Here is a 57,671-nt window from a genome sequence, read left to right on the forward strand (position 1 = left end):
CCGCCGGCCGGGGCACCGCTCCCCGGGCCGTCCCGGCCGCTGCCTCGACCCGGCACCCGCGCCCCGGCGGTGACCGGGCCGGGCCGGCCGGTGGTGGTTCCGGCGGAGGCGACCCGACCGGGCCCGACCGGGCCCGCGCCGGTGACCCGGGACGCACCGCCCCGACCGCCGGCCATCCCGACCACCCCGGCCGGGGCACCGGCGCTCCGCCGGGACGACCCGGACGATCCGCCGGCCCGGCCGGCCACCCCGACACCCGCCGTGCCGGCACCGGTCGCCCCACCGGTCACCGCCGCACCGGTGGCCCGCGTCGCGCCGACCGTTCCGCCCGCCCACCGCGCACCTGCGACCCGGGCCGACGCGCGGGCACCGGAGCCGGTCGCCGTGCACGTGCACATCGGTCGGATCGAGGTCCGTCTCACCCCGCAGCGGAATCCGGCGACGCCCCCGCCGGTCACCGCACCGGCTGTCGCCCCGGCCCCCGCCGTCGCCCCGGGCCCCGCGCCCGAACTGGAGTCGTACCTGCGCGGAGCGGGGGCGACGCGATGAGCACCGGGTACGCCCTCGCCGCCGTCACCGCCGTGCTGCGCGGGCAGTTGATGGCGTACCTGCGGGCCACCGGCGCCTCGTCGGCGGTCGGCGGGGTGTCCGTCTCCGCCGGCCCACCCGACCGGGTGACCGTCGGCAACCAGGAGGGCAACCAGGTCAACCTGTTCCTGAGCCGGGTGACCCGCAACCCCACCTGGGCCAACCTGGGGCCGCCGCCGCGCAGCACCGGCGGGGACGACGTCGCCGCGCCGCCGCTCGGTGTCGACCTGCACTACGTGGCGAGCGTCTACGGTCACGACCCGCTGACCGGGGAGATCCTGCTCGGTCACCTGCTGGCGATGCTGCACGAGACGCCGGTGCTGACCCGGGCGGCGATCCGCCGGTCGCTCGCCCCCGACCCGCCGGACCCGACGCTGCCCGCCCCGGTGGCCGACTCCCGCCTCGCCGAGCAGGTCGAGCAGTTGCGGGTGAGCGTCACCAACAGCCCCGGCGGGGAGGAGAGCTTCCGGCTCTGGTCGGCGTTCAGCGCGCCGTACCGCAGCAGTGTCTTCTTCGACGTGTCGGTGGTGCTGATCGACCCGCTGCGCGGCGCGCGGGAGCCGCTGCCGGTCCGCGCGGTCACCGCCGGCACGATCGACGTCGCCGGTCCCGAGGTCGACCAGGTCCGCGCCGACGGCCCGACCGGCACCCCGGTCACGGCCGGCGCGACCCTCGTGGTGACCGGCCGCAACCTCGCCGGGCCGGACGTGCGGGTGCGGATCGGGGCCGCCTCGGCCAGCCCCGCCACCGTCACCGAAGGTGAGCTGCGGCTGCCGCTGACCGCGTTCGACCGGCCCGTCGCCGCCGGTATCCGGGGGCTGGTCGTCACCCACGCGGTGCCGCTGGGCGACCCGCCCACCCCCCGGCCGGCGGTCAGTTCCGACGCGGTGCCGGTCACCTACCGGCCCACGATCACCGTCGCCCCCGCCGACGTGGTGGTCGAGTCCAGCCGCACCGTCGACGGGGTGCTGCTGCGCACCGGCACGGTCACCGTCGACGTCGTCCCCGGGGTCGAGACCGGCCAGCAGGTGACCCTCGGGCTGACCGGGACGGGTGGCACGGTGCTCGCCGCGCCCGCCGGCAACGGGGTGCCGCCCGGCGGGGAGCGCACCGGGCGGATCGGTTTCGCCTTCCGCGACCTGCCGGCCGGCACGTACCTGGCCCGGTTGCGGGTCGACGGGGTGGACAGCCCGCTGCACGCCGACCCGTCCGGCCGGTACGACGGCCCGGCCGTGGTGCTGTGATGCCCGCCCCGCGTCCGGCCGCCCGCTGGCCCGCCCCGCCCCCGGTCACCCCCGGCGGCGACGGGCTGGCCGGCGAACTGGACCGCATCCGCCTGCTGCTCAAGGGGGAACCGGCGGCCGACACCCCGACCGCCGGCTCGCCGCTGGATCGGATCGGCACCGGGTTCGGGCTGACCGGCTTCGAACGTGACGTGCTGGTCGCCACGGTCGCCGGTGAGCTGGGCCTGCTGGACCGCCCACCGACGTTCGCCTGGTGCCTGGACGCCCTGCCCGGCGGGCACTGGGACGCCCTCGCCGCCGACCGTCCACTGCGCGCGGCCCGGCTGGTGGAGCTGGGCGAGGGTCCCCTGCCGCACGCCCCGCTGCGGGTCGACGAGCGGGTCCTGCACGAGCTGCACGGCGTCGGCCGGCTCGACGAGCGGCTCCGGCCCTACCTGGTGGCGCTGCCCGCGCCGCCGGCCACCCTGCCGGCCAGCCGCCGTCGGGCCGTCCGGCAGCTCTGCGCCACCTGGCAGGCCGGGCGAGGCCCGCTGCGGGTGTGCGGGCCCGACCACGACGACCGGCTCGACGTGGTGGCGGCGGCCTGCGCGGCGGTGGGCCGGGCCGGGCACCGGGTGGCCGCCGAGGAGCTGCCCCGGGCGGTGACCGACCGGGACGCCTTCGCCCGGTTGTGGAACCGGGAGGTGGTGCTCGCCGATCCGGTGCTGGTCGTCGAGCTGACCGGCGACGAGTCCCCGCAGACGCGGGCCGCCGTGGCGCACCTGCTGGCCCGGCTCGTCGGTGACGTGGTGGTCAGTGTGCCGCACGCGGTCGCCCTCGACGGGATGATCCCGGGGCCGACGGTGGACCGGCCGACCCGGGACGAGCAGCGGGCGCTGTGGCGGGAACTGCTGCCGGACGCCGCCGCACCGGCCGCCGCCGGACTGGCCCGCGAGTTCGACCTGGGGCACCGGGACATCCTCGACTCCGCCACCGGCCCCGCCGGGCCGGGCGGCGACCCGGTGACCCGGGCCCGGGGGCTGGTCCGTGAGCGGGTCCGCCGCGACCTGGACGGGTTGGCCGAGCGGATCGACGTACGGGCCGGTTGGGACGACCTGGTGCTGCCCGCCCCCGCCATGGCCCAGTTGCGGCAGTTGGCCGCCGCCGCGGCCGGCCGGGCGCTGCTGGTCGAGCAGGGCTTCGCCGGCCGGACCGGTCGGGGCCTCGGGGTGGGCGCGTTGTTCGCCGGGCCCAGCGGCACCGGCAAGACCCTCGCCGCCGAGGTGGTCGCCGGGGTGCTCGGGTTGGACCTGCACCGGGTGGACCTGGCGACCGTGGTGAGCAAGTGGATCGGGGAGACCGAGAAGCAGCTCCGGCGGATCTTCGACGCCGCCGAACGGGGTGGCACCGTGCTGCTGTTCGACGAGGCCGACGCGCTGTTCGGCCGCCGTTCCGAGGTCCGCGACAGCCACGACCGGTACGCCAACATCGAGGTGTCGTACCTGCTGCAACGGATGGAGCGGTACCGGGGCGTGGCGGTGCTGACCACGAACATGCGTACCGCCATCGACCCGGCGTTCCTGCGCCGGCTGCGGGTGGTGGTGCCGTTCGGGCACCCGGGTCCCGCCGAGCGGGCCGGGCTGTGGCGGCGGGCCTTCCCGCCCGGGGCCGCCACCGCCGACCTGGACCTGCCCCGGCTGGCCCAGCTGGACCTCACCGGCGGGGACATCCACACCGTCGCGTTGCGCGCCGCGCTGGTCGCCGCCGGGGAGGGCGGCCCGGTCGGGATGCGGCACGTGCTCGACGCGGTCGCCGCCGAGTACGCCAAGCACGACCGGCCGGCCGACCCGGGGTTGTGGTCGTGAACGCCGACGTCACGACCGTCGAGGTCGACATCCGCCGGCTGGTCGTCACCGGCGTCGACGCGCCTGTCGACGCCACCCTGGCGGCCGAGGTGGGTGCCCGGCTGACCCGGCTGCTGGCCGAGCGGGGGCTGCCGTCGACCGTGACCCCGGTGACCGACGCGCCGGCCACCGCCGACCTGCCGACCGCGCTGGCCGAGGCGATCTGGGTCCGGCTACGCCTGCCTGGGTGGTCGCGGTGACCGCCCCCGGCCCGGCCGCGCAGCGGGCCCCGGTCCCGGCGACGGAACCCGCCGCGACGCGCGACGACGCCCTCGCCACGCTGACCCGGGACCTGGTCGACAGGTACGCCCCGGCGCTGGGGCTGCGCCCCGACGCGGTGCGGGTACGCCTCGGCGGGGACGGCCGCCGGGCCGCCAACCACGGCGCGCGGGGGCTGCTCGCCGACCAGGTGGTCCACCTGGCACCGGGTTTCGACCCGTCCAGGGCCGCCGGGCGGGCCCTGCTCGTGCACGAGCTGGGACACCTGGCGCAGGCGGGCGGCACGACGGCGTACCCGGGGCGGCAGGTGACCGACCCGGAGGCCGAGGCGCGGGCGCTGGCCGACGCCGCGGCGGCCGGGCGCGCCCTGTGGCGGCCGGTGGCGTGGCTGCCGGCCGGCGCGGTCGCCGCCGACACCGGTGCCGTGGCCACCCCGCCGCGCCCGGCCACCCCGCCGGCCCCCGACCGCGCGCCCGCCGGGGAGGCCACGACCGGGCCGCTGGAGGCGGAGCTGGGCGCGCTGGTGGACCGCCGGTACCGGGCGGAACGGGCCCGGATGATCGACCTGCTCGACGGGCTGTGGGTCTCCGGCGACGACGTGCGCGGCTGCCTGCGCATCCTGGACACCCTGCCGTTCGTGGTCGCCCGCAGCCTGGTGCACAGCCTGCCCGCGCCCCGGCGCACCGACCTGTCCCGCAACCTCGACGACGACCACCACCGCGCCTACCCGCGGGCCGCGCTGGCCGCCCTCGGCGGGCAGACCCCCTACCTGCTGCGGGTGCTGGAAGCCGACAACGTGCACGGGTTGGACACCGACGGGCTCGACCCGGTGCAGCGGCGTACCGCGCTGACCGTGCTGCGGGCCCTGCGGACCAGCGTGCTGCGGGAGCTGCTGGCCGGTGACCGCAAGGCGCAGTTCCGGGCGTTGCTGGCCGAGCGGCCTCGGGCGGGCAGCGACGCCGACGCCCTGCGTGAGCAGGTCACCGCGCTGGGTGGGGCGTCGGCCGACGACGAACGGCTCGACCGGGACACCGACCTGGCCACCCGGCTGCGCCAGGTGCAGCGGTCGATCGACGACCGCCGGGCCGACGACGCGCTGCGCCAGCTCGCCGACCTGGCCCCCGCCGCACCCACCGCCGGCACCCCGGCCACCACCGCGCCGGCCGCCGCCGGGCCGCCCGAGCCGGGGCCCCGGCTGCGGTACGCGGTCCGCCAGCTCGACGACGCCGGCCACCTCGACACGCTGCTCGACCAGGTGCCGTGGGAGGAGAAGCGGGTCGACGCGCCGCTCGGCCCCCGGCTGCTGGTCGTCCTCGCCGCCCGCGCGGAGCACCGCAACCTGGCCCGGGTGGAGGGTCTGCTGTCGTACGGGCTGTTCGACTGGGCGATCCGCGACCACGAGGCCCGCTTCGCGTACCTGCTGCTGCGCAGCCTGCCGCTGGCCACCCAGGACCGGTGGCGGCAGCTCGACCAGGGCAGCTGGTTCGACCGGTTGGAGGAGAACATCCCCGCCGCCGACGTGCTCGGCGGCGGCTACACCGGCGTCGGCACCCTCGCCGAGCCGCTGCAGCGGCGGCGGCGCAGCGCCGGGCAGGTCGACGCCGACCGGCTCGTCGCCGACATCCACCGGACCGTGCAGGGCGGCCTGGACGGGGTGAACGCCGTCGAGCTGGTCCGCCGGCTGATCGGCTACGACCGGCCGACCGGCGCGACCGCCGGCCCGGATGCCCGGGGGCGGGAGGCGTTGCGGACCGCCGTGCACCGGTTGGACGCGCTGCGGGACCTGGACCGGATCGTCGCCGCGCTGCCGGACGCGTACCTGACCCACGAGATGTGGCGGGCCGAGCTGCTCGACCTGTTCGCCCTGCGCGACCCGGCGCACCTGCAACGGCAGGCCCGCGGCCTGCTCGCGATCGGGCTGACCGACTGGGCGGTGAACCCCCGGGAGGCGTGGCTGGCGTTCCAGCTGGTGCGCAGTCTGCCGGTGGCCGACCAGACCCGGCTGGCCGCCGAGGACCCGGACCGGTGGGCCCGGATGCAGTCCGGAATGACCCCGCAGATGCGCGCCTCCCTCGCGGTCACCGCGATCTCCGGGCCGCGCCGCGTCGAGGCCCGCGACCAGTTGCGGGACCGGCTGCGCGACGACCGGCTCTGGCGGGCCGGGCGGGTCACCGAGCTGCGGTCGCTGATCGTCCAGGCGTACGCGTTGGACGACCGGCGCTGGGTGTTCCTGCGGTCCCGGGAGGTCCGCGCGGACCTGCTGCCCGACCTGGCGACGCTGGTGGCGGAGCTGCGGCTCTACCACGCCACCCGGCGGCCCACCTTCGATCCGGAGTCGTTGCGCACCGACGGCACGCCGACGGTGGTGGGTGACCTGGCCCGGCTGGTCGCGGTGGGGCTGAAGCTGCTGTTCCTCAGCCGCACCGGGTTGAGCCTGTTCACCGACGAGGTCACCGTCGACGAGTTCGACCTGCACGACGCCCAGTGGATCAGCGGCGACCTGGGCGGTGCCCGGTTGCGCGACACCGACCGGGAACGCGCCAACCGGCTTTCGCTGTCGCTGGACGCCCGGCAGGGGGTGCTGCGGATCAGGCTGCCCCGGCTGGAGATCGACGGGGTGAACCGCACCTTCACCGGCAGTTCGCTGCGCACCGGCCGGATCACCCTGACCGACCTGGACATCGTCGCCTCGTTCTCCGACCGGGGCTACGAGCGGCCGGTCGGCGCGCAGGCCGGGATGGGCGCGTTGAGCGTCTCCGACGTGGTGTACGCCAGCGACGGGCTGCCCGGCGGGCTGCTCGGCCTGACCCGGTTCGGGCTGTCCACGCTGGCCTTCCGGGCCGGGGCGACCGGGCAGGAGAACGTGACCGAGCCGGGCCGGCACGGCTGGGTCGGCATCCCGATCATCGATCCACTGATCCATCTGCTGCACAACGTCATCTCGTTCTACGGCGGGCTGCCGTTCCTGTCCAAGATCAGCGACGCGTTGCTGGCCCCGTACACGGCCGGAGCGCCGTTCCTCGCCCAGCAGTTCACCTCGTTGACCGCCGGGGAGATCTTCACCCCGCTGGCCAACGCGGCGATCGGGCTGCTCACCGACGGGGTGTTCCGGCCACCCCGGACGGTCGGCGAGCGGGTCACCGACGCGGTGGAGATGATGCACTCGCTGCGGGTCAGCTTTTCCAGCGCCACCGCCGAGGGGCTCTCCTTCGCCGGCCTGCAACAGGTCGGCCGGATCGAGGTCGGCCGCACCCTGATCGGGGTGGCCACCAGCCTGCCGGCCCGGCTGCGCGCCGAGCGGGAGTCGCTGCGGCTACGCCGCGACACCGCCACCGGAACGCGACGTACCGCCCTGGACGAGCGGCTACGCGCCGTCGACAGCCAGCTCACCGCGCTGGAGCCGGCCGAGCGGGAACTGGACCGGTTGGAGGCCCGGCACCGCTGGCACGCCGAGTCGCTGTCCGAGGCCGAACGTCGCCGGCTGGTGGAACTGTCCGACCAGCTCCGCCAGTCCGTCGGCGGGTCGATCGACGTCGGCGGCATCCGGGTCACCGGGCTGACCGGCCGGGTCGAGGCCGCCGGGGTGGAGATCGACCCGATCCACGCCGAGGCGTCCCTGCCGTCGCGCGCCGGGGAGTACCTGCCCGACGACGAGCTGATCACCCGGTTCCGCCGCGACCGCGTCCCGGCCGACGCGGCGACGACCGCCCGGGGCAGCACCGGGTCGGCCACCCTCACCGGGGTACGCCTGCTGCCCGGCCCGGCCGGTGCCCCCGCGCTGCGGCTGACCGCCGGGGACCTGCCCACCCGCGCCGACGTCGCCGCCCAGCTCGCCGCGCTGCCCGACGAGCCGCGCTGGGCGCAGCGGCGGGCCGAGCTGACCGGTTGGCTGACCGACCTGGACCGGTTGCGGGAGCTGGAGTCCCTTTCCGCCGAGCCGGTCGACCCGGCCGGCCGCTACCTGCCGGGGCACCGCACCCGGGCCCAGGAGCAGGAGCTCCAACTGCTGCGGGAGCGGGCCCGCCGGTACTTCGGCGTCACCGTCGGCGGGCTGAGCGTCGGCGGGCTCGACGTCACCCTGGACCCGGCCACCCTCGGGGTGCAGGTGCGGCTGGCCGAGCTGACCGCCACCGACGTCCGGGCCGGGGCCACCGCCGTGGAACGGCTGGCGGCGTCCCGGCTGCGGGTGCGCGCCGACCTCGACGCCGTCGGCGGCGGCCGGCTCCCCGCCGAGCTGGCCGGCCCGGCCGCCGCCCAGGGGTTGCCGGTCGGCCGGACCGCCGTCGGTTTCGGGGTGGGTGAGCTTTCGGTGACCGGGTTCTCCGGGCCGGGCGTCGAGGCCCGGCGGATCGCGTTCACCGCGCCGGCCCGCGCCGGCGGCACACCCGGCGAGGCGATCCACGGGCGGGTGCTGCCCGACGGCGACGACCTGCGCCTGCCCGACCTGGTGGTGGAGCAGACCGAACTGACCGGGCTGGCGCTGAACTCCCCCGGCCGCAGCGTCTACGCCCGGGGCAGCACCCGGATCGGTCGGATGAGCCTCGACGTGCGGGTCCGCACCGGTGCGACCGCCACCGGCCGGCAGGTCCGCAGCGCGCTGGTCCGCAACCTGGTCATCGAGCGGATCGACGCCGACCGGATCGGGATGGACGTCACCGACCCGGCGCCGGGAATGAGCGTCGAGGTGGTCTCCGGGGCGCTGGTCGGGGTGCGGCTGCGTGACCTCGAGGTGGACCTCACCGGCGAGGAGCTGACCTACAGCGGGCGGTTGACCGTCGGCCAGCTCGACCGGCTGCGGTTCAGCGTGGTCTCCCGCGCGGTGCAGGGCGGGCCGACCACGATCACCGGCACCGTGGCCGGCCGGCCGGCCGCCCCCGACGCCGCGTCGGTCACCGTGGACCTGATCCGCTCCGGCCCGCACCAGGTCGACCCGGTGACCGGCCGGATCGTCAGCGACCCCACCGACAGCCAACGCATCCAGCTCGACGGGCTCACCCTCACCGACACCACCCTGCGGACCCCGGACGGCGCGGTCACCGTACGGCGGGCGGGGCTGGGTGGCCGGCTGGTCACCGAGCGGGCCGGCGGGCTGCGGTTCGAGGACGTCGGCCCGGCCCGCATCGAGCTGGGCGCGATCGACTGGCGGGCCGGCGACGGGCGGATCGTCTCCCAGGGGCCGACCGTGCTGGACGGGTTGACCGCCAGCGGTCGCTGGGACAGCACACCGGAGCAGCGCGACGCCGCCGGTCGGGTCGTCCCGGCCACCGCCGCGCTGCACCTGGAACGGCTGCGCATCGCCCGGATCACCGGCCGGGACCTGCGCTACCGCGACGGGGTGCTCGACGTCGGCCTCGGCCGGCCCGAACCGACCCCGGCCGGGGAGCCGGACCGGCCACCGCTGGAGATCCTCGACGTGGACCTGCGCGGCCTGCGCTGGTCGGCGGCGGCGGGGGTGACCGCCGGGCGGCTCACCACCGGGGTGACCCGGGTGGAGATCGCCGGCCGGATCGACGCCGCGCTGCACGTCGACGGCGCGTTGTGGGCGGCCCAGCTCACCCTCGCCTTCGGTCGGGGCGGGCGGATCCAGGCCCGGGTGGTCGGCGGTGAGGGTCACCTCGGCGTCGGACCCCGGCCTGGCGAACACGACCAGCACGTCGGCATCCAGGGGCTGGACACCGGTGTGGTCGCCATCGGCCCGGACCACATCGAGATCGGCCCGGACGGGCAGCCGGGGCTGAGCCTGGCGACCATCTCGGTGGACGCGCTGAACTGGCAGGGCGCGGCGCTCGGGCTGCGCATCCCGCCCGGTGCGGGGGCGATCAGCCTGCTCGGCATCAGCGTGCGGGCCCGGGTCGACCTGTGGCCGGCGGGCACCCCCGGCGGCCGGTTCCGCCGGCTGCTGCTGCGGGAGCTGGTGGTGCAGCAGACCCGGGCCAGTGGGCTGCTGGTGGACCTGCACGACGGCACCACCATCCGGCTCGACCCGGACGTCGAGGCGGTGCTCGGTGAGCTGCGGCTGGTGCCGGCGGCCGGGCAGGACGGCTTCCTGGTGGAGGCGACCCGCACGGCGGAGGGGATGCGGATCCTCGGCGGCCTGCGGATCGGGGCGATCGAGGCGGCCCGGGTCGGCTTCGACATCGGCACGTTCCTGTCCGGCGGCACTGCCGACTTCACCGCCGGTGGGCTCAGCGTCGACTTCCTCGACCACGGTGGGCTGCGGCTCAACCTGGCGCAGCCCACGCTGACCGCGATCAGCGCCCAGGTCACCGCCGACCCGCGCCGGCAACTGCTGTTCCTCGGCGCGCCGACCGGCCGCCCCGAGTACGGGCTGCGGTTCACCTCGATCGGTTACGAGCAGGACCCGGCCGGGCCGGACGGCACGGCGGCCCCCGGCCGGCGGATCGCCGTACGCGGTGGCGAGGTGACCGGGTTGACCTTCGCCGACAGCGGCCTCGGGTTGTACGTCTTCGTCGAACAGGGGCTCCTCGGCGACCTCACCCACGACCTGACCAGCGGCTCGGGTGAGCTGCCGTCGCTGGACATCCGCAACGCCCGGTTCGTGCTGGACCTGGCCACCATGCTCGGTGGCGGCTCCGCGGTCCCGGCCCCGCCGCCCGCCCGGACGACCAGCGCGCAGCGGCGGGCGGCGCTGGCCGGGAAGTGGGACGCGCTGGTACGGGCGCTGGACGCCTACCGCATCGGCGAGGTGCTGGACAGCCTCAACGGGCACATCGACTTCGACGTCACCCACGACGGGTTCCTGTGGGGCGAGCGGAGCTGGGAGGTGCGGCTGGCGTTGCGCGACGGGGCGGTGGACTACCGGCGGCTCACCGGCGCGCTGCCGTGGTGGACGCCGGGCCGGTTCATCGTCGAGGGCGACGACCTGGTCTACCGGGTGCACCTGCCCAGCGTCGCGCCGGAGGGCGCGCCCCCGCCGGACAGCGACGTCGACGTCCTGCGGTGGCAGCTCGACACCGGCGAGGTCAGCCAGGCCCGCACCGATCACCTGGTACGGCTCAACCGGCTGCTGCGACCGACCGCCGCCTCCCGTGACGACCTGCTGCACACCATCGCCGATGTGCAGAGCGACGAGCCGTCGACCGGTCCGCCCGGCCTGCTGGCGATCGGCAACGTCGACGTGGACCTGTCGGTCAACAACCCCCGGGAGATCACCCTGCCGCTGGGCGGCAGCAACGAGATCGTGCTGGCCCCCGACGCGCTGGTGCACCTCGCCGTCGGCGGCGGGGTACGCCGGGCCGCCGGTGGCGTCGGCCGGCCGGGCCGGCTGCGGCCAGTGTCGTTGCAGAGCGCCACGGTGGCCCGGGTGAACCTGCTCTTCGACGGGCTCGGCCTGTCCACCGGGCAGATCCGGATCACCGAACTGACCGACTGCACCGTCGACTTCAGCGGGTTGGACCCGCTGTTGATGCAGGGCCGGATCACCCGGGCCGTGGCGGAACGGATCCGCTGGCGGCGTCCCACCTCTGGAGGCACCCCGTGACCAGTCCCCTGAGCCCCCGTCTGCTGCGTGCCGGCCTGGTCGTGCTCGACCCGGACAGCGGGCGCAGCCGCCGGGTGATCACGCTCCAGTACAACCCGGACGCGCTGACCCGCGGTTTCCAGCTCAAGACCGCCGGGGCCGAGGGTGGGGCCCGGGGCGAGGCGCTGCGGATCACCGGCCCGCCGGTGCAGACGCTCACCCTGGAGGCCGACCTCGACGCCGCCGACCAGCTCACCGACCCGCAGACGGTGGAGCTGGGGCTGACCGCCCAGCTTGCCGCCCTGGAGTCGCTGGCCTACCCCAGCCTGGCCGCCGTGCAGGACGCGGCGGCGCTGCTGGCCGCCGGAACCCTGGAGGTGGTGCCGCCGCCGGCGCCACTGGTGCTGCTGGCCTTCGGACGACGCCGGCTCTGGCCGGTACGGATCACCGAGTTGACCATCACCGAGGAGGCGTTCGACCCGATGCTGAACCCGATCCGCGCCAAGATCCGGCTGGGTCTGCGGGTGCTGACCGTCAACGACGTTGGCACCGACGGCCGGGCCGGCGGCCTGGCCATGGCCGCCCACCAGCAGCTCGAACAGCTCGCCGGCCGGGCCCGCGGCGGACGGCTGGCCGACCTCGGCATCGACCGGCTGCCATGAGCGACCCGACCGACACCGACCCGGCCCTGGTGGCCGTGCAGAGCCGGGTCGCGGAGACCCTCTTCGCCGCCACCGGCGCGGGGGGCGTCGGCACGCCGGCCCCCGGGGCGGTGGCCCCGGACAGCCGGTACGCCGCCGTGGGCACCACGGTCACCGTCGACCCGGACACCGGCGAGGAGATCGTGCACCTGCGTCGCCGGTTCGTGCCGCCCGCCGAGCGGCTCGCCACCGCCGGCTGGGAACCGGTCGCCGACGGGGACCGGGTCGACCTGCTGGCCGCCCGTACGGTCGGCGATCCCACCGCGTTCTGGCAGCTCTGCGACGCCAACGGGGTGTTCGACCCGGCGGAGCTGACCCGTCCCGGCCAGGTGGTCCGGGTGGCCCTGCCCGAGGGGTTCCCGGGGAGCCTCGATGCCTAGCGGGGTGCGGTTGCAGGTGCTGATCGGGCCGCTGACCTTCCGGCCGGCCCCGATGGAGCTGGTGGCGGCGGTGCAGGAGGCGCAGGTCACCCAGAACGCCGGGCAACGTTCGGGGTTCCAGCTGCGGCTCGCGCTGGGCCGGGGGTCGCTGGTGGAGCGGATGCTCGCCGACGGCAGCCTGGACCCGCCGACCCGGGTGCTGCTGGTGCTGCACGTCGACGGGCGGCCGCAGGTGCTCTCCGACGGGGTGGTGACCCGGCACGACGTGGCCAGCAGCAACGACGCGGGCGCGTCGACGCTCACCCTCACCGGGGTGGACGTCAGCCAGATGATGGATCTGATCGACCTGTCGGACCTGCCGATGCCGATGCCGGCGGAGGCCCGGGTGCTGACCCTGCTCGCCCCGTTCGCCGCGTACGGGGTGGTGCCGATGGTGGTGCCCAGCGTGCTGGTGTTCGCGCCGAACCCGGTGCAGCGGATCCCGGCGGTACGCGGCACCACCTTCGCGTACGTGTCGCAGCTCGCCGACGAGGTGGGCTACACGTTCTACCTGGAGCCGGGGCCGACCCCGGGGATGAACACCGCCTACTGGGGGCCGGAGGTGCGCGCCGGTCAGCCCCAGCCGGCGTTGACGGTCAACGCCGACGCGGGCTCCAACGTGGAGTCGCTGTCGTTCTCCTTCGACGGGGTGCAGAAGACGGTCTACCTGCTCACCGCGTTCCCCGAGCAGGTACGGGTGCCGATTCCGCTGCCGGTGCCGGACGTCAGCCCGCTCAACCCGCCGCTGGGCCGCAAGATCCCGATTCCGCTGTCGTACCGGCGGATGAACGTCGGGCGGTCCAACCCCGACGGCACCGACGACGCCACCGCCCGGATGGACGTCGTGCAGACCCTCGCCCGGGGCCTGGCCCGGGCCGCCCAGTCGGCGAACGTGATCACCGGGTCCGGCTCGCTGGACGTGCTGCGCTACGGCGGGCTGCTGCGCTGCCGCCGGCTGGTCGGCGTACGCGGGGCGGGCCGCGCCTACGACGGCGAGTACGTGGTGCGCAGCGTGACCACGACGGTCAGGGCGGGCGAGGTCAAGCAGCGGTTCACCCTCGGCCGCAACGCCCAGGTCTCCACCTCCGGAAGGGCACAACCATGACGACGAGGTACTACGGCAAGTATCGCGGCACGGTGGTCAACCACCTCGACCCGTTGCAGCAGGGGCGCATCCAGGTGACCGTCCCGGACGTCACGCTCCCCCCGTCGAGCTGGGCGATGCCCTGCTTCCCGCTCGCCGGCATCCAGGCCGGCATGTTCGCCGTGCCGTTGCCGGGCACCGGGGTGTGGGTGGAGTTCGAGCAGGGCGACGCCGACCATCCGATCTGGACGGGCTGCTGGTACGGCTCCAAGGCGGAGATCCCGGCGCTGGTGTCGTCGGCCCCGCCACCCACCCCACCGATCGTGTTGCAGACCCCCGGCCAGGCCACCCTGATGATCTCCGACGCTCCCGGCCCGACCGGCGGCATCCTGCTCAAGACGCTGACCGGGGCGATGATCTCGATCAACGACACCGGGATCATCATCTCCAACGGCAAGGGCGCCTCCATCACCCTGGTCGGGCCGACCGTCGCGGTCAACCAGACCGCGTTGACGGTGACCTGATGCCCGGCCCGCTGCTGCACGTCGGGGCGGTGCTGACCTGCCCGCACACCGGCCCGGTCACCCCGCAGACCGGCAACGCGCGGGTGCTGGTGGGCGGCCTGCCGGTGGTCACCGCCACCGACGCGTACCCGGTCACCGGGTGCACCTTCCAGGTGCCGGTGGGCGCGGGCACCAAACCGCAGCCCTGCGTCCAGCTCCGGTGGACCACCCCGGCGGCCCGGGTACTGGTCAACGGGCAGCCGCCGGTGCTCGGCACCAGCGTCGGGCTCGGGGTCAGCGCGGAGGGCATCCCGCAGGGGCCGCCGACGGTGGCCGGCGTCCAGGTCCGGGCGGTGGCGTCATGACGTACCCGGCGTTTCCGTGGCGGCCGGACAACCGGGGCCGCTCCGGGCTGGCCGGCCCGGAGCGGCACGTCGCCGACCTGGTGGAGGCGGTGCTGTTCACCGCGCCCGGGGAGCGGGTCAACCGGCCCGACTTCGGCGCCGGCCTCGGCCAACTGCTGTTCGCCCCGGTCGACGACGCGGTGGTGGGCACCGCCGAGTTGCAGGCCCGCAGCGCGTTGCAGCGGTGGCTCGGCGAGCTGATCGAGGTCGACGACGTCCGCGTCGACCTGGCCGAGGCGGCGGTGCGGGTGCACGTCGGGTACCGGCTGCGGGCCACCGGCCGCCCGGCGCAGGTGTCGGTGGAGAGGGGTGCGGGATGAGCGTGCGCTGCGACGACGACGAGCGGCGGGCCGAGGTGGCCCGGCCGGGCAGCGCGTTCAACGGCATCGACTGGGTCGAGGTGGACGCCGCCGACCAGCGGCTGCTACACGTCGGTTTCCTGCACCCGCTGCCCGGCCAGGCCGGCGGGGTGCCCGCCGGTGCGCCGCTGGCGGTCGGCAACGTGGTGGTCGACGGCGGGGTCCGGATCACCGGCGTGCGGGTGCTCAGCGTCACCGCCGCCGGGGCGGAGCTGACCGTCCGGGTGGACCGGGCCGGTGACTTCTCCCCGTACACCCTGCGGTTGGTGCGCTCGGCGGTGGACGACCGGGTGCCACCCGGCTTCGACCCGGTGCTGTCGGCGCAGGATTTCTCGTTCAAGGCCAACTGTCCCAGCGACCTGGACCCGGCGCCGGCCGCCCCGCCGGTGCCGCCACCGCCGGCGACCACCGCGCCGGCCGACTACCTGGCCAAGGACTACGCCGGGTTCCGGCGGCTGATGCTCGACCGGCTCGCCGCCCTGCCCGGCGGTGCCGACCGGCACCCGGCCGACCCGCTGGTCACGGTGGTGGAGGCGCTGGCCCACGTGGCCGACCGGCTGTCCTACCGGCAGGACGCCGCCGGCACCGAGGCCTACCTGGGCACCGCCCGCAGCCGGATCTCGGTACGCCGGCACGCCCGGCTGCTGGACTACGCGGTGCACGACGGCTGCGCGGCGCGCGCCTGGCTCAGCGTACGGGTGGCCGCCGGGTCGGACGTGGAGAGCCGGGGCCTGCCCGCCGGGACGCCCGTGCTGGCCGCCGACCGGGCCACCCCTGCGGTACGCCCCGCCGACGCGGCGGCGCTGCTGGCCGGCGGCGCGACCGGGTTCGAGACGTTGACCCCACTCGCCCCCCGGGCCGCCCGCAACGAGATCGCCCTGTACGTCTGGGGCGGCCGGGACTGCGGCCTGCCCGCCGGGGCGACCCGGGCCACCCTGGTCGACCTGCCCGCCACCGGCCTGGCCGCCGGTGACCTGCTGCTGCTGGAGGAGGTGCTGTCCCCGCGCACGGGTCGCCGCGCCGACGCCGACCCCACCCACCGGCAGGTGGTCCGGCTGGTGTCGGTGCGTCCCACCACCGACCCGGTGACCGGGGTGGCCGTGCTGGAGGTCGGGTGGAGCGCCGCCGACCGGCTGGCCTTCCCGCTGACCGTCACCGCCTCCGTCGCCGGCACGGGCACCGACCACCTGGTGACCTGTGCGGTGGCCCGCGCCAACCTGGTGGCCGTGCAGCACGCCAGCGCGGTGTCCGGGCAGCTCCCGCCGGCCGCCGAGCACCGGTGGCGGCCGGTGCTGACCGACGAACCGGTCGCCGCGGCGGTGCCGTTCACCACCGACACCCCGGCCAGCCAGGCCCTCGACCAGGACCCGCGGGCCGCGGTGCCGCTGATCCGGTTGGAGACCACCGAGGGCAGTTGGCGGCCCCGCCGGGACCTGCTCAACGCCGACCGCTTCGACCAGGGTTTCGTCCCGGAGCGGGAACGCGACGGCCGGGTGAGCCTGCGCTTCGGCGACGACGTGTCGGGACGCCGGCCGCCGGCCGGCACGGTCTTCCAGGTCGCCTGGTGGCGCGGCGGCGGCGCGGCCGGCAACCTCGGCCACGACGCGCTGACCACCCTGGTCACCGACCGGGTCGGGCTGCTCGCCGCGACCAATCCGCTGCCCGCCGTCGGCGGCACCGACCCGGAGGACGTCGAGCACGCCCGGCAGCACGCCCCGGTCGCCTTCGCCACCCAGGAACGGGCGGTCACCACCGCCGACTGGGTGGCGGCGGCGCGGCGGCTGCCCGAGGTCGCCAACGCCACCGCCCGGGTCCGCTGGACCGGTTCCTGGTGGACGGTCTTCCTCACCCTCGACCTGACCGGCGGGCAGCGGCTGGCCGACGAGCCGGAACTGGCCCGCCGGCTGGCCGGGCGGCTCGACCGGTTCCGCGTCGCCGGGTACGACCTGCAACTGCGTGACCCGGTGGACCTGCCGGTGGAGCTGCGGCTGTGGGTGTGCGTCACCGGCGGCGCGTTCCGCTCGGACGTGCGCCGGGCTCTGCTGGACCTCTTCTCCGCCCGGGACCTGCCGGACGGGGCGCGCGGTTTCTTCCACCCCGACCGGTTCAGCTTCGGCACCCCGCTCTACGTCAGCCAACTGCTGGCCGCCGCGGTCGGTGTCCCCGGCGTCACCGACGTGCGGGTGACCGAGCTGCACCCGGTGGGGGTGGCCGCCGGCGGAGAACTGGACGCCCGGGTGCTGCGGGCCGGCGACACCGAGGTGATCCGCCTCGACAACGATCCCAGCGTGCCGGAGCACGGCATCCTGCACCTCGACCTGGTGGGTGGACTGTGACGTCACGAGTGGGCCGGGAACCCAATCCGCCCGGCCGGGCCGCCGTCGGGTACCGGTTGGGCCGGCAGGCGGACTTCGCCGCCGAACTGGTCGACCGGCTCGCCGGCCGGCCGGAGCTGGCCGGGCTGACCACCCGGGAGGTCGACGACCCGGCGGTGGCGCTGCTGCACGCCTGGGCGACCACCCTGGACGTGCTCGCCTTCTACCAGGAGCGGATCGCCAACGAGGGTTTCCTCGGCACCGCCACCGAACGCGGTTCGGTGCTGATGCTGGCCCGCGCGATCGGCTACGAGCTGCGCCCCGGGGTGGCCGCGACGACGTGGCTGTCGTTCACCGTCACCGCCACCCCCGGCGCGCCGGAGGGGGTGCCGATCCCGGTGGGCAGCCAGGCGCAGAGCGTGCCCGGCCCCGGCGAGCTGCCGCAGGTCTTCGAGACGGTGGCCCCGCTGCTGGCCCGCCCGGAGCTGAACGCGGTGGGGTTGCGGGTCACCGCGCCCCGCGCGCCCCGGCCCGGCGACGACACCCTGCACCTGGCCGGCGTCGACACGGTGCTCACCCCGGGCACCGCGCTGCTGGTGCTCGGCCCCGACTGGTACGACGTGCGCCGGGTGCGCTCGGCCACGGCGGTGCTGCCGGCGGTGGTGGCCGCGTTCGACGGCGGCGCGGTGGTGCCGGCGTACACGGTGGTCGGGTTGGACGCGGTGGTGACCGCCCAGCCGCTCGGCACGGAACTGCGCCAGTCGGGCCGCGAGGTGCAGGTGCACCTGCTGACGCAGCGGGCGGCGCTGTTCGGCCACCAGGCGCAGCCGTGGTCGGCGCTGCCGGTGGCGTTGCGGGTCGGCGAGTTGAACCCGGGCACCAACCAGGTGCTGCCGGGCGCGTACGCCACCCGCAAGGACACCTGGGTCGACGCCCCGCTGGGTGCCGCCGAGCGGGCGCTGCACCTGGACCAGTCGTACCCGTCGGTCGTGGCCGGGTCGTGGCTGGTGCTGGAGACCGCCGGGGTGGCGCAGGTGCGTCGGGTCGACGCGGTGGCGGAGCTGCCGGTCGCCGACTTCGGCATCGCCGCCCGCACCACCCGGGTCACCGTGGCCGGCGGCGACTCGGACACGTTCACCAGGCGGACCACCACCGTGCTCGGCGGCAGCCGGCTGCTCCCGACGGCCGCCCCGCCGCTGACCGCCCCGCTGGCCGCGACCGCGACCCTGGAGCTGGCCCGGCCGACGCCCGGACTGGAACCGGGCCGGCCGCTGGTGCTCACCGGCGTCGACCCGGACGGCGGCCCGGTCGGCGAGGTGGTGACGGTGCTGCGGGTGCGGGACGCGACCACGGTGGACCTGACGGCGAACGTGACCCGGCGCTACCGGCGCGACAGCGTCCGGGTGCTGGGCAACGTGACACCGGCGACCCACGGCGAGAGCCGGGCCGAGGTGCTGGGCAGCGGCGACGCGCGGCAGGCGTTCCCCCGGTTCACGCTGCGGCACGCGCCGCTGACCCACGTGCCGGCGGCGACCGCGAGCGGCTCCCGCACCACCCTCGCGGTCTGGGTGGACGGGGTGCGCTGGCAGGAGGTGCCGGCCCTGCTCGGGCAGGCCCCCACCGCCCGGGTCTACACCGTGCGCCGGGCCGACGACGGCGTCGTGACGGTCACCTTCGGCGACGGCCTGACCGGGGCGCGGCTGCCGACCGGGCGGGACAACGTGGTGGCCACCTACCGCAGCGGCGTCGGGCGCTCGGCCGACCTCGCGCCGGGCCGGTTGACGATCCCGCTGTCCCGGCCGCTGGGTCTGGTGGAGGTGGGCAACCCGGTGCCGGCCGCCGGGGCCGACGACCCGGAGGGGGTGGACCGGGCCCGCCGCAACGCGCCGCTGGCGGTCCGCACCCTGGGCCGGGTCGTCTCGCTGGCCGACCACGCCGACTTCGCCCGCGCCTTCGCCGGGATCGGCAAGGCCCGCGCGGACCTGGTCTGGGACGACGCCCGGCAGCTCGTCCTGCTCACCGTCGCCGGCCCGGACGGGGCGGAGATCCCGCCGGACGCGGCGGTCCGCGCCGACCTGCTGCGGGCGCTGGACGCCGCCCGCCAGCCGGCGGTGCCGGTACGCATCCTCGGCCACCACCGTCGCCGGGTGGCGGTGACCGCGCGGCTGCTGTTGGCCCCCGGGTACCGGTTCGCGGCGGTCTCGGCTGCCGCCCGGACGGCGCTGGTCGCCGGGTTGAGCTTCGACGCCCGCGACTACGCCCAGCCGGTGCGCGGAAGCGAGGTGCAGGCGCTGCTGCACCGGGTGCCCGGTGTCGCGGCGGTGGTGCTGGAGCTGCTGTACGACGCCGGGCAGTCGCCGGCCCGGCTCGACGTGATCACCGCGGCGCCGGCCCGTCGGGTCGGTGACGTGCTGCTGCCCGCCGATCTGCTCACCGTGGACGCCGGTGACGTCACCCTGCTGGAGGCATCGTGAGGGTCGAGGAGATCTGGGGCCTGCTGCCGGCCGCCCTGCGCAGCCGGGACGAGGCGGCCGGCGGGATGCTGCGCGCCCTGGTGGAGGTGCTGGCCACCCAGGCCGCCGCGCTCGACGCCGACATCGACCAGCTCACCGACGACTGGTTCGTGGAGACCTGCGCCGAGTGGGTGGTGCCCTATCTCGGTGAGCTGGTGGGGGCGGGTCAGTTGCATCCGCTGGCCGACGGCGGCGGGCTGTCCGACCGGGCCCGGGTCGCCGACACGATCCGGTTCCGCCGGCGCAAGGGCACCGCCGCCGCCCTGGAGGAGCTGACCCGGGCCAACACCGGTTGGAGCGCCGCCGTCGTCGAGTTCTTCGAACGGTTGGTCGCCACCCAGCACGTCAACCACGTCCGCGCCGCGCCGGCCACCGCGTCGATCCGGGCCGCCGCGCCGTTGGAGCTGGTCGGCGGGCCGTTCGAGACGGTCTGCCGGACGGTGGACGTGCGGGCGATGGACACCGGGACCGGCCGCCCCAACATCGGGCACATCGGCCTGTACGTGTGGCCGCTGCCGTCGTACCGGCTGGACCGGGCGACGGCCGCGCCGGTCGTGACGCCTCCGGACGGGCGGTGGTGGATCGACCCGGTGGGGGTGGGCCGGCAGTTGACCGGGCCGACGGTGACCGAGCCGGACATCGACCACCGGGCCGACGAGGCGAACGTGCCCGGTCCGCTGCGCCGCCGGCCGCTGCGCGACGAGTTGGCGGCGCTGGCCTCGGACAGCCCGCCGTCGGCGGAGCAGCGGCGCTGGTTCCGCGACGACGACCCGTCGTTCGTGGTGTGGATCCAGCCCACCCCGGCCGACGAGCTGCGCCCGGTGCCGCTGGACCTGCTGCGGATCTGCGACCTGGCCGGCTGGGAGCTGCCGACCGGCAGCGTGGTACGGGTCGACCCGGTGCGCGGCCGGATCACCGTCGCCGCCGGCCGTCCGGTGCACCGCCTCGCGGTCTCCTGGTGGTACGCGTTCAGCGCCGACGTCGGCGCCGGCCCGTACCCGCGCCGGGGCGACCTGGGGGCGGCGGACGGGCCGGTGGACTGGCAGCTCGCGGTGAGCGTGACCGAGCCGCCGCGGGCCGGGGAGGTGGTCGCCTCGCTGGGTGAGGCGGTGACCGCCTGGCACGACTTTCAGGCCGCGCACCCGGGCGGCACCGGCCGGATCGTGGTGCTGGACAGCCACCGCTACCGGGAGGACCTGTCGGTGCGGGTGGGGCAGGGCAGCCGGTTGAGCGTGCTGGCCGCGCAGTGGCCCCGGCCGCCGGACCGGCCCCGCCGGCAGACCGACCTCGACCCGGTCGGGGTGCGGCCCTGCCTGCTGGGCACCCTGGCGGTCACCGGGGTCGGCGTCGGGGACCGCCCGGGTGAGCTGGTCGTCGACGGACTGCTGGTCGCCGGGGCGGTGACCGTCACCGCGCCCGCCGGGGGTGGGCCGGGCCTGGGCCTGGTCGAGCTGCGGCACTGCACCCTCGGCCCGGCGGCGACCGGGCTGACCGTCACCGCCGGCAACGACCGGACCCGGGTGGTGGTGCACCGCTGCGTGACCGGGTCGCTGACCACCACCGACGGTCCGCTGACCGTGACCGACTCGCTGGTGCACGGCACGGTCGCCGCCGCCGACGCGGCGGCGGAGCTGACCGGGGTGACGGTGCTGGGCACCACCACGGCTCGGGTACTGACCGCCACGGACTGCCTGTTCGACCAGCCGGTGACGGTGGCCCGCCGGCAGCAGGGGTACGTCCGGTTCAGCTACCTGCGGCCCGGCTCGGTCACCCCGCGCCGCTACCGCTGCCAGCCGGACCTCGCCCAGCAGGCCCACCCCGACGACCCGGACGTGGCCACCCGGGTCGGGCCGGCGTGGGCGAGCACCCGCTACGGCGACGCCACCTACGGCCGGCTGGCCGCCACCGCCGCCGTGGAGCTGCGTACCGGTGCGGAGTCCGGGGCCGAGCTGGGGGCGTTCCGCCGTGCCCTGACCCCGCAACGTCTGCACAACCTCGCCCTCGCGCTGGCGGAGTACCTGCCGCTGGGGCGGGTGGCCGCTGCCCTGCCCGTCCTGCCGACCGGAGGAACCACACCATGAAGGGCGACATCAGCCGCGTCACGTTCGACCAGCGGCGGCACGCGACGAGCGTCCGCAAGCAGCAGGGCCGGGTCGACCTGGACGCGGACTGGAACGAACAGCAGGACATCCAGGCGCACCTGCGGGCCACCGCGCTGACCGACGTGGTCGGCGCGGCGGGCGCGCCGCTGGTCGGCGGGGCGTTCGGGTTGACCGGCGGGGCCGACCTGAAGCTGTCGGCCGGCCGCTACTACCTCGACGGGGTGCTCTGCGAGAACGACACCCCGGTCTCCGTGTCCGCCCAGCCGGACCTGCCGGCGGCCGGGCCGTTCGTCCGCAGGCTCGACGGCACCTGGCTGGCCGCCGGCGCGCCGGTGCCGCCGGGGGTCTACGCGGCGTGGCTGCAGGTGTGGTCGCAGCACGTGACGGCGATCGAGGACCCGGCGCTGCGCGAGGTCGCCCTCGGCGGGCCGGACACCACCACCCGGCTGCGGACCGTGTGGCAGGTTCGGCTGTTGCAGGCCGGGCCGCCTAACACCCCGGTCGGCTGCGCGGACACCCCGCCCGGTTGGGCGGAGCTGACCGCCGCCTCGACCGGCACCCTCGCGGTCCGCGCCGACCCGACGGGCAGCTCCGGCGGGGACTGCGTGATCCCGACCGGGTCGCCGTACACCGGGCTGGACAACCAGTTCTACCGGGTGGAGATCCTCACCGGCGGGACGCCCGGCACGGCCGGTTACGTCTGGTCGCGGGACAACGCCGCCACGGTGGCGACGTGGGAGAGCATCGACGTGGACGTGCTGACCGTGAAGGTCCCCGGCCGCGACGGCAGCGCCGGCTTCACCAACGGCTCCTGGGTGGAGCTGACCGACGACGGCCGGGAGCAGAACGCCCTGCCGGGCACGCTGGTGCAGGTCGACCGGGTGGAGGGGGACCGGATCGTGATCCGGCCGGGCACCGCCACCGGCAGCCTCGACCGGGCCGACTTCCCGTCCCGGCCGCGGGTGCGCCGCTGGGACGGCCGGGGCACCGTGCCGGCCGGCGGTGGCGAACTGGACCTGGAACTCGGCATCAAGATCCGGTTCTCGGCGGCGGGCAGCTTCCGCACCGGCGACTGGTGGTCGTTCCCGGCCCGCTCGGCGGTGCACGACGTGCAGTGGCCCCGGGTCGGCACCACGCCCGTCGCGCAGACCCCGCACGGGCCGCGCCGGTCGCACGGCCGGATCGGCGTCGTGAGCTGGGACGGCAGCCAGTGGAGCGTGCTGCGCGACTGCCGGCCGGTGTTCGCCCCGCTGACCGGGCAGGCCACCCTGAGCCTGCTCGGCGGGGACGGCCAGGAGGCGGTGCCGGTGCCGGGCAACCCGGCGACCCTGGTGCCGCTGGGGCACGACCTGGTCACCGGGGTGGCCATGGGCGGCCAGCCGGTCGCCAAGGCCCGGGTCCGGTTCACCGTCACCGGCGGGGCGGGCCGGGTCACCGCCGGTGCGGTCACCGCCGGCACCGTCACGGTGGAGACCGGCACCGACGGGCGGGCCCGGTGCGCCTGGCAGCTCGACTCCGCCGCCACCACCCAGGAGGTCACCGCCCAGCTCCTCGACGAGGCCGGCCAGCCGGTGCACCTGCCGGTGACGTTCACCGGCGCGCTGTCCCGCGCCGACCGGGTGTCGTACGACCCGACCGGGCGGCCGTCGCTGGCCGGGGCGACCACCGTGCAGGCCGCCATCAACCAGCTCGCCGCGTCCGCCACCGGCGGCTGGGCGACGATCACCATCCGGCCCGGCATCGACTGGGTGCAGGCGCTCACCACGCTGCCCGCCGGGGACGTGCTGATCTGCTTCGCCCCCGGCCTCTACACCAGCACCGTGCCGGTCACCTTCACCGGCCGGGCCAACATCCGGGTGCTGGGCAGCGGGCCGGCCAGCCGCATCCGGGTGCAGGGGCAGGAGTACGCGCTGATGTTCGTCAACTGCGGCACCGTGTCGGTGGCGCAGTTGGCGGTGGAGACCCCCGGCCCGGCCGACGTGCAGGGGCGGCTCGGTCCGGTCTCGGCGATCAACTGCGCCGACGTGACGATCGACCAGTGCCAGCTCACCGGGGTGGCCGGCGCGTCGCCGCGGAGCACCTGCCTGACCGTCCGCAACGACCAGGGCACCCCGCCGGGGAAGGTCCGGGTGCTCGACTCGGACTTCCTCGTCGGTCACGGCCAGCAGGGTGTGCTGCTGGTGAACCCGGACCACGCCGTGGTCACCAGGTGCCGGTTCTCCTGCCCGCCCCGGCCGGCCTCGTTGACGCTGGCGGAGCTGGTCAAGGACGAGAAGTTCCGCAGCCAGCTCGCCACCCAGCTGGTGGGTCGGCTCGCCCTGGACCGCGACGACCGGCTGGAGGCGGGCGAGTGGAACACGGCGCTGCGGGTCGGCCGGTGGGGCGTCCGGATGAACTCGATGGTCCCGCTGAGCGAGTGGAAGACCCTGTCCACGCTGCGCCCGCCGACCGGCGAGGAGCTGCGTACCGCGCAGGGCGCCGGGGCGTACGTGCTGCGGCTGGCGGACGTGGCCACCGAGGACCCGGCCCAGCTGCCCTCGTACAAGCGGCAGTTGGCGTCGCTCAAGGGGCGGCTCGGGCAGAACGCCGGGCGGATCTTCGACACCGACGAGGGTCGCAAGACGCTGCGGGACTACCTGGTCGGTGAGGGGATCGATGTGCGGGAGGCCGACGAGATCGCCCGGGACCGGCGCGAGGTGGCGCTGCCCGTGCCGGGGGCGAGCCTGCGGTTCGACTCAGCGTTGAGTCAGGGCGCCTGGGAGGCGGCGGTGGCGGCGTCGCCCCCGTCGCGTCCGGTGCAGACCCCGTCGGCGGCGGCCCGGCACCTGCGCGGTGTCGCCGACCGGATCCTGGTGGAGCCCGCCTTCGGCGAGAAGTACGCCGGGGGTTACCGGCAGGAGCTGACCGCCGCGGCGGAGGTGTCGGTGGGGGCCTGCGCGGTGGTGATCGGCGGTGGTACGGCCGTCGGTGACGTCGAGGTCTCCGACTGCCGCATCGACCAGATCGCCGAGGGCGTGCACATCGGCGTGTCGTACCACAAGGGACCACCGATCCAGGCGGGCACGATCCGGGTCACCGGCAACGACATCCACCTCTACAAGGCGTGGTGGCGCAACGCGAGCACGATCCGGGGGATCAAGATCGGCAGCGTCCGCAACGTGTTCGTCTCGGACAACCGGATCTCGGTGGCCGCCGGGACCGGCGTCGGCATCTGGGCCTTCGCCGCGGGCGGCCCGATCATGGCGATCCGCGACAACCTGGTGCAGAACTGCGAGCCGGCGATCCTGTGCAACCCGTCCTGGTCGGGGGCGCCGGCCAAGCGGCTGTGGTCGGTCACCGACAACGTCTCGGTCAACGGCTCCATCCAGGTGGGCGGGGGTGCGCGCAGCACCGGCAACGTCAGTTGAGCTGTCACAAGGGCGACTGCACCGGCCGGCGGGCGGGCCTACGCTCATGGTGACTGCCACTTAGCGCGGTTGCGGATCGCAGATGTGGTCTAGGGGTTCAAATCCCCTGGTAGTCGCCAACAAGCGGCGGGGCGGGCCTTCGGGTCCGCCCCGTTCGTCACCTGGGCCCGGCGTCGGTGCCGCCGGCCGGGATCCGTAACCACAGCCAGGTTTATGAACGGTGACGCAACCGTTAAATCCATTCGGTTTCGTCCCACATAAAAGAATCGGCGGGACAAACCACTCCTGCCCGACAATTACTTCGTCACACCCGGTCACCCCACCGCACAAAGCGCCGACTGAGCTGCCAAAACGGCCGTTCACCGGGGGACAGATCGCGCAGCGCGACCGAACTATTGACCGTGCGCGATGGGTCGCATATTGTTCGCGGTGCAAGTTCCACCGGACGAGATAAACACCGCCAGAATCCGCCGCCAGCCGTCGGCAATCGACGCAGCCTTTCCGCTGCCCGCCGTGTCGGGTCAACCGCGCACGTATTCCACCCGACCAGCAAGGAATCCCCGTGCAAATGCTCACCCCTTCCGGGCGCACCCTGGCCCTTTTCGACGGAATAGGTGGTCACCAGGGAAACCTGCTCCCCACCCTCGCGGCACTGCACGCGCAACCGGAGAACGCGCTCTTCTTCGACCGTATGTTCCGGGCCCTCGACGACCTGCGGGAGCACCTCGGCCCCGTGCCCGAACCCGCCGTCCCCGCCGGGAGCCGGCTGCGCCGGTGGTTGACCGCCCCCGCCACCGCGCCGCCCGCCGGCACTGACGACTCGGTCGTCGCCGGGATCTGCGTACACCTGATCCAGCTGTGCGACCTGCAACCCCGGCGGGCCGCCCTCGACACCGTCACCGCCGCCATCGGGCACAGCATCGGGCTCCAGGCGGCCATCGTCGCCGGCCTGCGGCCGAAGCGGCCGGACGCTTTCCTCGCCCTGGCCGAGACCTCGCTCAGGCTGGTCGCGTTGAGCCTCGCCCGGGGGCACCAGGTCAGCGCCGGCCGTCCCGTCCCCACCGAACTGACCGAGCGGTACGCCGCCTGCGGCGACCCGCGTCAGCGACCCGGCCCGATGGCGCTGGTCGACGGCCCCTCCCGGGCGCACCTCGCCGCCCTGGTCGACCGCTACCGGCGGGAAACCCGACGGCCGGTCTCGGTCGGCCTGGTCAACACCCCCACCACCGGCGTGCTCAGCGGGCACACCGAGGACCTGCTGCACTTCCACGCCCACCACGAGGCGATGTTCCGCGGTGGCGCGGCGACGTGGACGTTCCTCACCAACACCCTGCCGTTCCACAGCCCGCACCTGGCCGCCGCCGCCGACGAGGTACGCCGGGACCGGACCTTCGTCGGCCCCCTGCCCGTCGCCGGTGAGCTGCGGATACCGGTGTACGCGGCGGACGCCCCCCGGACCCTGCCACCCGACGCCGACCTGCTCGACGAGTTCGTCGACCAGGTGCTGGTCCGCCCGGTCGACTGGGCGGCCGCCAGCGTCCACGCCGTCACCGACGCCGGCATCACCACCGTGCTGGACTGCGGTCCCGGCCCCGCCGCCCGCCGGTTCACCCGGGAGTGCCTCGGCGGCCGGACGCTGCGCTTCGAGTCGATCCGACGAGCCTCCCGGCGACCGTGAAAGGACACCACGTGCACTGTCTACTCTTCCCGGGCCAGGGGGTGCAGCGCCGCGGCATGGGCGCCGACCTGTTCGGCCTGTTCCCCGAGGCCACCGCCATGGCCGACGAGATCCTCGGCTGGTCCATCGAGGAGCTGTGCACCCGCGACCCGCACCGACGCCTGCGCGACACCCGCTACGCCCAGCCCGCGGTGTTCTTCGTCAACGCCCTGCTGGCCCAGCAGGTGATCGCCGAACGGCCCGGCCACTACCGGTACTTCGCCGGCCACAGCCTCGGCGAGTACAACGCGTTGGTCGCCGCCGGGGTGCTCGGCCTCGACGCCGCCCTGCGGCTGGTCGACCGGCGGGCCGAGCTGATGTCCCAGGTCACCGGCGGGGGCATGTCGGCGGTGCAGGGCCTGCCGGTGTCGTTCGTCAGGCGGGCGTTGACCGAGACCGGCCTGCCCCGGGTGTTCGTGGCGAACCTCAACGCCGACACCCAGAGCACGATCGCCGGGGACCGCGCCGAACTGGCCGTCGCCGCCAAGGCGATCGGCGCGCTGCCCGGGGCCCGGGTCGTCCCGCTCAACGTCAGCGGCCCCTTCCACACCCCGTTGATGGCGGCGGCGGAGCAGCGTTTCCGGGCCGTCCTGGACGGCTGCGACTTCGCCGCCGGGCACACCCCCGTGGTCTCCGGGGTCACCGGGGACGTCTTCGACACCGGCCGCGCCGCCGAGCTGCTCGCCCGGCAACTGTCCACCCCCGTGGAGTGGGTCCGGGCGGTCACCACCCTGCGCGCGGCCGGGGTCACCGGGTTCGACGAGGTCAACGGCAAGACCCTCAGCGCATTTCTCACCCGTATCGCGGAGAGGTGATCAACCGCATGGACACGGATATCGCGGTCGTCGGCCTGTCGGTCGAGGTGCCCGGGGCCGACGACCTCGACACCTTCTGGCAGATCATCAGTTCCGGCGCGAGCCTCACCCGACCATTTCCCACGAACCGTAGGGAAAAGCTCGCCGAATACATCAGGTATCTGCGGGCGACGAGCATCGAACCGGTGACCGACCCCGACGTCGAATACCACAACGGCTGTTTCCTCGACGAGGTCGACACCTTCGACCACACCGTGTTCGGAATGAATCCCCGGCAGGCCACGCTGACCGATCCGCACCACCGGATGGTCATGCGCGCCATGTTCCTCGCCTTCGAGGACGCCGGTTACGGTTTCGACCGGCTCCGGGGCAGCCGGACGGGGGTGTTCGTCGGTTTCGCGGTCAACCCCGGATCGACCTATCTGGACTACATCTGCCGCGTCGACCCGAACAACGGCCAGCAGGCCATCACCGGCAACATCCCGGCGATGCTGGCGAACCGGCTGTCGCACCTGCTGGACCTGCGCGGCCCGAGCCTGGTGGTGGACACCGCCTGCTCGGCCACCCTGGTCGCCGTGCACCAGGCCAAGAACGCGCTACTCGCCGGGGACTGCGAGATGGCGGTGGTCGGTGGTGCCCGGATCGTCTTCTCCCCCGTCAAGCACCCGCACTCCAACATCGGCATCGAGTCCTCCGACGGGGTCACCCGCACCTTCGACGAGGCCGCCGACGGCACCGGCTTCGGCGAGGGGTCGGGTGCGGTCGTCCTCAAGCGGATGTCGCAGGCGGTCGCGGACGGCGACCGGATCTACGCCGTGATCAAGGGCAGCGCGGTCAACCACGACGGCAACACCGAGGGCATCACCAACCCCGACTCCGACTCGCAGGCCGACCTGCTGGACGCCGCCTGGCGCAACGCGGGCGTGCACCCCCGGACCCTCGGCTACCTGGAGGCCCACGGCACCGCCACCCGCGTCGGTGACCCGATCGAGCACGAGGGGATGAAACGCGCCTTCGCCCGGTACACCACCGACCGGGGGTTCTGCGCGGTCGGCACCGTCAAGGCGAACGTGGGGCACCTGTTCGAGGGCTCCGGCGTCATCGGCCTGATCAAGGCCATCGCGGTGCTGCGCAACCGGATGATCCCGCCGCAGGCCAACTTCAAGAACCCCAACCCGAAGCTCGACTTCGCCGCCGGGCCGCTGTACGTCTCGACCGGCCTGCGACCGTGGGAGTCCCCCGACGGCCCACGGCGCTGCGGGGTCAGCGCCTTCGGACTCGGCGGCACCAACGCCCACGTGGTGCTGGAGGAGTACGTCGCGCAGGCACCGGCGACCCCCGCCGGCCCGGGACCGTTCCTGTTCACCCTCAGCGCGGCCACCCTGAAGTCCCTGGTCCGCCTCGGTGAGCGGTACGTGCGGTTCATCGACGCCGCCGGCCTCGACGGGGTCGACATCGCCGACGTCTGCCACACCAGCCAGGTCTCCCGCAGCGGGCACCGGCACCGGGCGGCGTTCGTCGTCCACGACGTCGCCGACCTGCGCCGGCAACTGGTCGCCTCGCTGGCCGACGGGGCGTCGCCGCCGCCGGACGGCCCGCTGGGCGACGAGGCCCGCCGCTACCTGGCCGGCGAACCGGTGGACTGGCGGCGGCTCTCCGACGGCCGCCGCCGGATCGTCCGCCTTCCCGGGTACGCCTTCGACACCACCCCCGCGTGGGTGCAGTTCCCCGACACCTGGCGGGCGCAACTGTCCCTGGGCACCGTCGACGAGGAGCACCCGGTCACCCACGACGTGGTGTTCGCCCCCGCCGCCGACCCGACGCCGGCGACGCCCGGGGCCCGGGTGCTGGCCCTGGTCGACCCGGACACCGACGCCGGGCGACTGCTCGCCGCGACCGGACTGGACGACCTGCGGGTGCTGCGGCTCGGCGAGCCGGTACGCCCCGGCGGCGCGCCCTTCGACGCCCGCTCGGCGGACTCCTTCGCCGAGATCGCCCGACTGGTCGAGGACGACGGCGTCACCCACCTGGTGCACGCGCTCGGCTTCGACGCCACCCCCGCCGCCGACCTCGCCGGGCTGGACCTGCGGACCGGCAAGAACCTGCACAGCCTGTTCCAGCTGACCAAGGCGTTGATGGCGGCCGGCGTCAAGCTGGAACTGACGGTGCTCACCCGACGCGCGGTCTGCGCCCGCGACGCGGAACCCGACGTGGTGGTCGAGAACGGCGCGTTGGTCGGCTTCGGCAAGGTCATCGGCCGGGAGTACCCGTACCTCGGGGTCACCCACCTCGACGTCGACCCTGACGTGTCGCCCGACGCGGTGCGGGCGGAGATCCTCTCCCCCGAGCGCGGGGTGTTCCTGTGGCGCGACGGCCGACGCCTGCACGAGGTCTTCGTCGAGGTGCCGCAGGTCGACACCGACGGCCCGCAGAGCTACCTGCGGCCGGGCGGCACCTATCTGATCACGGGCGGCACCGGGGCGCTCGGTCTCGCCGTCGCCCACGCGTTCGCCACCCGGCAGCCCGACGTGACCCTGGTGCTGCTCAGCCGGTCCGGCCTGCCGCCGCGCGCGCAGTGGCCGGACCTGCTGGCCGCGCCGGCCGGTGACGCCCGCGCCGGGCGGGTCCGCGCGGTGCGGGAACTGGAGGAACTCGGCGCGCGGGTGCGGGTGGTGGCCGCCGACGCCGGTGACCCGGACGCGCTGGCCGCCGCGGTGGCCGACGTCCGGGGCGAGTACGGCCGCGTCGACGGCATCGTGCACGCCGCCGGCCTGCCCGGAGGCAGCACCGTGATGTTCCGGGAGCTGGCCGACTTCGACGCGGTGGTCCGGGCGAAGCTGCACGCCGCGTTCCTGCTCGACCAGCTCACCCGGGACGACCGGCCGGACTTCGTCGTGCACTTCTCGTCGGTGGCGTCGGTGTTCCCCGCCCCCGGCCAGGCCGACTACGCGGCGGCCAACTACTACCTGGACAACGTGGCCCGCAGCCGGGCCGGCGGGCCGACCCACGTGATCGCGCTGGACTGGGTCGCGTGGAAGGAGATCGGCATGGCAGTCGACCACGGCACCAGCGGCGACACCATGTTCCGGGCCCTGCCCACCCGGGTCGCGTTGGACGTCCTCGACGCGGGCCTGCGCTCCGGCCGGTCCCGGCTGTTCGCCGGGGAGCTGCACTACCGGGGGGAGCTGATCCACCTGCTGCGCTCCTACGACGTGCGGCTCTCCGCCGAGATCGACGCGAAGGTCGACCAGGAGATGCAGGCGTTGGAGCAGCGGCTGCGGCAGGCCGCCGACAAGATCAGGGCCACCGTGGACGCGGTCGACGTCGAGCTGGAGGGCCGGCCGGACGGCGGGTACACCGACGTCGAGCGGTCCGTGGCGCAGTGCCTCGCTCTCGCCTTCGGTTATCCGACGCTCGACGTGGAGGCGGACTTCTTCGACCTGGGCGGCGACTCCATCATGGCCGCCTCGGTGGCCAACACCATCGCCGTGCGGCACGACGTGCAGTACGACGTCGCGGACCTGCTCGCCGACCGGACCGTCGCCGAGATCGCCTACCACGTCGAGGACCTGGTCGCGTTCGCCGACGCCGCCGCCTGACGACACCGATCGGAGGGTGGCATGTCGGACATGACTACCGGGCCGGCGCTGCGGCGCATCGTCGGCTTCGCCCTGCCGCTGACCGCGGCGAACCTGCTGCAACAGGGCTACCTGCTGGTCGACAGCGTCGTCGTCGGCCGTTACGTCGGGGTCGAGGGGCTGGCCGTGGTGGGTGCCTGCGGGCCCCTGTTCTATCTGCTCAACGCCATGTTCATCGGGCTGGGCACGGCGTTCACCATCCGGTTGGCCCACCTGACCGGCGGCCAGCAGGTCGACCGTCGCCGCGACGTGGTCGCCGCCCTCGCCGTCCTCACGGTCGTCTGGGCCGCCGGCTGTGTCGTCCTGGCGACGCTGCTGGTCGATCCGGCGCTGGCGGCGATGGGCATCGACGGGCGGCTCGCCGCCGACTCGGCCCGGTTCTTCGGCACCCTGGCGCTCGGCTTCCCCGGGATCTTCGGCAGCGCCGCGGTCAGCGCCTACTTCCGCGGGCTGGGTGACTCCCGCTCGGCGATGTGGGTGCAGGGCGTCGGCAGCATCGCCAACGTCGTCCTGGTGCTGGTCTTCGTCGCCGTCCTCGGCGGGGGTGTGGTCGGCGCGGCCCTGGCCACCGCCGTGGCCAGCACGGTCGCCCTGGTGGTCGGGCTGGTCTGGGCGGCGCGCGCCCACCCGGTGCGGCGCCGCGGGCCACGGCCCGCCCCGCGCCGGGAACTCGTCGACGCCGCCCGGCTGGGCCTGCCCCTGGCCAGCCAGCACATCGTGCTCGCCCTCGGGATCATGGTGCTGGTCGGGATCATCCAGTCCTACGGGGAGGTGGTCCTCGCCGCGTTCACGATCGTCTCCCGGATCGAGTTGTTCACCGGCATCCTGTTCCTCGACTTCTCCGGTGCGGTGACCGCCTTCGCCGCGCAGAACCTCGGCGCGGGCGACCTCGCCCGGGCCCGCGACGGGCTGCTGCGCACGCTGCGGTTGACGGCCGTGCTGTCGGTGCTGGTCGCCGGGGTGGTGCTGGTCGCCCGCGCCCCGCTGGCCGCGCTGTTCACCGACGATCCGGCCACCCGGGAGCTGACCGGACGCTACCTGACGATCATCTATCCGTTCCTGCTTCTCTACACCGCCATGGTGGTCATCCACGGTTACCTCAACGGTGCCGGTCGGACGACCGCGCCGCTGATCTGCACGCTGATCGCCTTCGTCGCCGTGCAGATCCCCTTCGCCTGGCTGCTCAACGGGCCGTTCGGCATCGACGCCGTGATGTGGGCGGTGGTGGCCAGTTGGACCGCCGGGCTGACCTACAGCGTGTTCTGCCTGCGGCGGGTGCTGTTCGTCCGGCCCGCGCCGGCGGCGGTGCCCGCCACGACCTGACGTCCCGTCCACCCCCGCCCCGTGAGGACCACCAGTGATCAAGCACCGCACCGCCGAGGTGACGTTCCACGCGGGCCGCAGCCGGACCGCCCACCTGACCTGGGGCCAGCAGGGCACCTGGGACGTCCTGCGCCGGTGGCTGCCGGAGATGAAGCCGTTCTTCGTGCTGACCCGGTGGCTGCCCGTACCCCTGCTGCTCGAGGTCGACGACGTGCTGGCGCAGCTCTCCCACCTGCTCCAGCGGCACGAGTCGCTGCGGACGCTCTTCCCGGCGGGGGTCGACGGCCAGGGCAGCCAGCACGTCCTCGGCGAGGGCGTCGTCACCGTCGAGGTCGTCGACCGGCCCGACGGTGACCCGGTCAGCTTCGCCGACATCGTCGCCGACTGTCTGCGGCGGGCCGGTGGCCGTCCGTTCGCCCACGACACCGAGCTGCCGATCCGGTTCGCGGTCGCCACCCACGAGGGCATCCCCGTGCTGTTGATGTTCGCCGTGTCCCACCTGGCGGCGGACCACCTCGGCGCGGACCTCCTGGCCGCCGAGCTGGCCGCGCTGCTGCGCGCCAGGACCGACGGCGACGCCCCACCGCCGGCCCGACCGGCGACGCAGCCGGTCGACCTGGCCGTCTTCGAACGCTCCCCGGACGGGCAACGCCGCAACGTCGACGCGCTGGCGTACCTGCGTCAGCAGCTCCGCCGGCTACCGGTCGCGCCCCTGCCCGAGCGGGTCACCCCGGTCGAACCCCGGTACTGGCGCGGTGAACTCGCCTCCGACGCCGCCGCCGTGGCCCTGCGGCTGGCCGCCCGACGGCTGCGCACCACCACGTCGGTCACCCTGCTGGCCGTCGTCAACGCGCTGGTGCGCACGTTCTGCGCCACGCCGGTCTACCCGCTGGACATCATGCAGAGCAACCGGGTGGAACCGGAGCTGCGGTACACCGTGACCAGCCTCAACCAGGCCGTCCGTACGGCCATGGAGGTGTCCGGCGACACCGTCGGCGACCTGGTCGGGCACGCCCGCGCCGCGATGGCGGCGGCGATGCGGCACGCCCGCCACGACGGCCGCGCCGCCGCTCAGGTGGCCCGCGCCGCCGCCGACGCCGCCGGGCGTCCCCTGCCGGTCGGCGGCCAGTTCAACGACCGGTGGTCGCTGCAACCGCGACCCGCCGGCCCGGCGCCGGGCCCGCAGGCGTTGGCCGGGCTGGCCGCGACGACCACCTTCGAGTGGCCGCAGCGGGCCGCCGCCGAGGCGATGCCGTTGTACGTCGACGCGAGCGGCACCGCCGAGCGGATCCACCTGTCGCTGATGGCCGACACCGCCCTGCTCGCCCCCGCCGACATCCGGGGTTTCCTGTACGCCGTGGAGCAGGTCGCCATGGAGCTGGCCCGGGACGACGTCAGCCTGCGCCGGGTGACGGAGATCTTCGACAGTCACCGGCTCTGTGAGGTCCACCCGGACACCCCGTGACCGGCCTCGCCCCGACCGCCCCGTTCGCGACCGGGCAACGGGGCGACCGGTCCGGCCGGTCCTCGTCAGTGCACGACGACGACCGCCGAGGCGGGGTCCAGGTCGGCGAGCCGGGACGGGCGGACCACGAGGAACAGCACGGCCAGCGCGGCCAGCATGCCCCCGGCCACGACCAGCGCCATCGCCACCGCGCCGTTGCCCAGCACCCCCACCATCGGCGCGGCCACCGCGCCGACGCCGAACTGCACCGCGCCGAGCAGGGCCGAGGCGGTGCCGGCGGCCTCACCGTGGCGGGACAGCGCCAGCGCCGGGGCGTTCGGCATCGCCAGGCCGGCCGCCGCCAGCACCACCCACAGCGCCACCAGCAGTGCGGGCAGCCCACCGAACCCGGTGACGGCGAAGGCCAGCAGGGCCAGCCCGGCCAGCGTTCCGATGCTCAAGGAGGTGACCAGGATGCGCTGCGGCGAGTGGCGGCGCAGCAGCCGCACGTTGTACTGGGCCGCCCCGATCAGGCCCACCGCGCCCGCCCCGAACGCCAGCCCGAACTGCTGCTCGTCGAGCCCGTACCCCTCCTGGAGGACGAACGACGAGCCGGCCACGTACGCGAACAGCGCCGCCATGGCCAGCCCGGCGACCACGACGAGCCCCACGAAGGTCCGGTCGCGCAGCAGCGAGCCGTACAGGCTCACGGTCGACCACGCGCCGCCGCGTTGACGACGCTCGGCGGGGAGGGTCTCGGGCAGGCCGATCACGGCGACCACGACGAGCAGCACCCCGAAGACGGCCAGGGTCACGAAGACACCCCGCCAGTCCGTCCAGCGCAGCACCCCGCCCCCGAGGGTCGGGGCGAGGACGGGGGCGGCACCCATCACCAGCAGCAGCCGGGACAGCAGGGTGGCGAAGGCGGTGCCGCTGAACAGGTCCCGCAGCACCGCCATCGCGACCACCGTGGCGGCGGCGACGCCGAGGCCCTGCACCACCCGCAGCGCGCCGAGGACGGCGATGTGCTGGGCGACGACGCAGAGCGCCGACGCCACGATGTGCAGGGCGAGGCCGGCGATGAGCGGGCCACGGCGGCCGACGGCGTCGGAGAGCGGCCCGATCAGCAGTTGGCCGAGGGCCAGCCCGGCGAGCGTGCCGGTGAGGGTCAACTGGACCGCCGCCGAGGTGGTCATCAGGTCGGCGGCGATGGCGGGCAGCGCCGGCAGGTACATGTCGATGGTCAGCGGGCCGACGGCGATCAGCGAGCCGAGGACGAGGACGAGGCGGACCCGCTGGCGGCGGGTCATCAGGTCTCCGGGCGTCGGCGCGACCTTCGTCGGCCGGTCGTGGGCGAGATCGGTCATCGGGGAAGCTCCGCCCGGTCGTGGTGCGGCCGGGCGGGAGAGGGTACGACTGTCACACCTGGCTTCAAATCCGGACCCGCTGCTCTGATTCCCGCTCCACCGAGAGGTAACGGGGGTCACAGCCGTTGGTCACGGCTCAGGCCGGGTCCACGCGCCCCAGCCGCCAGTACCCCATGAAGGCGACGGCGCGGCGGTCCACGCCCCGCTCGGCGACGAGGTGCCGGCGCAGCGCGCGGATGACGCCGGCCTCCCCGGCCAACCAGGCGTAGACGGGCACGGGTGCGGTCGGGGTCGGCACCTCCCACAGCGGGGTCACGTCGACGTCGACGTCGACGATCACCTCGGCGGGCGCCGTGCCGGTGCGGGCCAGCAGCCGTTGCGCCGCCGCGGCCACGGCGGGCAGCAGCCGGCTGCCGTGGCCGCCGCCGGCGCGGGCGAGCCAGCTGACGGTGACGCCGGGTGGGGCGGACACCGGCAGGACGTCGGCCGGGTCCGGCACCTCGAGCAGCACCTCGCCCCGGGCGTCGAGGGGCAGGCGTTCCAGGATGGCGCTGATCGCGGGCACGGCGGTCTCGTCACCGGCCAGCAGCAGCCGGCCGGCGGGCGGCGGACGGAACTCGATGCCGCCGTGCTCGCCGTCGTAGCCGGCGTCGGGCCCGAGCAGGCCGGCCTCGTCGCCGGGGCGGACCCGCAGCGCCCACCGGCCGGCCGGGCCGTGGTCGCCGTGCAGCACCAGGTCCACGTCCACCTCGGCCAGGTGTGGCCGGACCGCCCGGACGGTGTACGTGCGGATCGGGCAGCGCTCCTGCTCGGGCAGGGCGCGCCAGTGGGTGTACCAGTCGTCGCCACCGGGCAGGTGCACGCCGGTCCGGCCGGGCAGCGGCAGCACCAGCTTGATCCGCTGGTCGTACCCGTTGTCGGCGAACCGGTCGAGGTCCGGGCCGGTGAAGGTGACCCGCAGGAACGACGGGCTGAGTCGACGCGCCGCACGTACCTGCACGTCGAACAGCCGCCAGGGGGCGACGGGCAGGGTCCCGGTGCCGGTGGAGCGGTGCCGCTCCCCTGCCGGACGAACTCGATCACCAATCACGTAGGTGAGGCTAACCTAACCAGGAAGATGAATGGCGACCCGGGTCACCCACCCCCCGTTCGGGGCACGTCGCCACCCCACCGGGCAGCCCCGACCCTGGTCAGCGGGCCCGGGCGGCGCGGTCGAGGAAGAGCAGCCGGGCCCGCTTCTCCGGCAGGTCGATCTCCGGACCGGGCACGAAGCCGGCGCGGACCAGCCGGTCGATGGCGCGGGCGTTGCGGGCGTCCGGTTCGGCCACGATCCGCAGCCGGGTCGGGTCGGCCAGCACGAACGCCAGGAAGACGTCGAGGAGCACCCCGGTGAAGCCGGGCTCCGCGCCACCGTCCGGGGGCCCGATGAGCAGGTGGATGCCGAAGTCGCCGGGGCGCACGTCGTAGCACCGCCCGACCGGGTCGGCCGCCGGCTCGTAGGTCTGGAACAGCGCCACCGGCCGGCCGTCCCGGTGCAGCAGGTAGGCGTGGTGGGTGGTCAGCGAGTCGAGGTACGCGTAGATCTCGCGGACCCGCTCCCGGCTGGCGTCGCGCATGCCCCAGAACCGGGACCGTTCCCGGGTCACCCAGTCGTGGATCACCACGACGTCCCGGTCGGGGTCCACCGGCCGGATGGACACCTCCCCGAACCCGTCGACCCGGCACGAGGTGGAGGTCGGCGCAGTGGTCATGGCGCTCCTTCCGGGCGACGGACCCGACCGGGCCGTCACTTTTCGCTGTCGAAACGACACCGTCGGCGACGGGTCAGGCAGACCTCACCACAACTTCGGAAAGTACGCAAGCGAGCACCCGGAGCAATCTTCTCGCCGCAGACCCCGCGCGCCGACGGCGACACCGGAACGGCGACACCGGAACGGCGACACCGGAATACCGCACCCCACCACCGGCGATCGGCCACCGCATCCAGGGCGGAGACGCCTGTGACGCGTCAGGCACCCCTTGGTATTGACTCGCGTAATTCGTTCTGTTAGCACGCCCAAGCTCGGCGGCAAAAGGGGCCATTTGCTCGGCGAGCCGGGGCTCACTATTTGTGGAACAGGGGGTGACACATTGCTGTTCGTCGTTGAATAATTGCCGTTGTCGAGTGCCGATCCCGGTGCGCGCCGGCGTTTACCGAAGGGACAGCCGTGAAACGTGACCAGTCACCGGTGCTGCCGGGCGACGGATCCACGGACTACGCCCGTTACATGCGCACCGACGAGCTGCTCGCCCTGCAACGCCGCCCGGAGGAGATGCTCCACCGCGACGAGCTGCTCTTCCAGGTGGTGCACCAGTCCGCCGAGCTGTGGCTGAAGCTGGCCGAGGCCGAGCTGACCGCCGCCGTCGGGCGGACCGCGGCCGACGACCCGGGCGGGGCGGCGGCGCTGCTGACCCGCGCGACGCTCGCGGTGCGACTGGTCACCGACCAGTTGGAGATGTTCCGGCACCTGTCGCCTGTCGACTTCCAGACGATGCAACCTGCGCTGGGCAACGGCTCCGGTGCCGAGTCGCCCGGCTGGCGACGGGTCGCGACGGTGAGCCGGCAGCTCGGCCGGGCCTTCACCGAGCACCTCGCCACCCGGGGCGGCGCGCTCGACGCGCTGGCCCCGACCGATCCGGCCCGGCGGCTCGCCGAGGCGATGATCGCCTGGGACGAGCAGGTCCACCAGTGGCGGGTGCGCCACTACGAGGTCGCCCTGCGGGTCGGCGGGCACGCCCCCGGTGGCACCCCGGGCAGCGCGGCGAACGTGCTCGCCAAGCTCCTCGGGCACCGGTTCTTTCCCGAGCTGCGCACGCCCCGGCCAGGCACCGACGTCCCGGTGGCGGCGCATTCGGGCACCGCAGAGGCATGACGAGCCGCGCCACTCGAAGAATCGTCGGCGCTCCCCCTGACAGATACCCCTCCGAGGTGCGGTTCGTGCGTGAGCTGACGAGCTGGTCGTCCGGTACGGCCGATCCCGAGCAATTTCCCTACCAGGCAGTGGTCACCGAATTTCATCGTGTCGGTAAACACTTCGTCAAAAAGGAACTCCTCGTCCAGCTGGACCAGGCGCGCGCCCGGGTGAACGCGCGGGCCACCCCCGCCCGCGAGCTGTCCGCCTTCCTGGACGTGGCGCTCGACAAGTGGGACGGCCGGTACGACTACCGCAGCTACCTGGCCCTACCGCTACTCCCCCTGCCCAGCCAAGTCCCGGAGGGCGGGCGGGCGGCGGACGAGGTCGACCGGCCGGGGCCGGGCGGCGGGCGGTGGGAACGCGACCGGCTCCTGGTCGACCTCGTCGCCGACGCCCTCGCCTTCGAGCTGGCCGCCTCGACCGACGCCATCGACCTGCTCCCCGAGCAGCGGCCGGGGCCGGAGCTTTCGGCCAAGCGGTGCCGGCTCGGGGTACGCGCCGTCTCGGCGGCCCTCACCCGGCTCGGTCTGGCCGGGGCGGTCACCGAGCGGGACCCGGTCGCGGCGGCGGTGACGCTGCACCGGCTCGCCGTCACCGGCCGCGACCCCGCCCGGGAACGCGTCCTGGCGTTGAGCATGCTGCCGGTCTACGTCTCCCACGACGAGTACCTGTTCATCCGGGTCCTCCAGGCGTACGAGTGCGTCTTCGCCGGGGTCGCCGAGGAGCTGTGGGGCACCATCGCCGCGTTGGACACGGGCCGGCCCCGCCCGGCCGCCGGCCGGCTGGCGTACGCCCGGGAGCTGATCAGCGGCGCCGGGACGCTGTTCTCCCTGCTGGCCACCATGCAACCGGCGGCGTTCCGGACGTTCCGCGAGTACACCGAGGGGGCCAGCGCGATCCAGTCCCGCTCGTACAAGATCATGGAGTCGCTGTGCCGTACGCCGGAGCCGGAGCGGTTGGACTCCACCGCGTACCGGTCGGTGCCGGAGGTACGCGAGGTGGTGCGGGCCGGCCAGCCGTCGATCGACCGGTCCTACCGCGCGGCGGTCCGGGCCGGGTCGCTGCGCGGGCCCGACCTCGACCTGGTACGGCAGCAGATGGCGGCCTTCGCCGAGGCCGTGCTGACCTGGCGACGCACCCACCACCGGCTCGCCGTGAGGATGCTCGGTACGCGCTCCGGCACCGGCTACACCGAGGGCACCCCCTACCTGGCAGCAGTCCGCGCCGTCCCGGTCTTCACCACCGTGTCCACCGAGAACCGTCCACCCCGGACCGATCCGATCGGAGGCTGCTGCGAGTGAGCGCACCCGCAACCCACCCGGCGCGTTGCCTGGACGCCGCCGCACACGCCGCCCTGCGCGCCGAGTTCCCGCTGCTGGAGACCTGCGTCTACCTGAACAACAACTCCACCGGCGCGGCACCGCGGGGCGTCGAGCGGGTGCTCGCCGACTACTGGGCGACCCTGCGTGACTGGCGCGACGACGTGTGGCACGGCTGGCACGTCGGCCTGGACCGGTACGCCGACTCGGTCGCCGCGCTGCTCGGCGCGCCCCCGGGCAGCGTGGTCACCGACGCCAACCTGAGCACCCTGCTGGCCCGGGTGCTGTCCTGCTTCGACTACCGCCCACCCCGGGACCGGATCGTCACCACCGATCTGGAGTACCCGACGGTGCCGTTCATCGGCACCGCGTTCGGCCGCTACGGCGCGCGGCTCGACGTGGTCGGCACCGGCGGCCCCCGGTTCGACGAGGACGCCCTCGAGGCCCGCGTCGACGAGCGGACCCTGCTGGTCTGCGTACCCCATGCGAGTTTCTCCTCCGGGGCCACCGTCGACCTGGCCCGGTTGGTCGCCCGCGCCCACGCCGTCGGCGCCCTGGTGGTGGTGGACGCCTTCCAGACCGTCGGGGCGGTCCCGCTGGACGTGACCGCGCTCGGCGTCGACATCGTCCTCGGCGGCGCGCACAAGTGGCTGTGCGGGGCCGGCACCGCCTTCCTCTACGTCCGCCCCGACCTGGTCGAGCGGCTGGCACCGGCGGCTACCGGGTGGCAGGCCGGCGACCGGGCGTTGACCTTCCGGGTGTCGACCGGGTGGGCGGCGGGGGCGCAACGCTTCGCCGGCGGCACGCCGTACCCGTTGACCTCGCTGATCTCCCAGGTCGGCCTGGACCTGCTCGCGGGCGTCGGGATCGGGGCGATCCGGGCGCACTCGCTGGCGCTGACCCAGCGGGTCCTGGACCGGGCGGCGGCGGCCGGCGTCACCGTGGTCAGCCCCACCGACCCGGACCGCCGGGGCGGGGTGGTCTGCCTGGACGTCCCCGACGGCGAGGAGGTCAAGCGGCGGCTCGCCGCGCGGAACATGATCTGTAGCTGGCGGGGTTGGCTGCGGGTAGGACCGCACGTCTACAACACCCTCGACGAGGTCGACGCGTTCATGGACGCGCTGGACGAGGAGCTGGGCCGGTGAACGTCACCCTGTCCCCCCGGGCGTTGATGAGCCTGCTCGTCAACGGTCCCAAGGCCGTCGACGTGCTGGAGACCGCGCTGGCCCTCGGCCTGCTCGACGCGCTGGAAGCCGGCCCGGTGCGCCTGGACGCGCTGGCCGACCGGTTCGGGGTGCGCCCGCTGCGGCTCTACAAGTTCCTCGACTGCCTGGAGAGCCTCGGCTGCGTCACCCGCCACGAACCCGACGACGACATCGCCGGGGCCACCTACCGGGCGGTGCCGGGGCTGCGCGACGCCGTGCTGGCGGTGGTCGGCCCGGACGCGATCGAACGGGACCGGGACCGCTACCCGTGGCGGCTGCTGCACGGCCGGCTCGCCGAGAGCCTGCGCGGCGAGGTCGGCATGAGCGACGACGACTTCGCCTGGCCGCCGAAGACCGACGCGCAGACCGCCGACTTCGAACGCAGCATGGCCGCCGGGCTCGGCCCGGTGGTCGAGACGCTGCGCCGGCACGCCGACCGGCTCTGGTCGGACCGGCGACGCCTGCTGGACGTCGGCGGTGGCGACGGCACCCTCGCCGCGTACATCCTCGACACCGCCGACGGCCTGCGGGCCGACGTGTTCAACCTGCCGGCGGTGGCGCCCCTGGTGGCGGCCACCCGGGTCGACCGGCGGCACCCCGACCGATTGGGCTTCGTCGGCGGCGACTTCCTGGCCGGGCCGCTGCCGACGGGCTACGACGCGATGGCGTTCGTCCGGGTGCTGCACGACTGGCCCAACGACGTCGCCCGCCGCCTGGTCGAGCAGGCGTACGCGGCGCTGGAGCCGGGCGGGCTGCTGGTCATCGCCGAGGAGTTCCGCACCCCGGACCGGCTGGCCGTGCAGTTCTTCTGGAGCTACTTCCTGATCGGGGTGGACAGCTGCGTCAGCCGGCTGCGGGAGGTCGAGTTCTACACCGGGCTGCTCGCCGAGGTCGGGTTCACCCGGGTGGCGGTGCTGCCCGGCGGGTGGGAACTGGTCACCGCGTACAAGCCGGGGTGATCCACCGGTCGACGCCGGGGCCGGCGGACGCCTGCGGTCCGCCGGCCCCGGCCGGGCCGGTCAGGGGCGGCGGGCCAGCACCGCGCCGTTCGCGCCGGGAGCCTCGAACGGCACCGTACGCACGTCGACGAAGCCGGCGTCGGTCAACCACCGCCGGTACTCCGCGCCGGAGTAGTTCTTGCCGCCCTCGGTCTCGACGAGCATGTTCATGCCCATCAGGGCGGCCTCCGGCGGGCCGGTGCGCTCGTCGTTGAGCAGCAGCTCACTGATGACGATCACCCCGCCGGGCGGCAGCGCGGCGTGGCAGCGGGCCAGCAGCGCCCGGTTGGTCGGCTCGTCCCAGTCGTGCAGGATCATGCTGAGCAGGATCACGTCGTGCCCGTCGGGCAGGGCCGGGTCGGCGAGGAAGTCACCGGCGACGGTGCCGATCCGGTCGGTCAGGCCCGCCTCCGCGATCCGCTCCCCGGCCCGCACGCACACGTGCGGCAGGTCCAGGATCGTCGCCCGTAGCTCCGGCAGCCGCAGGCAGAACTCGATCGGGAACGCCCCCGCGCCACCGCCGACGTCGAGCAGCCGGCGGTGCGCGCCGAAGTCGTACGCGTCGGCCAGCGCGCGGGCGGTGAACCGGGAGGTGGCGAACATGGCGTCCCAGAACTGGGCCACCAGCTCCGGGTCGGTGGTGTCGAACAGGGAGTCCTGCTGCTGCGGGTCCCAGGTGAGCGGCCGGTTGCCGCGCAGCGCCTCGCCCACCCGGTGCCAGGGCAGGTAGGTGCGCAGGTCGGAGTAGCGCACCTGGGCACCGAAGTAGTAGGGACGCCCCTCGACCAGGAACTGCTCGGCCAGCGCGGAGTTGCGGTAGCCGTCGCCGGCCTTCTCCAGCAGCCCCAGCGACGCGCTGGCCGAGAGCAGCAGGTCGGCGGGGCGTTCGTCGAGCCCGAACTCGGCGGCGGCCTCGGCCACCGTGACGGTCCGCCCGCCGGCCAGCCGGGTGAACAGGCCGAACTCGACCCCGACGGCGAGGGTCTTGAAGCCCCAGACGCCGGCGACGAGATGCATGAGAGGAGTGGGAGTGATCATGGGAACATAAGATCATGGAACGGTGACGCGGTGGCACGCACCGGTCACCATGGAGTAATGATTCGCTTCATCCTGAACCTGTTGTGGCTCATCCTCGGTGGCGGAATCGTGCTGGCGCTCGGCTACTTCGTCGCGGCGGTGATCTGCTTCGTGCTCATCATCACCATCCCGTTCGGGGTGGCGTCGCTGCGGCTGGCGTCGTACTCGCTGTGGCCGTTCGGCCGGACCCTGGTCGCCAAGCCCGGGGCCGGCGTGCCCTCCGGGCTGGCGAACGTGCTGTGGGTGCTGCTGGCCGGCTGGTGGCTGGCGCTGTCCCACCTGCTCGCCGGGATCGCGCTCTGCGTCACGATCATCGGCATCCCGTTCGGCATCGCCAACTTCAAGCTCGTCCCGGCGGCGTTCTGGCCGCTCGGGCGGGAGGTCGTCGAGGCGCCCTGACCGGCCCGGCGTCACCCCGGCCCGGGGCACGACGATCCGGCGGCGGCCGCGACCGCGAGGGCCGCGACGGCCGGGGGCACGCCGGTCAGGGACGCCGGTCGGCGTGCAGCCGGTCGAGGTGGGCGGCGAGTTCATCGGTGACCAGCAGATCGGTACGGATCCGGTCGTGCGGGTAGCCGGCCCGGCCGATCATGTGCGCGGCGACCGGCGCGGTGGCCAACTGGAACGCGCCGACCAGCACCAGCGTGGTGACGTCCACCCCGGTCCGCAGCCGTAACGCGCAGCCGAGCAGCACCAGCAGCAGACCGAGCACCTGCGGTTTGGCGGCGGCGTGCATCCTGGACAGCAGGTCGGGGAAGCGGACCAGGGCGACCCCGGCGGCGAGGCTGAGCAGCGCGCCGCCCAGCAGGCAGGCCGCGGCCACCACGTCCAGCACCGCGTCGACCCTCACCTGTCGTCCCGGCGGGTGGCGAAGCGGGCGACGCTGACCGAGCCGACGAAGCCGAGGATGGCCAGCACCACCAGGATCGGCAGCGCGGTCGCGTCCCGGCTGTAGGCGGCCTCGGTCGCCACGGCGGCCACCACGATGGCCAGCAGCACGTCGGTGGCGACCGCCCGGTCGAGCACCGACGGCCCCCTGACGATCCGGGTGAGGGTGAGCGCGCCGGCCACCGCCAACAGCACGGTGACGATCACGGCGACAGCGGTCATCTCGAACTCCCTTCCAGCGCGGACGGTGTGTGCTCCCGGATCAGGCGTTGCTCCTGCGCCGAGCCGATCGCCGCGATCAGCCGGGCCTCCAGCTCCAGCACGCCGGTGCGGAAGCGTTCGACCTCGGCGCGGTCGCGTACCCCGAGCACGTGGACGTAGAGGATGCCGGCGTCCCGGTCGACCTCGACGATGAGGCTGCCGGGCACCAGGGACAGCGCCTCGGCGGTCAGGGTCAGGTTGAGGTCGGAGCGGACCCGCAGCCGCACCGCGATGATCGCGCCCAGCGGGGGGTGCCCGAACCGCAGTGCCAGGGCCGCGATCTGGACGCTGGCCACCACCAGGTCGCGCAGGAAGCGCAGGGCGAACCGCAGCAGCGGCACCGGGTGCACCCGCCCGGCGAAGGTCACCGGGGGCAGCGGGAAGACGGTCAGCACCACCAGCCCCACGACCAGCCCACCGAGAACGTTGGCCCAGCTCAGCGTCCCCCAGAGCAGCACCCAGACGGTGACCAGGACGATCATCGCGACGGCCTGGTTGCGGCGGCGGGCCGCCCGGGTCAGCGGCCGGTCCTCGGGATGCTCCGGGGCCGGCCCACCGCCGGGAAGCTGCGGCGACGGCTCCCCGGGCGGCGGCGACCGGTCCGGGGAGCGCTGCGGTGGCGGATCGTGGCTCACGGGGTCCCCCCGGGGTAGACGGCCTCGACGTACGGGGTGCGCCGCAGCAGGTCGTCGGCGGCGTCGGAGCTGAGGTCGAACAGCGGCCCGGCCACCACGGTCAACGCCAACCCCAGCACCACCAGGGCCACCGTCGGGGCGATCATCAGGCGGGGCAGCATCGCGCCCGGGTGGGCGTCGCGGTCCGGCCCCCGGTAGGGCTGCTCCACCCCGTCGGTGCGGACGGTGTGCACGCTGTCCTGCGGTTCGGGCATGTCCGGGTGCGGGCGACGCCAGAACGCCAGGTTCCACACCCGGGCGATGGCGTAGAGGGTGAGCAGGCTGGTCAGCAGCCCACCGGCGACCAGCACCCAGGCCAGCACGCCGCCGTCGTCGACCCCGGCCTGGACCAGGCCGAGCTTGCCCAGGAAGCCGGAGAACGGGGGGATGCCGGCCAGGTTCAACGCGGGCACGAAGAACAACACGGCGAGCAGCGGCGACAGCCGGGCCAGCCCGCCGAGGCGGTCCAGCGCGGTGCTGCCACCCCGGCGTTCGACCAGCCCGGCGGCGAGGAACAGGGTGGTCTGGATGGTGATGTGGTGCACCACGTAGAAGATCGCGGCGGCCAACCCGAGCGACGAGCTGAGCCCCACCCCGAACAGCATGTACCCGATGTGGCTGATCAGGGTGAACGACAGCAGTCGTTTGATGTCGGACTGGGCGACCGCGCCGAGGATGCCGACCAGCATGGTCAACGCCGCCACCACCAGCAGCAGGTCGGCGGTCCGGCCGCCGGGGAACAGCAGCGTCTCGGTGCGGATGATGGCGTACACGCCGACCTTGGTGAGCAGGCCGGCGAAGACGGCGGTGACCGGCGCGGGCGCGGTGGGGTAGCTGTCGGGCAGCCACGCCGACAGCGGGAAGACCGCCGCCTTGATGCCGAAGGCGAGCAGCAGCATCCCCTGCAGCACCAGCCGCAGGTCGTCGGGGAGGGCGTCGAGCCGGTCGACGAGCTGGGCCAGGTTGAGGGTGCCGGTGGCCGAGTAGACCAGCCCGATCGCCACCAGGAAGATCAGCGACGACAGCAGGCTGACCACGACGTACGTGGTGCCGGCGCGGATGCGGGTCTCGGTGCTGCCGAGGGTGAGCAGCACGTAGCTGGCGACCAGCAGGATCTCGAAGCCGACGTAGAGGTTGAACAGGTCGCCGGAGAGGAAGGCGTTGCACACCCCGGCGGTCAGCACCAGGTAGGTCGGGTGGTAGACCGACAGTGGGGTCTCCTCGTGCCCGTCGGCCATGCCCTGCCCGATGGAGTACACCAGCACGCAGAGGGTGACGGAGGCAGAGACCACCAGCATCAGCGCGGCGAGCTGGTCGGCGACGAGCACGATGCCCAGCGGCGCGACCCAGCCGCCCACCTCGACGACGAGCGGACCGTCGATCGAGGAGCGGACCAGCAGGGTGGCGGCCACGGCGACGGTCGCGGTGAGCACGGTGAGGCTGACCCACCGCTGCGCGCGGGGCCGGCTGGCCAGCAGCAGGGTCAGGGCCGCGCCGAGCAGCGGCATCACCACCGGCAGCGGGACGAGGTGGTTCACGCGTCCCTCCCCCGCTCGCCGGCCGCCGCCGCCACCGAGGCGGCCGAGGGCCGCCGGCTGTCCGGGTCGGGCCGGCCGTCGCCGTCGAGCTGGTCGTCGGAGTCGGGCTGGTCGGCGTCGTCGGTGCCCGGCCCCTCGTCCCGGTCGGCCAGGTCCATGATCCGGCGGTCCTCCACGTCGTCCTGCACCTCGTCGTGGCCGTTGAGGTGCCAGCTGCGGTACGACAGCGCCAGCAGGAACGCGGTCATGCCGAGGGTGATGACGATGGCGGTGAGCACCATCGCCTGGGGCAGCGGATCGCTCATCTCGTCGGCGTCGGTGGTGCCGACGATCGGCGGGCCACCGGCCCGACCTCCGGTGAGCAGCAGCAGGTTGGCCCCGTTGCCGAGCAGGATGACGCCCATCAGCACCCGGGTGAGGCTGCGTTCCAGCAGCAGGGTCACCCCGGCGGCGAAGAGCACGCCGACCACCACGATGTAGGTGAGGTTGGGGGTCACACCAGCTCCTTGTCCCGTACGTCGTCGTGGGCGTCCTCCTGCTGGCGGTCCATCTCGGCGCCGAGGCTGCGCAGGATGTCCAGCACCAGGCCCACCACGATCAGGTAGACGCCGACGTCGAAGAAGACCGACGAGACGAAGTGGACCTTGCCGAGCAGGGGCAGGTGCAGGTCGAGCACCGCGCTCTGCAGGAACTCCCCGCCCAGCGGCATCGCGGCCACCCCGGTGCCGACGGCGAGGAACAGCCCCGCGCCGAGCACCGCGCCGGCGTCGACCGGCGCGGCGGCGTTGAGTTCCCGGCGGCCGCCGGCCAGGTAGCGCACGGCCAGGGCCAGGCCGGCGACCAGCCCGGCGGCGAACCCGCCGCCGGGGGCGTTGTGACCGGAGAAGAGCAGGTAGACCGAGAACAGCACGATGGCGTGGAACAGCAGCCGGGTGACCACCTGGAGGATCACCGAGTGCCGGTGCGCCTCGAAGCCGGCGGTCAGCCAGCGCGGCCCGCCGGTGGTCGCCGGTCGGGGGCCGGGGACGGCGCTGCGCCGGTCCAGGTCGCGGGAGCGGCGGAAGATCAGGCTGGCCACCCCGGTGGCGGCCACCACCAGCACCGCGATCTCGCCCATGGTGTCCCAGGCCCGGATGTCGACCAGGGTCACGTTGACCACGTTCTTGCCGCCGCCGTAGGAGACCGCCTCGTCGGGGAACCGCTCGGAGACCGGGATGGCCAGCCGGCCGCTGGACGCGACCCAGGCCATCCCGGACACGACCGCGCCGACGGCGACCCCGATGGCGATCCGACCGCGCCGGCTCCGGCGGATCGGCCGGGCCGAGAACTTCACCGGCAGCCGACGCAGCACCAGCACGAACATGACGATGGTGACGGTCTCCACCAGGAACTGGGTCAGCGCCAGGTCCGGTGCGCCGTGCAGGACGAACATCAGCGCGGTGCCGTAGCCGGCGACACCGACCAGGATCATCGCGGTGAGCCGGCGCAGCGCGCGGGCGGCCATCACGGCGGCCACGATCACCAGGGCGGCGACGACCGCCTGCAACGGGGTGTCCCAGGCGCGGAACTGCCGGGGCCAGGGGCCGCCGGTGAGCAGCGCGCCACCGGGCAGCACGACCAGCACCACCAGGATGATCCCGAGGTAGAACGGCAGCGAGCCGCGCTGGGTCGCGCCGGTCAGCTCCACCGCGAGCCGGTCCACGCCGGCGACCAGCCGCTCGTAGCCGGCCGCGCCGTCCAGCGGCGTCCACCGGGTCGCCCGCAGCCGACCCCGGTGCAGCAGCAGGAACAGCCCGCCGCCGACCGCCACCGCCAGGGCGGACAGCCCCAGGGCCGGGGTCAGGCCGTGCCACAGCGCCAGGCGGTAACCCGGCCCGGCGGTGGAGAACCCGTCGGCGTACGGGGCGAGCAGCCCGTCGAACGCCGGTGCGGCGACGCCGACGGCCAGCCCGGCCACCGCGAGCAGCGCCGGGGCGGCGAGGAACGCCCGGCCCGCCGGGTGCGGTTCGGTAGGCGCGACACCGGGTTTGCCGGCGAACGCCCCCCACAGGAACCGCAGCGTGTACGCCACGGTCAGCGCCGACCCGGCCACCACCCCGGCCAGCACCAGCAGGTCGGCCGTACCGCCGTGCTGGAACGCCTCGAAGGCGGCCTCCTTGGCGACGAAGCCGGCCATCGGCGGCAGGCCGGCCATCGACGCGGCGGCCAGCACGGCGACCCCGGCGAGCACCGGCGCGCGCCGGCCGAGGCCGCTGAGTTCGCGCAGGTCCCGGGTGCCGGTGGTGTGGTCGACGATGCCGACGACGAGGAAGAGGGTGGCCTTGAACAGGGCGTGTGCCAGCACCATCGCCGCGCCGGCCAGGGCTGCGTCGCGGCTGCCGGCCCCGAGGACCACCATCAGCAGCCCGAGCTGGCTGACCGTGCCGTAGGCGAGCAGCAGCTTCAGGTCGGTCTGGCGCAGCGCCACCCAGGCGCCCAGGAAGAGGGTGGCCAGGCCGGTGCCGAGCAGCACCACCCGCCAGGCGGTGACGTCGGCGACGGCCGGGCCGAGCAGGGCGACCAGGAACACCCCGGCCTTGACCATCGCGGCGGCGTGCAGGTAGGCGCTGACCGGGGTGGGCGCGGCCATCGCGCCGGGCAGCCAGAAGCTGAACGGCACGATGGCCGACTTGCTGAGCGCGCCGAGCAGGATCAGCATCAGCGCGGTGACCAGGTAGCCGCCGCCGGGCAGGTCGGTGGCGACGACCGACCAGCGGTAGCTGCCGGCGTGCTGGCCGAGCATCACGAACCCGGCCAGCATGGCCAGCCCGCCCAGGGTGGTGACCAGCAGCGCCTGCATGGCGGCGCGCCGGCTGGCCCGTTTCGCCGGGTCGTAGCCGATCAGCAGGTACGAGAAGACGGTGGTCAGTTCCCAGAACACGTAGAGCAGCAGCAGGTCGTCGGAGACGACCAGGCCGAGCATGGAGCCGGCGAAGGCGACGAAGACCGCCGCGAAGCGGCCCAGCCCGGGGTCGTCGGAGCGGAAGTACCTGGCGCTGTAGGCCAACACCAGCGCGCCGACCCCGCCGACGAGCACCACCATCAGCCAGGACAGGGTGCCCATCCGCAGGGCCAGTTCCAGGCCGATCCGGGGCACCCAGGGCCAGGTCTCCACCACCGGGTCGCCGGACCGGACCGCACCGGTACGGGTCAGCGCCCAGACCAGCGTGGCGGCCGGGGCGAGCGCGACGGCGTAGAGCGCACGGCGTCCGAAGCGACGTACCAGCCCCGGGGCGACCACGGCTGCCAGTGCGTGGACCGCCACCAGGACCAGCACATACCCTCCTCGAAGATCAGTGTCGGCGGCCACCGGCCCGTTCGGGGCGGTGCGGGACCGGCGGCGCGGGGACGGGCGTCCCCGGGTCGCACGGCCACCGCGGCGGTGGCGTCACCGGTGGTTGGTCGGTCGGTGGTGGTACCGGTCAGTGGCCGGCGAACACGTCCACCGCGGTCGTGGTGGCCGCCTCCGCACCCGCGACGACGACCTCGTCGCCGGCGAGCAGGACGTAGTCGTCGCCGGGGGTCGGCACGACCCGGCCGGCGCGGACCACCGCCAGCAGCGACAGCGGCCGGCCGGACAACGCGGTGTCCCGCCAGCGTTTGCCGTCGCCGATGCTGTCCACGGCGACGGGTATTCGCACGACCGTGACACCGGGGAGCTGGCGTTCCAGCTCGGCGAGGTGGTCGACGGTGACCGCCTGGTTGAGCACCCCGGCGACGGCCTGCGCCTCGGGTTGTTCGAGCACCAGCGTGCAGAGCGCGGTGTCGCCGTCCTCGGGGTGGTAGATCACGATGTCGCGCCGCCCGCCGGGGTGGGAGATGACGCTGGCCCACTGGCCGTGGGCGGTGGCGAAGCGCTGGCAGAGTCCGACCCCGGGAATGACCGTACGTTCGAACCGCATACCGACCTCCTTCGCCCAACATCGAAGGGGCGTCCGGCCGGTAACGACCGCGCGCCCCTTCATCCCTATCATGATCAGACCCCTGTCGCCCACGCCATCGTCCCAATATATGGGAGGTTTCGACGTCGGAGGGGGTGCCGGGCGGCGGACGGCCACCGAACCGGCACACCGTGCCGGGTCGTCAGCGCGCGTCGGTGCGTTCCGGTACCGGCCGGTGCCGGCCCGCCGGGTCGTCCCGGTCGATGCGCAGCTCCCGTTCCAGCTCGGCGATCACCGCCCGCAGGTCGTCCAGGCGCTGGGTCAGGGCGATCCGGTCCACCTCGTCGGGCACCCCGTCACCGTCGGCGTCGTAACCGGGCGCCAGCCGCTCGGTCATCTCCAGCCGGCGGGCCTCCTCCATCGAGTTCACGATGACCGCGATCAGGATGTTCAGCAGCAGGTTGACCGTGATGAGCACGTAGCTGACGTAGTAGACGAGGGTCCACGGGGACAGCGCCATCCCCTGCTCCACCAGATCCGGCAGGGTCTCCAGGGACAGCAGCACGAACAGGGTCAGCAGCGACCGGCCGATGTCGCCGTACTGCTCCGGGTAGGCCCGGCCGAAGATCAGCCAGCCGGCCATGCCGTAGACGTAGAGGGTCACCATGGCCAGCGCGAGGAACCCGCCGACACCGGGCAGGCTGCGCCACAGCGCGGCCACGATGGTGCGCAGACCTGGCGAGAAACGGACCAGGCGCAGCACCCGGGCCACCCGGACGACCCGCAGCAGCGCCGAGTCGCCGTGCAGCCCGGGCAGGAAGATCGCCGCGATCACCACCAGGTCGAACACGTTCCACCCGTGCCGTAGGAAGTCCTGCGGCCGACGCCCGTACGCCAGCACCCGGATGGCGATCTCGGCGACGAAGGCCGCCCGGAAGCTCATCTCCAGCCAGTTCAGCGCCGGCCGGGCCGCACCGAGATCCGGGTAGGTCTCCACCCCCAGGACCGCCGCGTTGGCCATGATGAGCACCACGATCGCCGCCTCGAAGGGGCGCGACCGGGCGATCCGGGCACAGCACCGGGCGAGGCCGACGGGGCGGGCGGGTCCGGGATCGGCGGCACGCCGCCGGGTGGGAACGGGCACGGACGGCACCGGTCACCCGGTCCCGGGGCGGTACGGGAACGCGGCGGCCATCCCGACACCCTACCGGCCACCCGGGACGATCACCGTCGGTGATGGACCGGGCACCCGGCCACCGGCGATCGCAGGTTCTCGCCCCGACATTGAACGACCCGCGCCCCGGCTTCGTACCACCCGGTGAAGGGAGCTGCTCATGAAGCGCACGACCCCGTTGCTCACCCTGCTGACCGGGACGGGCATGGCCGCCGTCCTGTTCGCGATGAGCGCCCAGGCGGCACCGCGTACGGTCGATGCCGGTGCGGCCGCGCCCGCGACGAGCCCGCCCGGTGCCGCCGTGGTGTCGCCCGCCGCCCCCGCGGCCGAACCGGACGCCGACCCGGCGGCCGAACCGGAGGCCACCCCGGCGGCACCGGCGGGAGGCCAGCCCGGCCCGGCGGAGACCACGCCGCCGACCACGGCGCCACCGGCGAAGCAGGCCGACTCGAACTGGACCGGACGGCTCGACGGCGGCGCCACCATCGCGATCACCGTCACCGACGGCAAGGCGGTGGCGTACGTCTGCGACGGCAGGAAGCTGGAGGTGTGGCTCAACGGCACCGCCGCCGACGGCCGGATGAAGCTGACCGGCAAGAAGGGCGAGGTGCTCACCGGGTCGTTCGGCGACGGGGTCGCCTCCGGCGAGATGGTGGTGGGTCAGCGCCGGTGGAAGTTCACCGCCAAGCAGACCGGCAAGCCCGACCCGGTGCTCTACCGGGCCACCGCGCAGCAGCGCCGCGCCGGCGTCGACGGCGGCTGGATCATGCTGCCCGACGGCAGCCAGATCGGGGTGGTCACCCGCGACGGTACGCCGGTGCCGGCCCCGCCGCTGGACCCCGCGTTCGGCACCACCATCCTCGACGGCCGGACCGTCACCGCGTCACCGGTCGTGGCCGACCCGGGGTCCGGTGCGTGATGACGACGGCACGCCGCAGGTTCGAGACCGACGTGGGACGCGACTTCGACGACGGGCCACCCGTCCGGGTCCTGTCCGACCCCCCACCCGTCGTGACCCCGCCCGCCCCGACCGGCGTGCCGTCCACCGGCTCCGGTGCCCCGCCCGCCTCGGTGCTCGTACCGCTGCTGGTCGGGGCGGCGGTCGCGGTGGCCCTCGGGGCGTACGGCCGGATGCACCAGCCCACCGGGATCGCGGTCAACGTGGCCGGCTTCTCCAGCCCCCAGGCGGTCAAGGTCTGGCTGGGCACCGGGGCGGCCCTCTTCGCCGTGGTCCAGTTGCTCAGCGCGTTGGCGATGTGGGGCCGGCTGGGCGGCTTCTCGCCCTCCTGGGCGGGCGGGCTGCACCGGTGGAGCGGCCGGGTGGCGTTCCTGCTGACCGTCCCGGTGGCGGTGCACTGCCTCTACGCGCTGGGTTTCGCCGACTACGACCTGCGGACCCTGCTGCACTCGCTGCTCGGCTGCCTCTTCTTCGGGGTGTTCACCATGAAGATGCTGGCGCTGCCCAAGCGGGGGCTGGCCGGGTGGGTGCTGCCGGTCGTCGGTGGGCTGGTGTTCACCGTCCTGATGGGGATCTGGGTGACCTCGTCGCTGTGGTACTTCACCACCTTCGGGGTGGGGACGTGACGGGCTCGTGACACGGGAGAGGAACGACGGGCAGATGTGCGACGAGCGTGGGACCGGGTGTGCGTCCCGGCGGGCGGTGCTGGCCGGTGCCGGCGGGGTGGGCGTGACCGCCCTGCTCGCCGGCTGCCAGACGTACGGCGAGCCGACCACGCCGGCCGCGGCGCCGCAGACCGGCGGGTCGGCCGACGCGCCGGCCGACGCCTCGCCGGGCGGCAGCGCACCGGCCGGGCCGTCGGCCGGGGCGAGCGGCTCCCCCGCCGGGGGCGGTGAGCAGCCGCCCGCCCCGGCGGCGCTGGCCGCGGTGGCGGACATCCCCGTCGGCGGCGGCAAGATCTTCAAGGCCGAGGGGGTGGTGGTGACCCAACCGGCGGCCGGCACCATCAAGGCGTTCTCGGCGACCTGCACCCACCAGGGCTGCACGGTCACCTCGGTCAAGGACGGCACCATCGTCTGCGGCTGCCACAACAGCGTCTTCGGCATCGCCGACGGCGCGGTGCGCAGCGGCCCGGCCGGTAGCCCGCTGCCGCCCCGGGCGGTGACCGTCGACGGCGACGACATCCGGCTGGCCTAGAGGGCCGAGTCCAGCCACGCCATCCGCCGGTCCAGCCAGTCCCGCAGGTAGTCGAGCTGCCCCTGCCACGTGTCGGCGGTCGGGGTGACGATGGGTCCGATCTTCTCGGTGGTCAGGTTCGGCCACCGCTGGAAGTTGCGGTCGGCGGCGTCGGTCAGCGGCGCGGTGAGTCCGGCGAGGCGCGCGTCGAGCCCGGCGGCCGACAGCGGGCCCCGCCGGAGCTCGGCCCAGCGGGCCCGGACCAGCGCCATGAACCCGGGGTCGGTGACCAACCTGTTGATCCAGTTGTTGGGCTTCGGCCACCGGGGCTGCTCGTACTGCCAGCCGCTGGTCTCCAGGTTGTCCCCGCCACCGGTGCCGTAGGTGAGGTCGAGATCCCACAGCGGCCCGGCGGTGATCCTGCCGCCCCGGTCCTTGTAGAAGTACGAGCTGCGGGCGTAGGCGTCGAAGTTGCGGGTCAGCTCGTTGAGGATGAACGAGTCGACGAACGATCCCACGTCGATCCAGGCGGGATAGCCCGTCACCGGATCGGCGAAGTCACCGGACTGCATCAGGTCGTTGAACTGTTGGAGGTGTCCGGTCAGCCAGGCCTGCTGCTCCGGTTGCAGCGGTGAGGGGTCGACCACCTCCAGGTAGTGCCAGCAGGTCGCGGGCCGGCCCTGGCACTCCAGGGTGGGTTCCTCGGCCGTCAGCCACTCGAACTTGAAGATGTACCCACCGGTGATGGCCGGCAGGGTGACGTCGTCGGGGTCGAGATCCTTGAGGTCGAGCCGGTTCTTCGCGTTCTTGATGGTCTCGACGATCAGGTAGACGCCCTGGTAGTCCTCGGCGCTCACCGGCCGGTCCGCGACGTTGTGGTAGAACTCCACGAAGGCGTACCGGGGCGCCTGGAATCCGATCTCGCGGGCCAGGTCGAAGGTGAACGCCTCCCGGATCAACGCCTTGTCGGTGTAGGGCCCGCGCAGCACCCAGTCGGACTCGGCCGGCATCCCGAGGACCGGCAGGTCGACGTCGTCGTCCTCGTTGTCCCGGAACTCGACCCGGTAGGGCGCCTTGTCGAACAGGGAACTCGACGTGCCGCGCAGGTGGTAACCGATCCGGGTGGCGAGGGTGGGTGGCGTCGAGAGCGACGCGTGTCCCCCGGTCGGCGCGAACAGCAGCGCGGCGGCGTCGACGAACTCCCGGCCCGGCGCACCCTGGCCGTACCCGTCGATCAGCAGGATCGGCAGGTCGAGGCTGACGTCCACGGCCCGTTCGACGTAGAGGGCGGTGCCGGGGTCACCGGTCGCCACCCCGTCGACGAACGCCTGGGCCCGGAGCTGGGTGGTGTCGACGAGGGTCACCGGGGTGCCGTCGTAGCGTGGGGAGTCCGCGCGGGGCAGCGCCCCGTCCGTCGTGTAGCGGATCTCGGCGTCGGTCACCGTCGTCCGCAACGAGACCGTGAGTTCGTCGCGGAAGGTGCCGCTCGGCACGGAGAAGACGATGTCGCCGGTCAGCTCGTCCGCCGGGTCCGCCGCCAGGGCGGCGGCCGGCGCGCCGGCCGGCCGGTCCGGGGTCGGCGACGGGCCGCCGACCACCCCGAGCGAGATCGCGGTCACGACGCCCAGGACCCGGGCCGGCAGACTCCGCACTGTCACTCCCCTGCGTCACGGGCGGCTGGAGCACACCCCCATCCATCTACGCACGCCAATGTTACAGAGGATGTCACTTTCGGTGATCAGTCCGGCACTCTCAGACCGCGAGCGCCTGGCGGACCGACCGTTCGGCGTCCCGGCCACCGTCGCCGGTGGCGGTGACCCGGCCGGACTCCAGCACGTAGTGCCGGGTCGCCACCCGCAGCGCGAAGCCGAGGTGCTGCTCCACCAGCAGCACCCGGATCCCGGCCCCGGTGGCCAGCTCGACGATGCGGTCCTGGATCTCGGCGACCACCGACGGCTGGATGCCCTCGGTGGGCTCGTCGAGCAGCAGCAGCCGGGGGCGGGTGACCAGCGCGCGGGCGATGGCCAACTGCTGCCGCTGGCCGCCGGAGAGCAACCCGGCCCGCCGCCGCAGCAGACTCCGCAACGCCGGGAACAGGTCCAGCGCCTCGGCGGTGGCGGCGGCCCCGTCGCGCCGACCGTCGGCCACCAGCCGCAGGTTCTCCGCCGCCGTCAGGTGCGGGAAGCACTGCTGGCCCTGCGGCACGTACGCCAGGCCCCGGGCGACCCGCTGGTGCGGGGCGAGCCGGGTGACGTCCTCCCCGTCGAGGGTGACCGTGCCGGCCCGGGGGCGCAGCAGGCCGACGGCGACCCGCAGCAGGGTGCTCTTGCCCGCGCCGTTGTGGCCGAGCACGGCGGCCACCCCGTCGGCGGGGACGGCCACGTCCACCCCGTGCAGCACCTCGCTGCGGCCGTAGCCGGCGTGTACGCCACGCAACTCCAACATCACGCCTCCGATGCGGTGTCGACGCCGAGGTAGACCTCCTGCACCCGGGGGTCCGCCTGGACCTGGGCGACGGTGCCCTCGCTGAGCACCTTGCCGGCGTGCAGCACGGTCACGCTGCGGGCGAAGCGGCGCAGGAAGTCCATGTCGTGTTCGATGACCACCACGGTGCGGTCCCGGCTGACCGTCTCCAGCAGGGCGCCGGTGGCGTCGCGTTCCTCGTGGCTCATCCCGGCGACCGGCTCGTCGAGCAGCAGCAGCCGGGCGTCGGAGACCAGCAGCATGCCGATCTCCAGCCACTGTTTCTGCCCGTGCGCCAGCGCGCCGGCCAACTGGTCGCCCCGGTCGGCCAGCCCGATCGTCTCCAGCGCGGCGGCCACCTCGTCGGGCACCCGGTGCCGCCGGCGGGCCAGCGTCCACCAGCTCCGGGTGGCTCCGGCGGCGATGTCGAGGTTCTGCACCACGGTCAGTTCCTCGAACACCGACGCGGTCTGGAAGGTGCGGCCGATGCCGAGCCGGGCGATGCGGTGCACGTCGCGGCCGAGCAGTTCCCGGTCGCCGAAGCGGGCCGAGCCGGTGGCCCGGACCAGCCCGGTCACGGCGTCGACCAGGGTGGTCTTGCCGGCCCCGTTGGGGCCGATCAGGAACCGGATGTCGCCGGGCGGCACGTCGAGGTCGACCCCGTCGACGGCGGTGAAGCCGTCGAAGGTGACCCGCAGGTCGCGTACGCACAGGCCGTCGAGCTGCGGGCCGGTCATGCCGCCGACACCTCCGTCCGGGTCTCGGCCGGGTCCGCCGCCCGGCTCCGCCGCCACCACCGCGCACCGGCCGGGTCCGACCGGCGCTGCCGGGCCAGCGCCCACAGCGACGCCAGGCCGCCCGGCAGGAACGCCACCACCAGCACGAACAGCAACCCCTGGAGGTACGTCCAGGTGCCCGGGAAGCGTTCCGACAGGGCGGTACGCGCCCAGGCCACCGCCACCGCGCCGAGCACCGGACCGAGCAGGGTGGCCCGGCCGCCGACCGCGACGCCGATGACGAACTCGATGGACGGCACGATCCCGATCAACGCGGGCGAGATGATCCCCACCGCCGGGACGAACAGCGCCCCGGCCAGGCCGGCCATCCCGGCGGCGATCACGTAGCCGACGAGCTTGACGCCGGCCGGGTCGTAGCCGAGGAAGCGGACCCGTTCCTCGCCGTCGCGGACGGCCACCAGCAACTCGCCGTACCGGCTGCGGATGAGTTGGCGGGCCAGGGCCAGCAGCGCGAGCAGGCTGGCGGCGATGATGAAGTAGACCATCCGCTGGTTGACCGGGTCGTCCAGGTCGTACCCGAAGAAGCCCTGGATGTCGGTGAGGCCGTTGGTGCCGCCGGTGGTGCCCTGCTGGCCGACGAGCAGGATCACCATCGCGGCGGCGAGCGCCTGGCTGAGGATGGCGAAGTAGGCGCCCCGGACCCGGCGGCGGAAGACCAGCGAGCCGAGGCCGAACGCGACGGCCATCGGCAGCAGCACGGTGGCCGGCAGCGCGATCCACGGGCTGGCGAACGGCCGCCACCAC

The 57,671-nt window shown here is 74.4% G+C and carries 43 protein-coding genes and 1 pseudogene (1 of these 44 running past the window's edge); 28 read left to right on the forward strand and 16 right to left on the reverse strand.

The genetic code is table 11. The annotated features are described in order from the left end of the window. The 20 genes and pseudogenes from B5D80_RS22335 to B5D80_RS22425 form a co-directional block, all read left to right on the forward strand. Positions 1–549, forward strand: a pseudogene (locus tag B5D80_RS22335) (hypothetical protein); the annotation flags it as partial. Continuing rightward, on the forward strand, positions 546–1,832 hold the full coding sequence (locus tag B5D80_RS22340; protein WP_088645881.1) for a Pvc16 family protein: 1,287 nt from the start codon (positions 546–548) through the stop codon (positions 1,830–1,832). The pseudogene B5D80_RS22335 and the gene B5D80_RS22340, both read left to right, overlap by 4 nt. Next, complete coding sequence (locus B5D80_RS22345; RefSeq protein WP_088645882.1) at positions 1,832–3,676, forward strand: ATP-binding protein; 1,845 nt, start codon at positions 1,832–1,834, stop codon at positions 3,674–3,676. The genes B5D80_RS22340 and B5D80_RS22345 overlap by 1 nt, the downstream gene beginning before the upstream one ends. Then, positions 3,673–3,915 (forward strand): hypothetical protein, encoded by a 243-nt coding sequence (locus B5D80_RS22350; protein ID WP_144081736.1) that lies wholly within the window; start codon positions 3,673–3,675, stop codon positions 3,913–3,915. Before B5D80_RS22345 ends, B5D80_RS22350 begins: the two co-directional genes overlap by 4 nt. Further along, positions 3,912–11,435, forward strand: coding sequence for an eCIS core domain-containing protein (locus B5D80_RS22355; RefSeq protein ID WP_144081737.1), 7,524 nt, complete (start codon positions 3,912–3,914; stop codon positions 11,433–11,435). Before B5D80_RS22350 ends, B5D80_RS22355 begins: the two co-directional genes overlap by 4 nt. Continuing rightward, a complete protein-coding gene (locus tag B5D80_RS22360; protein ID WP_088645885.1) occupies positions 11,432–12,076 on the forward strand; it encodes a hypothetical protein in 645 nt (214 codons plus the stop codon). Before B5D80_RS22355 ends, B5D80_RS22360 begins: the two co-directional genes overlap by 4 nt. Then, positions 12,073–12,495: a hypothetical protein gene (locus B5D80_RS22365; RefSeq protein ID WP_211291610.1), complete on the forward strand. Its 423-nt coding sequence runs from the start codon at positions 12,073–12,075 to the stop codon at positions 12,493–12,495. The genes B5D80_RS22360 and B5D80_RS22365 overlap by 4 nt, the downstream gene beginning before the upstream one ends. Next, entirely contained in the window at positions 12,488–13,639 is a 1,152-nt protein-coding gene (locus tag B5D80_RS22370) for a hypothetical protein (protein ID WP_088645886.1), read from the forward strand. Before B5D80_RS22365 ends, B5D80_RS22370 begins: the two co-directional genes overlap by 8 nt. Next, positions 13,636–14,142 carry a phage baseplate assembly protein V gene (locus B5D80_RS22375; protein WP_067303923.1) on the forward strand — a complete coding sequence of 169 codons (507 nt, stop codon included), beginning with the start codon at positions 13,636–13,638 and terminating at the stop codon, positions 14,140–14,142. Before B5D80_RS22370 ends, B5D80_RS22375 begins: the two co-directional genes overlap by 4 nt. Further along, a complete protein-coding gene (locus B5D80_RS22380) occupies positions 14,142–14,486 on the forward strand; it encodes a hypothetical protein (RefSeq protein ID WP_088645887.1) in 345 nt (114 codons plus the stop codon). Before B5D80_RS22375 ends, B5D80_RS22380 begins: the two co-directional genes overlap by 1 nt. Then, positions 14,483–14,845: a GPW/gp25 family protein gene (locus B5D80_RS22385; RefSeq protein ID WP_088645888.1), complete on the forward strand. Its 363-nt coding sequence runs from the start codon at positions 14,483–14,485 to the stop codon at positions 14,843–14,845. The genes B5D80_RS22380 and B5D80_RS22385 overlap by 4 nt, the downstream gene beginning before the upstream one ends. Beyond that, a complete protein-coding gene (locus B5D80_RS33040) occupies positions 14,842–17,220 on the forward strand; it encodes a baseplate J/gp47 family protein (protein ID WP_144081738.1) in 2,379 nt (792 codons plus the stop codon). The genes B5D80_RS22385 and B5D80_RS33040 overlap by 4 nt, the downstream gene beginning before the upstream one ends. Next, positions 17,217–19,673 carry a putative baseplate assembly protein gene (locus tag B5D80_RS22390; RefSeq protein WP_158224224.1) on the forward strand — a complete coding sequence of 819 codons (2,457 nt, stop codon included), beginning with the start codon at positions 17,217–17,219 and terminating at the stop codon, positions 19,671–19,673. The genes B5D80_RS33040 and B5D80_RS22390 overlap by 4 nt, the downstream gene beginning before the upstream one ends. Then, positions 19,670–21,793: a phage tail protein gene (locus B5D80_RS22395; protein ID WP_088645889.1), complete on the forward strand. Its 2,124-nt coding sequence runs from the start codon at positions 19,670–19,672 to the stop codon at positions 21,791–21,793. The genes B5D80_RS22390 and B5D80_RS22395 overlap by 4 nt, the downstream gene beginning before the upstream one ends. Continuing rightward, positions 21,790–25,221, forward strand: coding sequence for a DUF6519 domain-containing protein (locus B5D80_RS22400; RefSeq protein ID WP_088645890.1), 3,432 nt, complete (start codon positions 21,790–21,792; stop codon positions 25,219–25,221). Before B5D80_RS22395 ends, B5D80_RS22400 begins: the two co-directional genes overlap by 4 nt. 568 nt (positions 25,222–25,789) lie before the next feature. Then, entirely contained in the window at positions 25,790–26,899 is a 1,110-nt protein-coding gene (locus B5D80_RS22405) for an ACP S-malonyltransferase (protein WP_088645891.1), read from the forward strand. An 11-nt stretch (positions 26,900–26,910) separates the two neighbouring features. Next, positions 26,911–27,753 carry an ACP S-malonyltransferase gene (locus B5D80_RS22410; RefSeq protein ID WP_088645892.1) on the forward strand — a complete coding sequence of 281 codons (843 nt, stop codon included), beginning with the start codon at positions 26,911–26,913 and terminating at the stop codon, positions 27,751–27,753. A gap of 8 nt (positions 27,754–27,761) precedes the next feature. Further along, on the forward strand, positions 27,762–31,352 hold the full coding sequence (locus B5D80_RS22415) for a type I polyketide synthase (protein WP_144081739.1): 3,591 nt from the start codon (positions 27,762–27,764) through the stop codon (positions 31,350–31,352). 21 nt (positions 31,353–31,373) lie between these two features. Next, the gene (locus B5D80_RS22420; protein ID WP_088645894.1) at positions 31,374–32,714 is read left to right on the forward strand and encodes an MATE family efflux transporter; all 1,341 of its coding nucleotides are present in this window, start codon (positions 31,374–31,376) and stop codon (positions 32,712–32,714) included. 34 nt (positions 32,715–32,748) lie between these two features. After that, positions 32,749–34,179 carry a condensation domain-containing protein gene (locus B5D80_RS22425; RefSeq protein WP_088645895.1) on the forward strand — a complete coding sequence of 477 codons (1,431 nt, stop codon included), beginning with the start codon at positions 32,749–32,751 and terminating at the stop codon, positions 34,177–34,179. Positions 34,180–34,244: 65 nt separating this feature from the next. On the opposite strand, the gene B5D80_RS22430 is transcribed toward B5D80_RS22425, so the two are convergent. From B5D80_RS22430 to B5D80_RS22440, 3 genes are all read right to left on the reverse strand, one after another. Then, positions 34,245–35,468, reverse strand: a complete 1,224-nt coding sequence (locus B5D80_RS22430) for a multidrug effflux MFS transporter (protein ID WP_088645920.1) — start codon at positions 35,466–35,468, stop codon at positions 34,245–34,247. A 193-nt stretch (positions 35,469–35,661) separates the two neighbouring features. Next, positions 35,662–36,612: a siderophore-interacting protein gene (locus B5D80_RS22435; protein ID WP_211291611.1), complete on the reverse strand. Its 951-nt coding sequence runs from the start codon at positions 36,610–36,612 to the stop codon at positions 35,662–35,664. A 103-nt stretch (positions 36,613–36,715) separates the two neighbouring features. Further along, entirely contained in the window at positions 36,716–37,276 is a 561-nt protein-coding gene (locus B5D80_RS22440; RefSeq protein ID WP_088645896.1) for a GNAT family N-acetyltransferase, read from the reverse strand. Positions 37,277–37,732: 456 nt separating this feature from the next. Here B5D80_RS22440 and B5D80_RS22445 point away from each other — a divergent pair, with 456 nt between their 5' ends. Genes B5D80_RS22445 through B5D80_RS22460 form a run of 4 tightly spaced genes read left to right on the forward strand, consistent with a single transcriptional unit; the run spans position 37,733 to position 41,962 of the window. Next, positions 37,733–38,437 carry a tryptophan 2,3-dioxygenase family protein gene (locus tag B5D80_RS22445; RefSeq protein ID WP_088645897.1) on the forward strand — a complete coding sequence of 235 codons (705 nt, stop codon included), beginning with the start codon at positions 37,733–37,735 and terminating at the stop codon, positions 38,435–38,437. Between the two features lie 56 nt (positions 38,438–38,493). Beyond that, positions 38,494–39,780 carry a tryptophan 2,3-dioxygenase family protein gene (locus B5D80_RS22450; protein WP_088645898.1) on the forward strand — a complete coding sequence of 429 codons (1,287 nt, stop codon included), beginning with the start codon at positions 38,494–38,496 and terminating at the stop codon, positions 39,778–39,780. After that, complete coding sequence (locus B5D80_RS22455; protein ID WP_245854877.1) at positions 39,777–40,943, forward strand: aminotransferase class V-fold PLP-dependent enzyme; 1,167 nt, start codon at positions 39,777–39,779, stop codon at positions 40,941–40,943. Before B5D80_RS22450 ends, B5D80_RS22455 begins: the two co-directional genes overlap by 4 nt. Beyond that, positions 40,940–41,962 carry a methyltransferase gene (locus tag B5D80_RS22460; protein ID WP_088645899.1) on the forward strand — a complete coding sequence of 341 codons (1,023 nt, stop codon included), beginning with the start codon at positions 40,940–40,942 and terminating at the stop codon, positions 41,960–41,962. Before B5D80_RS22455 ends, B5D80_RS22460 begins: the two co-directional genes overlap by 4 nt. Before the next feature lie 60 nt (positions 41,963–42,022). Here B5D80_RS22460 and B5D80_RS22465 read toward each other — a convergent pair whose 3' ends face one another. Then, positions 42,023–43,039 carry a methyltransferase gene (locus B5D80_RS22465; RefSeq protein ID WP_088645900.1) on the reverse strand — a complete coding sequence of 339 codons (1,017 nt, stop codon included), beginning with the start codon at positions 43,037–43,039 and terminating at the stop codon, positions 42,023–42,025. 57 nt (positions 43,040–43,096) lie between these two features. Between B5D80_RS22465 and B5D80_RS22470 the strand changes: the two genes are divergently transcribed. Next, positions 43,097–43,477, forward strand: a complete 381-nt coding sequence (locus B5D80_RS22470) for a YccF domain-containing protein (RefSeq protein WP_088645901.1) — start codon at positions 43,097–43,099, stop codon at positions 43,475–43,477. Between the two features lie 85 nt (positions 43,478–43,562). Here the strand turns inward: B5D80_RS22470 and mnhG are convergent, their stop codons facing one another. From mnhG to B5D80_RS22510, 8 genes are all read right to left on the reverse strand, one after another. Further along, complete coding sequence (mnhG, locus tag B5D80_RS22475) at positions 43,563–43,928, reverse strand: monovalent cation/H(+) antiporter subunit G (RefSeq protein WP_088645902.1); 366 nt, start codon at positions 43,926–43,928, stop codon at positions 43,563–43,565. Then, the gene (locus B5D80_RS22480) at positions 43,925–44,188 is read right to left on the reverse strand and encodes a monovalent cation/H+ antiporter complex subunit F (RefSeq protein WP_088645903.1); all 264 of its coding nucleotides are present in this window, start codon (positions 44,186–44,188) and stop codon (positions 43,925–43,927) included. Before B5D80_RS22480 ends, mnhG begins: the two co-directional genes overlap by 4 nt. Continuing rightward, positions 44,185–44,748 carry a Na+/H+ antiporter subunit E gene (locus B5D80_RS22485; RefSeq protein WP_425437235.1) on the reverse strand — a complete coding sequence of 188 codons (564 nt, stop codon included), beginning with the start codon at positions 44,746–44,748 and terminating at the stop codon, positions 44,185–44,187. Before B5D80_RS22485 ends, B5D80_RS22480 begins: the two co-directional genes overlap by 4 nt. Positions 44,749–44,858: 110 nt before the next feature. Beyond that, entirely contained in the window at positions 44,859–46,439 is a 1,581-nt protein-coding gene (locus B5D80_RS22490; protein ID WP_088645905.1) for a Na+/H+ antiporter subunit D, read from the reverse strand. Beyond that, complete coding sequence (locus B5D80_RS22495; RefSeq protein ID WP_088645906.1) at positions 46,436–46,936, reverse strand: Na(+)/H(+) antiporter subunit C; 501 nt, start codon at positions 46,934–46,936, stop codon at positions 46,436–46,438. Before B5D80_RS22495 ends, B5D80_RS22490 begins: the two co-directional genes overlap by 4 nt. After that, positions 46,933–49,755: a Na+/H+ antiporter subunit A gene (locus B5D80_RS22500; RefSeq protein WP_088645907.1), complete on the reverse strand. Its 2,823-nt coding sequence runs from the start codon at positions 49,753–49,755 to the stop codon at positions 46,933–46,935. Before B5D80_RS22500 ends, B5D80_RS22495 begins: the two co-directional genes overlap by 4 nt. A 145-nt stretch (positions 49,756–49,900) precedes the next feature. Beyond that, positions 49,901–50,380, reverse strand: a complete 480-nt coding sequence (locus B5D80_RS22505; RefSeq protein ID WP_088645908.1) for a TrkA C-terminal domain-containing protein — start codon at positions 50,378–50,380, stop codon at positions 49,901–49,903. 181 nt (positions 50,381–50,561) lie between these two features. After that, positions 50,562–51,503 carry an ion transporter gene (locus B5D80_RS22510; RefSeq protein ID WP_245854879.1) on the reverse strand — a complete coding sequence of 314 codons (942 nt, stop codon included), beginning with the start codon at positions 51,501–51,503 and terminating at the stop codon, positions 50,562–50,564. A gap of 190 nt (positions 51,504–51,693) precedes the next feature. Here B5D80_RS22510 and B5D80_RS22515 point away from each other — a divergent pair, with 190 nt between their 5' ends. The 3 genes from B5D80_RS22515 to B5D80_RS22525 are packed head-to-tail and all read left to right on the forward strand — an operon-like array spanning position 51,694 to position 53,688. Continuing rightward, a complete protein-coding gene (locus B5D80_RS22515; protein ID WP_088645910.1) occupies positions 51,694–52,452 on the forward strand; it encodes a hypothetical protein in 759 nt (252 codons plus the stop codon). Then, positions 52,452–53,117: a DUF6529 family protein gene (locus B5D80_RS22520; protein WP_342747118.1), complete on the forward strand. Its 666-nt coding sequence runs from the start codon at positions 52,452–52,454 to the stop codon at positions 53,115–53,117. Before B5D80_RS22515 ends, B5D80_RS22520 begins: the two co-directional genes overlap by 1 nt. A gap of 7 nt (positions 53,118–53,124) precedes the next feature. Then, positions 53,125–53,688 (forward strand): Rieske (2Fe-2S) protein, encoded by a 564-nt coding sequence (locus B5D80_RS22525; RefSeq protein WP_245854880.1) that lies wholly within the window; start codon positions 53,125–53,127, stop codon positions 53,686–53,688. Here B5D80_RS22525 and B5D80_RS22530 read toward each other — a convergent pair. The 4 genes from B5D80_RS22530 to urtC form a co-directional block, all read right to left on the reverse strand. Then, a complete protein-coding gene (locus tag B5D80_RS22530) occupies positions 53,685–55,319 on the reverse strand; it encodes a CotH kinase family protein (RefSeq protein WP_245854882.1) in 1,635 nt (544 codons plus the stop codon). The two genes, B5D80_RS22525 and B5D80_RS22530, sit on opposite strands and share 4 nt — an antisense overlap. Positions 55,320–55,419: 100 nt before the next feature. Continuing rightward, complete coding sequence (gene urtE, locus B5D80_RS22535; RefSeq protein ID WP_088645913.1) at positions 55,420–56,112, reverse strand: urea ABC transporter ATP-binding subunit UrtE; 693 nt, start codon at positions 56,110–56,112, stop codon at positions 55,420–55,422. After that, the gene (gene urtD, locus B5D80_RS22540) at positions 56,112–56,867 is read right to left on the reverse strand and encodes an urea ABC transporter ATP-binding protein UrtD (RefSeq protein ID WP_088645924.1); all 756 of its coding nucleotides are present in this window, start codon (positions 56,865–56,867) and stop codon (positions 56,112–56,114) included. The genes urtE and urtD overlap by 1 nt, the downstream gene beginning before the upstream one ends. Further along, positions 56,864–57,671: the 3' portion of an urea ABC transporter permease subunit UrtC gene (gene urtC, locus B5D80_RS22545; protein WP_169733091.1), read on the reverse strand. Its footprint extends 380 nt past the window's final position; 808 of the gene's 1,188 nt are visible here — the last part of the coding sequence; the start codon falls outside the window, past its right edge; its stop codon occupies positions 56,864–56,866. Before urtC ends, urtD begins: the two co-directional genes overlap by 4 nt.

Origin of the sequence: Micromonospora wenchangensis (genome assembly GCF_002210435.1) — a bacterium.
In the GTDB taxonomy this organism is placed as follows: domain Bacteria; phylum Actinomycetota; class Actinomycetes; order Mycobacteriales; family Micromonosporaceae; genus Micromonospora; species Micromonospora wenchangensis.

What these genes read in the sequence shown, in the direction of transcription:
- B5D80_RS22505 (WP_088645908.1), bottom strand. Translation starts at nt 50,380, where the DNA reads ATGCGGTTCGAACGTACGGTCATTCCCGGGGTCGGACTCTGCCAGCGC.
- B5D80_RS22345 (WP_088645882.1), top strand. Translation starts at nt 1,832, where the DNA reads ATGCCCGCCCCGCGTCCGGCCGCCCGCTGGCCCGCCCCGCCCCCGGTC.
- B5D80_RS22515 (WP_088645910.1), top strand. Translation starts at nt 51,694, where the DNA reads ATGAAGCGCACGACCCCGTTGCTCACCCTGCTGACCGGGACGGGCATG.
- B5D80_RS22400 (WP_088645890.1), top strand. Translation starts at nt 21,790, where the DNA reads ATGAAGGGCGACATCAGCCGCGTCACGTTCGACCAGCGGCGGCACGCG.
- B5D80_RS22480 (WP_088645903.1), bottom strand. Translation starts at nt 44,188, where the DNA reads ATGACCGCTGTCGCCGTGATCGTCACCGTGCTGTTGGCGGTGGCCGGC.
- B5D80_RS22440 (WP_088645896.1), bottom strand. Translation starts at nt 37,276, where the DNA reads ATGACCACTGCGCCGACCTCCACCTCGTGCCGGGTCGACGGGTTCGGG.
- B5D80_RS22520 (WP_342747118.1), top strand. Translation starts at nt 52,452, where the DNA reads ATGACGACGGCACGCCGCAGGTTCGAGACCGACGTGGGACGCGACTTC.
- B5D80_RS22465 (WP_088645900.1), bottom strand. Translation starts at nt 43,039, where the DNA reads ATGATCACTCCCACTCCTCTCATGCATCTCGTCGCCGGCGTCTGGGGC.
- B5D80_RS22365 (WP_211291610.1), top strand. Translation starts at nt 12,073, where the DNA reads ATGAGCGACCCGACCGACACCGACCCGGCCCTGGTGGCCGTGCAGAGC.
- B5D80_RS22375 (WP_067303923.1), top strand. Translation starts at nt 13,636, where the DNA reads ATGACGACGAGGTACTACGGCAAGTATCGCGGCACGGTGGTCAACCAC.
- B5D80_RS33040 (WP_144081738.1), top strand. Translation starts at nt 14,842, where the DNA reads ATGAGCGTGCGCTGCGACGACGACGAGCGGCGGGCCGAGGTGGCCCGG.
- B5D80_RS22430 (WP_088645920.1), bottom strand. Translation starts at nt 35,468, where the DNA reads ATGACCCGCCGCCAGCGGGTCCGCCTCGTCCTCGTCCTCGGCTCGCTG.
- B5D80_RS22370 (WP_088645886.1), top strand. Translation starts at nt 12,488, where the DNA reads ATGCCTAGCGGGGTGCGGTTGCAGGTGCTGATCGGGCCGCTGACCTTC.
- B5D80_RS22380 (WP_088645887.1), top strand. Translation starts at nt 14,142, where the DNA reads ATGCCCGGCCCGCTGCTGCACGTCGGGGCGGTGCTGACCTGCCCGCAC.
- urtE (WP_088645913.1), bottom strand. Translation starts at nt 56,112, where the DNA reads ATGTTGGAGTTGCGTGGCGTACACGCCGGCTACGGCCGCAGCGAGGTG.
- B5D80_RS22405 (WP_088645891.1), top strand. Translation starts at nt 25,790, where the DNA reads ATGCTCACCCCTTCCGGGCGCACCCTGGCCCTTTTCGACGGAATAGGT.
- B5D80_RS22470 (WP_088645901.1), top strand. Translation starts at nt 43,097, where the DNA reads ATGATTCGCTTCATCCTGAACCTGTTGTGGCTCATCCTCGGTGGCGGA.
- B5D80_RS22420 (WP_088645894.1), top strand. Translation starts at nt 31,374, where the DNA reads ATGTCGGACATGACTACCGGGCCGGCGCTGCGGCGCATCGTCGGCTTC.
- urtD (WP_088645924.1), bottom strand. Translation starts at nt 56,867, where the DNA reads ATGACCGGCCCGCAGCTCGACGGCCTGTGCGTACGCGACCTGCGGGTC.
- B5D80_RS22340 (WP_088645881.1), top strand. Translation starts at nt 546, where the DNA reads ATGAGCACCGGGTACGCCCTCGCCGCCGTCACCGCCGTGCTGCGCGGG.
- B5D80_RS22415 (WP_144081739.1), top strand. Translation starts at nt 27,762, where the DNA reads ATGGACACGGATATCGCGGTCGTCGGCCTGTCGGTCGAGGTGCCCGGG.
- B5D80_RS22385 (WP_088645888.1), top strand. Translation starts at nt 14,483, where the DNA reads ATGACGTACCCGGCGTTTCCGTGGCGGCCGGACAACCGGGGCCGCTCC.